The sequence below is a fragment of the Pseudomonas sp. NPDC077451 genome (genome assembly GCF_044543345.1).
Lineage (GTDB): Bacteria > Pseudomonadota > Gammaproteobacteria > Pseudomonadales > Pseudomonadaceae > Stutzerimonas.
In genome coordinates this window covers 168,443-224,236 of sequence record NZ_JBITVX010000005.1, presented here as the reverse complement: position 1 = coordinate 224,236, position 55,794 = coordinate 168,443, and the positions used below count along the sequence as shown (strand labels likewise).

The window sequence follows — 55,794 nt, the reverse complement described above, 5'->3', positions numbered from 1 at the left end:
TCTGGCTTTGACTGGAGCGCGATCCGTACAGCCAGCGCCTTTTCTCCCACGAAAGACGCTGACAGCTGGTTCAATCAATGAAGCTTGAGGCGCGGCACCGTGCTGGTGCTGAGCTTGTCCCCGATCATCATCAGGCCGGTACGAGCCACGCCGTACAGCGCGATCTGATGCATCCGATACAGGGAAACGTAAAACATCCGCGCTAACCATCCTTCCAGCATCACGTTGCCGGTGAGGTTGCCCATCAGATTGCCTACGGCTGAGAAGCTCGACAGCGATATCAGGGAGCCGTAATCGCGATACCGATAAGTGGGCAGGTCTTTGCCCTCGAGGCGCCGGGCAATCGATTTAGCGAGTAGCGATGCTTGCTGATGCGCCGCCTGCGCTCGCGGTGGTACGTTGCGATCGCTGTCCGGTTGTGGGCATGCGGCGCAATCGCCGAAGGCGAATATGTTCTCGTCTCGCGTGGTTTGCAGCGTGGGAAGCACCTGCAGCTGGTTGATCCGATTACTTTCTAGTCCGTCTATGTCTTTTAGGAAGCTTGGCGCTCGGATACCGGCAGCCCACACTTTCAATGTGGCCGGGACAAAGTTGCCATCCTTGGTATGCAAGCCTTCATCGGTCACCTCGCTCACTGCGGCTTCAGTGAGTACGGTAACGCCCAGATCTTTGAGCGTTTGGTGCACCGGCTGGCTGATCCGCTCCGGCAGTGCAGGCAGTACCCGTGGGCCCGCTTCGATAAGCGTGATATGAACGTTTTCCGGCTTGATGCCGTTTAGCCCATAGGCGGCCAGCTCTCGTGCGGCGTGGTGAAGCTCGGCGGCAAGCTCAACGCCTGTGGCGCCAGCGCCGACAATCGCCATATTGATGGTGCCTTGATGGCCTTCAGCGGCATGGGCGCGCATGTAGTGACTGAGCAGCAGGCGGTGGAATCGTTCTGCTTGCTCACGTGTGTCGAGAAATATGCAGTGTTCGGCGGCGCCCTTGGTGCCGAAATCATTGGTCGTGCTACCGACCGCGATCACTAATGTGTCATAGCTCAGCGTGCGAGCCGGCACCAACTCGACTCCATGTTCATCGAAAGAGGCTGCAAGGTGTACGCATTTGCGCTCACGTTCCAGACCGCTCATACGGCCCATCTGGAACTCAAAGTGGTTCCATTTCGCCTGCGCTACATAGTTGAGCTCGTCAGCGGACGAGTTCAGCGAGCCGGCGGCCACTTCGTGCAGTAAGGGTTTCCAGATATGCGTCAGGTTGGCGTCGATCAAGGTGATACGCGCCTTGCCACGCTTGCCCAGGGTTCTACCCAGGCGGGTGGCAAGCTCCAGGCCGCCGGCGCCGCCGCCAACGATTACGATGCGATGTGTCATGGAATGAACTCATAGGCTTTACGGAATTCGGTTCGGCGCCTTGTGGCGGTCATAGGACCAGGCGGCTAAGGAGGCGGCTCAGCAGCCCCAGGCCGAGTACCACTGCCAGGACCAGCACAAGGAGCAGCCACGGGCGAAAAGGCCGGCGCTCGACTTGGTGCTGAGGCGCGCTGAGGTAGTGGTCAACGCGTTCCTGGTCTTCGGGTTTAAGACGGCTGGGCATACGCACCTCGAAAGGGGATGCAGGCATTCTAGCGGTGCGAGGGCAAAAGCCAAGCGTGACGACGCTTGGCAGTTGGTTCTGGTTGGCTGGATGACGGCGTGGGGCGGTTGCTGGGGCAATAGCGTGGGGCAGGGTTTCACCCGTTCCCCTTGTCTCTATCGCCCGCTGTTGTTTTTAAGGCTCCGAAGATTGCCAATTACCGATTCCAGGGCGCGGTCGAACAGCAGGGCATCGTTTAGCAGGCGTATTGCACCACGGCGGAATTCTATCGCGAGGCCCATTCGGGTTTTTTCCAAGACTTTCATGCCGGTGCGGTTGACGAAAATGTATTTGCCCGTGGGCTTTATCACCGCAGCAAGCTTGCAGCGGAGCTTGTGGTCTTCGTCCTCCTGAAACTCGACCCAGCTGCCGACTCGCAGGTTATCGACCTGCATGAGCGCTTCGTCGTTGTCGTCCAGATTGATTTCTGGCTCATGCTCCCGGGTTTCACCTGGGGCGAGTAAAACGATCTCCTCGTTGACCTCAACCATCGCCGAACTGGCCGGTTCGTTGACGGGATCTTCGCGCGGAGGCAGTTCCAGCTTCTGGTCGACTGCAGACTCGCCAAGGTCGAGTGGATCGCTGGCCGGTTTGTTGAGCTGCTGCAGGGTCTGCACATGCAGCGCTTCGAGTCGGGTAAAGAAGTCGCTGGTGGAGAAGGGGTCAAACGCCGCGCTTACCAAGCCGTCGCGAAGGTTCTTCAGCAGGCTTGGAACAAGCTCCAGTAGCCTCGCACGGGACTCAAGATCTTCGTGTGGCGCAACGCTCCATATTAGGTCATCCATAGTGGCCAATGCGGTCTGCCACTGTTCGGACTGAGTGCCATGCTTCAGGCAGGTCAGCAGCAGAACCTTGCTCCACGCCTCTTGCAGCAGTCGAACAACAACTTCAGGCAGCGTTTTGCCGAACAGTCGCTGATTGAGCGCATGTTCAACCTCCTGGCGGGCCATTTCGGCTTTAGCGCGTCCTTCTTCGGCATCCCGCGTGCGCTGTTCTAGCAGCTCGCTACGGCGTCGCTCGTCGCCGGTGAAGGCGAGGAAGTCGGCGAGCAGTTCGGAGAAGATGGCCGGATCATCGACAAAATCGTTCAGCAGGCGCGCCACAATCTGCTCGATTTTCTGATACAGGCTGTCGCGCTGGACCTCGTCCTGATCGGCCCAGCCCATTGAGGCTGAGGCGATCTCATTAAGCAGACGTCGGGCTGGGTGACTGCCTCGGCTGAAGAAAGTCTTGTCCAGCACCGCTACTTTTAGGACCGGGATTTGCAATCGTCCGATCAACGCCTTGAGTGAGTCGGGCAGGGTGCGGTCGTCGAGAATGAACTCGAACAGCATCGACACAAGGTTTATGACGTCTTCGTCGACTTCGCCGACCACCCGTGATTTGCCGCTCTTGGCGCTGACCCGATGCAGTAGTTGCTCTAACTGGTTTTGCAGATCGAACTCATCGACCTGCTGCGGTGCGCGTGACTGCAAATGCGAGAGCAGCCGCATCAGGTCGTTGCTGGAGATCGGAATAGCGTCGCTGGGCAGGTTACGGGCCGGTAGCGCACTTCCGCGCAGTTCCGAAAGCAATGCCTGCAGGCTGCCGAAAGCTTCCTGAACGCCACTATCAACGTATGCGGGTGCTTCGCTGAAACCCGCTCCAGACCTTGAGGGGCTGTTTCCTGACGCGACTGGGCGGCCTGAAGAGCGGCGTGGCTGCGCTGATTGCAGTTCCGGCAGGACGCTCGCCGCCACCAGTATTTGGTTGGATTCAGCATACAGCTGCTCAAGATCGGTCAGCACGTAACGCTCGAACAGCTTGAGAATGATCAGCTTAACCTTGATCTCGACGCCCAGGCTCCGGCAGGCCTCGAGGAAATACTCACAGAGTTGCTGGGGGCCCAGCGGATTATTCTTGTCGTCGAGCTTTTTGCTGACGAGGACGTTGATGCGGGTTGTGAGGTGGCTGAGTGGCTGACTGGCGCGGCTCATTACCTTGGCGACCATGGTGTCGATCGCGACCGACTCTTCCAGTTCGTCGTTCTGCACCAGCGCCAGGCTCTCAAAGGATGCTTCCTGCGGCGCAGGCTTGCCAATTTCGTATTGGTTGAGTTTGGAAAAAGACTCGAAAACCTGTTGCAGGAAGCTGCGCTCGATGCCGCGGCGCTTCATGCGCAGATCACGCATAGCTTCAAAAAAAGCGTTCTGTTCAGCGTTGCTGGTGGCGCGGTCGGCAATCTCAAAGAGCGAGTCGTCGGCGTTGTCGAACAGTGTCTGCAATGCCAGGCGCAGCTGCTGGGCGGCTTTATCGCGCACGCTGATGAGCGCGACAGGTAGTCTCCCTGCCGGCGAGGTGGGCTTTTGCTCGGCGCTGGCCTTGAGGTGCACCACTTTCGCATCGGTTCGCATCGAGACTCTCCGGTCGCCTGTGATTCAAGCGCTGTACATTTGTAGCATGCCGCTGATTTTAGGCGGGGGCAACGGCCTAAATCGCTTGGGCTGGGCTCGCCATTTCTGTGGCGTCAATTTATGAGTCCATTATATGCCGCTTGTTCACTAGCCTAACGCGGTTTTGTTTTGGACATGAAGCAGCTCACAGATACTCGCGTGTTTCGTACAGATGGTCGGAAAATGCCGCGGGCGCCGAGTCCCATCTGATGTTTCATCCGGTTCGGTTCATGCGTCATGACTAGCTCAAGCTTTATACTTTGCTGAATTATCTGGGAGCCCATTGTGACCAATATCACTCTTGCAGACCTGTCCGCCGAAATCGAAACCAATGTACGCAAGGCGTTGATGGAGGATGTTGGTGCCGGCGATATTACCGCGCAGTTGATCCCCGCAGAGCGGCTCGCCCAAGCGGTGATCATCACTCGCGAGGCGGCCATTATCAGTGGTACGGCTTGGGTCGACGCGGTGTTCCGACAGTTGGACCCGCGGGTGGCTGTGCATTGGCGTGTGGTCGACGGCGAACAGGTTGCGGCGGACCGTGTGCTGTTTCAGCTGGAGGGCCCGGCGCGTGCGCTACTAAGCGGCGAGCGCGCGGCGCTGAATTTTCTGCAGACATTGTCGGGGGTTGCGACCCGTTGCCGGCATTATGCCGATCTCGTAGAAGGCACTGGTGTGCAGCTGCTCGACACGCGCAAGACTATTCCCGGGTTGCGTCTGGCGCAGAAGTACGCCGTTACTTGTGGCGGTTGCCATAACCATCGAATCGGGCTGTACGATGCCTTTCTGATCAAAGAAAACCACATCGCTGCCTGCGGCGGTATCGCGGAAGCCGTCGCAGCCGCACACCGCATCGCTCCGGGCAAACCGGTCGAGGTCGAAGTGGAGAGTCTTGACGAGCTGGAGCAGGCCCTGCGCGCAGGCGCTGATGTGGTAATGCTTGATGAGTTGAGTCTGGCGGACATGCGCACCGCAGTGGGCATTACGGCGGGGCGGGCGAAACTGGAAGCGTCCGGAGGGATTGATGACGGTACGCTGCGTGCGATTGCCGAGACCGGCGTGGACTATATTTCCATCGGCGCGTTGACCAAGCATGTTCGTGCGGTTGACCTGTCCATGCGTCTAACGCAATAACGCAACACGAGGCGGCACCAAAGTGCCGCCAGTCAGGCTCAGTGCTTGCTTTTCAGGCCGAAGTTTTCATGCAGCGTGCCGGGTACATCTGCGTCTTTGGGTGCGTAATCCTTCGGCGGCTCGGTGAACGTCGGCGAGCTGAGGCGCTCACGGTGGCTATGATTCTCCTCGCTGTGCAGCGCCGCTTGCAGGCGCTGGCGAGTCTGCTCGTCAAGCGCCAGCTTGTCCGCACCTTCTGACAGGTGATCCTGCATGTCCTGATAGCTGTTAGTCAGCTTGCGCAACAAGCTGGCCGTGGTATTGAAATGGGTCACCACTTCGCTTTGATAGGTGTCCAGACGCTCTTGCAGTTCGTCCACCTGGCGCTGTGTGCTATTCGGCGCGCTGTTTCGCGCAATCAGGTAACCAATGACGATGCCGACGATCACGCCGACGATCGGGAGCAACCAGGTCGCGAAGGTCTGTTCCACGAATACTTCCTCTATAAAAACGGCTGTGCTGTTCAGCAGCGAAACCTTGCGCTGGCGGTCGGGCAGGGCGACTGTCGGGCCGGGACGCAGCTGCTATGCGCGGGCGCACCGCCTGATGCGGTGGTTTTTCCACGGCTTGATACGTTAACGTCTCGTTCCTGCCCTGTATACCGCAACACGCTATGGCGATCACCGCGCAGGTACAAGCAAGACGAGCCAATTAGCCCCAAGGTCACGGAGTTACTTTGTTGAAACGCGAAAACCCCATATCCATAGAGGGTCCGGCCGGCGTGCTGGAGGGCCTGCACTACGATCAGCCCGAAGCGTGCGGACTGGCGCTGATCTGTCATCCCAACCCGGTCAAGGGTGGGACCATGCTCAATAAGGTGGTGTCGACCTTGCAGCGCACGGCTCGCGATGCGGGTTATGCGACGCTTCGGTTCAACTTTCGTGGGGTTGGCGGCAGTGCTGGGCAACATGACATGCACACCGGCGAAGTCGATGACGCCGAGGCCGCGCTGCGCTGGTTTCAGGCGCAGCACCGGGGATTGCCGCTGACCTTGTTGGGTTTTTCCTTCGGTGGCTTCGTCGCGGCGACGCTAGCGGGGCGGCTCGAGTCCCGAGGCGAAGCGTTGGAAAGACTGGTTCTGGTCGCGCCCGCGGTTTCGCGTCTTGTTGATCAGCCATTGGCTGAACGCTGCAAGTTGACCGTCATCCAGCCCGACGATGATGAGGTCATCGATCCAGCGTCGGTACATGCATTTTCCGCCGGACTTCAGCATCCCCATGAATTGCTGAAAGTGGCAGAATGCGGCCACTTTTTTCACGGCAAGCTGGTAGAGCTGAAAGAGCTGGTCGCGCCGCGATTGGGCTAGCGGTGAGCTAGTCGCCGCACGTGCTGCGCGATCACTCAAACTGGCCGTGGCTCGCTCCATTTTCAACGGAACACCAGCAGGTTTGCCGCTGGCGTCGACCGAATCGAGATCAACGTATGAAAACCCGAATTCTCACCGGTATCACCACCACCGGCACGCCTCATCTGGGCAATTACGCCGGCGCCATCCGCCCGGCCATCTTGGCCAGCCGGGAGGCCGATTCCGACTCCTTCTACTTTCTCGCCGATTACCACGCGCTAATCAAATGCGACGACCCGCTGCGCATTCAGCAGTCGCGTCTGGAAATTGCTGCAACCTGGCTGGCCTGTGGCCTGGATGCGGATCGGGTGACCTTCTACCGCCAGTCCGATATTCCCGAGATACCCGAACTGACCTGGCTGTTGACCTGCGTCGCCGGCAAGGGCCTGCTAAACCGCGCCCACGCTTACAAGGCGTCGGTAGACAAGAACGTCGAACTCGGTGAAGACCCTGACGCGGGCATCACGATGGGCTTGTTCAGCTATCCGGTGCTGATGGCCGCGGACATCCTCATGTTCAATGCACATAAGGTGCCGGTCGGACGCGATCAGATTCAGCATGTGGAAATGGCGCGCGACATCGCCCAGCGCTTCAATCATCTGTTTGGCAAGGGCAAAGAGCTGTTCACCCTTCCCGCTGCGGTGATCGAGGAAAGCGTGGCGACGTTGCCTGGCCTTGATGGACGCAAGATGTCCAAGAGCTACGACAACACCATCCCGCTGTTCGCCAGCGCTAAACAGCTGAAAAGCACGATCGCGCGGATTGTCACGGACTCCCGGCTGCCCGGTGAGCCTAAGAATCCAGACGAGTCCCACCTGTTCACCATCTACCAAGCATTTGCCACCCCGGCGCAACTGGCCGAGTTCCGCGCCGAGCTGGTCAGCGGTCTGGCCTGGGGCGAGGCCAAGCAGCGCTTGTTCGACCTGCTCGATCGCGAGCTGGGCGAGGCGCGTGAGCGCTACCACACCCTGATGCAGCGCCCTGGCGAGCTGGAGGATATCCTGCAGGCAGGTGCCGCCAAGGCGCGCAAGGTCGCAACGCCATTCCTCGGCGAATTGCGGGAATCGGTGGGGCTGCGGAATTTCCGCAGCGAAGTGGCCAGTGCCGCGCCGGTGAAGAAAAAAGGTGGCAAGGCCGCTCGCTTCGCCAGTTTCCGCGAAGCTGACGGCAGCTTCCGTTTCCGCTTTTTTGCCGCCGATGGAGAAGAGTTGCTGTTGTCACGGCCGTTCAGCGATCCCAAGGCGATTGGTGCGCTCAGCCAGCGCCTGATCGCGCAGGGCGTGGATGCCCTGGAACTCCGAGCCGATGAGGACAATCAATTTACCCTGTGGCTAGACGGCGATTGCATCGCTGACAGCCCCAGCTACGCCGATGAGCAGGCTTTGGAAGCAGCCATGCTGCGTCTGCGCCAGGCATTGGCGACGCTTGTTGCGTAACTCCCCATAGGATGCGCCGATCGCAGTACAGTCGGCGCTTCTCTGCTGATCCCATACGAGGCTCCAGCAATTGAACGACCTGCGTAAATTGCCAACCACCCAGGGCGCGGCTAAAGTGTCGGCCCCGTTTCACTACCCAGACCCCGCCATGACCCCTCTTGAGCGCTATCAGGAAGACCTGAAACGTCCCGACTTTTTTCACGATGCCGCCCAGGAAACTGCAGTGCGTCATCTGCAGCGTCTGTATGACGATCTGGTCGCAGACGACCGCAACAAGTCCGGGCTGCTCGGCAAGCTGTTCGGCAAGAAGCACCAGGAGCCGGTGAAAGGCCTTTATTTCTGGGGCGGCGTAGGCCGCGGCAAGACCTATCTGGTTGATACCTTCTTCGACGCGCTGCCCATTGAACGAAAGACCCGTACGCACTTTCACCGTTTCATGAAGCGCGTGCACGAAGAGATGCGCACGCTCAAGGGTGAGAAGAACCCGCTGACCATCATCGGCAAACGCTTTGCGGATGAGTCGCGGGTGATCTGTTTCGACGAATTCTTCGTGTCGGATATCACTGATGCGATGATCCTTGCGACCCTGCTGGAAGAGCTTTTCAAGAATGGCGTCAGCCTGGTCGCAACGTCCAACATCGTGCCGGACGGGCTCTACAAGGATGGCCTGCAACGTGCGCGCTTCCTGCCAGCGATCGAGTTGTTGAAGAAGCACACCGAGATCGTCAACGTCGACAGCGGCATCGATTACCGTCTACGTGCGCTCGAACAAGCCGAGCTCTACCACTTCCCACTGGATGCCGAGGCGGAGCAGAGTCTGGAAAAGAGCTTCCGCAGCTTGCTGCCAGAGAAGTGCCGGGTTCAGGAAAACGAACCTCTGATGATCGAGAACCGCGAGATCGTTGCGCGCAAGGTTGCCAGTGGCGTGGCCTGGTTCGAGTTCCGTGAGCTCTGCGACGGCCCGCGCAGCCAGAACGACTACATCGAGCTGGGCAAGATTTTCGATGCAGTGCTCGTTTCCAACATCGAGCGGATGGACGTTTCCAAGGACGACATGGCACGTCGGTTCATCAACATGGTTGACGAGTTCTACGACCGCAACGTCAAGCTGATCCTGTCGGCCGAGGTTGAGTTGAAAGACCTGTATGCAGGCGGCCGGCTCGAGTTCGAATTCCAGCGGACCCTGAGTCGTCTGCTGGAGATGCAGTCCCACGAATATCTATCGCGCCCGCACAAGCCCTGATAACGCTCAGGGGACACACGCGGCAAGTCTGCTTCTTGGCACGACTTGCCGTTTGTGTTTTATCGGTCAGGCGCTTTTATGGCGATACTGCTGCCGATACTGATTCGGCGACAGTTCGGTGTGCTGGCGGAACAGGCGGGCGAAGAAGCTCGCGTCGTCGTAACCCACTTCGTAGCTGATGGTCTTGATGCTTTTTCGGGTCGTGGAAAGCAGAGTCTTTGCCGTTTCGATGCGTAATCGCTGGAGATAGTGCAGCGGCTTGTCGCCAGTGGCCGTCTGGAACCGGCGCATGAAATTGCGAATGCTCATGCCGTGATCGCGCGCTACATCTTCGAACCGAAATTTCTCCGCGAAATGCTCCTCGAGCCATTCCTGGATCTGCAACACCCGGGTGTCCAGGTGAAGCTTCTGTCCGCCGAAGCCTATTCGCCCCGGATTGTAGTTGCGCCGGACCTCGAACAGGATGTCCCGCGCCATGCCTTGAGCGATATGGGCGCCGCAGTAGCGCTCGACCAGATGGATATAGAGGTCGCAGGCTGACGTGGTGCCGCCTGCACAGTAAAGATTGTCGCTGTCGGTCAGGTGCTTTTCCTGAGTGAACAGCACGCGCGGAAACCGTTCGACGAATTCATGGGCGAAACGCCAGTGAGTGGTGCCCTCACGGCCGTCAAGCAACCCTGCGGCAGCCATCCAGAAGGCCCCGCTGGCCTCGCCGCAGATCGCGCTGCCGGCCGCATGCCGCTCCTGTAACCAGGGCGAAACCTGCGGATAGCGCCGGCTGATAGCGTCAAAGTCGCCCCAGAACGCCGGTAGGATCACGGCGTCTGCCTCATCCAGGGCCCCATCCACTTCAATGCGTGGGCCGCTGAATGTACTGACCGACAGCCCGTCCGGGCTGACCAATGACGTCTCGAACGCGGGGTTGAGATCGAGTCCCAGCTGCTTGCCGTAGCGCAGGCTGGCCATGTGAAAGAAGTCCTTGGCATGGAGCAGGGTGGAGGCGAACACACCGTCCGTTGCCAGAATGCTGATACGTTTCAAGGGGGGGGCGGTGAGCATGCGAGATCAGGCTGTTCCGATTGTTATTGTTTGGATAAAGCAGGGTAAAACTGCCGCAGTCCGGCAGGAGCGTCTTATTTTTTCGCGTGACTGTCCAGTCCCAATCAAGCGCCGCTGTGGAACCGTACTTGCGGGCGGCCGTCTTATCGGGCTGGGAGGACCACATGACAGAACCTAGATCGCAACCTCGCGCTGACCTTCAGCGTTGGGGCGGAAGCACTGCCGATGCCCGCGCAATCCAGACCCAGCTAGCCGACAAGGTCGTCCTTGCCGATGAGTTCGGTCCGTTAAAAATGATCGCTGGCGTCGATGTGGGCTTCGAGGAAGGCGGCAGGATCACCCGTGCCGCGGTCGTGCTTCTCGATGCCGAAACCCTCGAACCGCTGGCGCAGGCGCTGGCGCGGATACCGACTTGTATGCCTTACATTCCGGGGCTACTGTCGTTTCGCGAACTGCCTGCCGTGCTGCAGGCGCTCGACTCACTCGGTCAAACGCCTGATCTGATTTTTTCCGATGGGCATGGCATCGCTCATCCCCGTGGTCTTGGCATTGCGGCTCATCTGGGTGTCGTTACCGGGCTGCCGACCATCGGCGTCGCGAAAAAGATCCTGGTCGGGACGCATACGGCGCTCGGCGAGCAGCGGGGCGAGCAGGTCGATCTGTTGGACAAGGGCGGAAAGGTGATCGGCACGGTTCTACGCAGCAAGGACAAGGTGCGTCCGCTGATCATTTCACCGGGCAACCGGGTCAGCCTGGAAACCGCACCGCAACTAGTCATGCGTTACGTCACCCGCTATCGGTTGCCCGAGCCAACCCGGCTTGCTGATCGCCTGGCCTCGCGCCGTGATGAGAAGCGCGGCCGTCCTCAGCAGTCGATGGAGTTGCTATAGCCTGACTGCTTGCAGCGGGGTGGTTGCAGGCGCTAGCCTTCAGACCCGCAGTTCAACCAGGTTTCGCCGTGATGCAGCTGGATCATGCGACAGGATGGTGCCGAGGTGTACGCCATTGCCCTTCGCCCAACTTCAACCAGCGTCCGGATGGCGAGATTTCGCTGCTGGTCATCCACAACATCAGCCTGCCGCCTGGCCAGTTCGGGACCGGGAAAGTCCAACAGTTTTTTCAGAACTGTCTGCCGTGCGACGAGCATCCCTTCTTCGAAGAAATAGCGAACCTGCAGGTATCAGCGCACTTTCTGATCGAACGTGATGGCGCGATCACTCAGTTCGTCTCTTGTCTGGAGCGCGCCTGGCACGCCGGTGTTTCCTGTTTCGCTGACCGGCAAAGTTGCAACGATTTCTCTATTGGGATCGAGCTGGAGGGCACTGACGAAAAGCCGTTCAGCGAAGCCCAGTACGACAGCCTGATCTCACTGTGTCGCCTGCTTCAGCAGGCCTATCCGGCGATCACGCCGGAGCGCGTCTGTGGCCATAGCGATATCGCGCCGGGACGCAAGACCGACCCCGGTCCCGCATTTGATTGGCAACGTTTGCGCACGGCCTCGATCGTTGCCTGAACTGCCCTGACAGGATTCGATAGATGATTTTTCTCGTGGTGTTCTTGGCCCTGGTCATCGATAAGCTCACCGATTGGCGGCGTGCGGTGCAGGATGACGGCCCCTGGCTGCGCCTGCTGGAGCGCGTCGAGGGCGGCACGGAGTCGAGGCGCGGTCCATGGCTAAGTCTGGCCATTCTGGTGCTGCTGCCGGTGCTGTTGCTTGGCCTGTTGTTGATGGCGCTCGAGCCGCTGGCCTATGGCTGGCTAAGCCTGCCCTTGCACCTGCTGGTGCTGCTTTACAGTCTGGGTCGAGGCCAGGGCAAGCGTGAGCTCGGGCCGTTCCGCGATGCCTGGCGTCGTGGCGATGACGAAGCTGCAGCACTGGTCGCCGAGCGTGACCTGGGGCTCAGCGCGACGGATGCGCCGGGCCTATTGCGTGCCGTGGAAGCACAGCTGCTCTGGCGCAGCCATCAAGGCTTCTTTGCCGTGATCTTCTGGTACGTACTGCTTGGTCCCGTGGCGGCGCTCGCCTATCGGCTGCTCGCGTTGACCATCGAGCACGCCAAGGCCGAGGCCATACGCGAGCGGGCGGGCCAGTTCAGGCATGCCTTCGACTGGCTACCGGTGCGGGTGCTGCTGGCTAGCTTCGGCTTGGTCGGCAATTTCGTCGCGGCTAATCGCGCCATGCTGGCTGATTTGTTGCACTGGGGTGTTCCTGCTCGGCAGCTCTTGGCCGAGGTCGGCCCAGTGGCGGCTGACCTTGACGAGCCCTACGCCGGGCAGGCGGGCATCGGGCGCCTCGACAGTCTCGCCGCCTTACTCGTGCGTGCTCGCATCCTCTGGTACGCAGCGATCGCACTCTGGATTCTATTCCGCTAGCGAGTCGATGCCGCTCAGCGCTCTGTAGAGACACTCCGCACAATAGGTGCTCCGCATAAGTGCGGTGGATATGCCGGAATCGGCGTGTCTTCTGCCAGTTGTCGGGGTGTCACTCTGCCATTACCTTAAGTTACATGAGCCCCGTCCGATATCCCGTATAAGTTTTCTCGCACCTTCTCTGACGAGCCCTGCCGCAGTCTCGACGCTGATGGCAATACAACAAAAAATTGGGAGACGTCTTTTGAAAAGTCTGTTGTATCCGGCCATCGCTCTGATGAACCGTCTGAGCTTCGGCATGAAGTTCAGCCTGATCAGCGTTCTGTTTTTCGTCCCCATGCTGCTGACCAATTTCTATCTGGTGCGCGACTCCTACGAGGAGTTCGTCGGCACCCGCACTGAGTTGCGCAGCCTGGAGCTGCTGGGCACGGCCTTACAGCTACGCCGGGAAATGGAAGACTGGAAAGATCTGGTCGAGATCGAAGGCATCATTGGCCAGACCGGTGAGGTGCAGGCGCTGATCACCCGACTGGCCAATGCCGAACGAGAACTTGCTGCGCGAATGCAGAACCTGACGCCGGTCAGCGATAACCCTGAGCAGGTCGCCGAATTCGAAGCGCGCCGGGATGAGCTCGATGCTGCACTGCGTGAGGCTCAGTCGCAGCAGTCCTTGCAAGCAAAAGCCGCTATGGCGCGGGCGGTGTTGGCCAAGGCGCAGGTCATGATCAAGCTGATCGCCAGCCAGTCGGGCTTGAGTCAGGACAGTCAGCGTGATGTCCGCTTACTCTCTGAGCTTCTGACCTCGGCGACGCCGACCATCACTGCTGCGCTCGGTGAAGGTCGGGCGGTGGGCTCTTACACCTTTGGTCAGGGCTATTTGAACTCCGATGCCAGCAACAAACTGGACGACCTGCTGCTGGAGCTGGAGAAGCAGCAAGCTCAATACGGTGCTCAACTGCATGACGTGCTGGGCAGCAGCCCCGCCGCCCAGAGCCAACTTGATACACAGGCAAAGGCGAGCCGCGACTCTCTGCAGTCCAGCAGCGATATCTTCCAGGATCAGGTGATCATGGCCGAGGCGCTGGATCAGCCCTGGGAGAATTTCTACGACCTGATCAGCGCCGAAATGGCGAAAACCTATGCGCTCAACGACGCCATCCTCGCCTTCCTGGATGACCAGCTCGAGCAGCGTCTGGAGCAAAAGCAATTACTGATGGTGCTGCTGCTGGCCGCACTGGCAGTGGTGTTTGTACTGATCGTCTACCTCTACAGCGCGTTCTACATGTCTACCCGCGCATCGCTGCGCAGCCTCGGTGCCACCATGGACCGAGTGGCGGCGGGGGATATGACAGCGCGTTTCAAGGTGCAAAGCCGCGACGAGCTGGGTGAACTGGGTCAGGTGTTCAACGAGACGGTGTCGAAAATCCGCGAACTTATCGAGCGCGTCGGACAGACAGTCGGCGAAGTGGAGCGTCAGGCCTCGCGCGTGGAAACCGTCTCTGGCGAGAGCAACCAGACGGTGTCCGAGCAGCGCGGACAGATCGAGCAGGTCGCCACGGCAATGAACGAGATGTCGGCGACCGCGCAGGAAGTGGCCACCAGTGCTGAAGCCGCAGTGGGCAGCGCTCAGAGTGTCAATGAGGAAACCGTTAGCGGTCGCACCCTGGTCGAGGCGCAGGTGAGCGGCATCGGCCTTCTGGCCGCCGAGATCGAACAATCGGTCAGTGTGATCAATCAGCTGGCAAGCGACAGCAAAGCCATCAGCCAGGTATTGGATGTCATCAAGGGCGTGGCCGAGCAGACCAACCTGCTGGCGCTCAACGCGGCGATCGAGGCGGCACGCGCCGGCGAGCAGGGCCGCGGCTTCGCTGTGGTGGCGGATGAAGTGCGCAGCCTGGCCAAGCGCACCCAACAATCCACCGAAGAAATCGAACAAATGATTGGTCGCCTGCAGGGTGGCGTTGGTGCCGCGGTCAAGACCATGCACTCCAGTCACTCCATGGCTGAACAAACGGTCAGCCAGTCGGCCCAGGTTCAGCAGGCACTTGAGAATATCCTTGGTGCGGTCGGTGTCATCGTTGACCAGAATCAGCAGATCGCCGCGGCTGCCGAGCAACAGACCGCCGTCGCCCACGATATTGATCGCAACATTGTAGCGATCAACGAGGCTGGGCAGCGCACCGCCGAGGGCGCAGGCCATACCGAGCAGGCAAGTCGCGAGCTCACCGAGTTGGTCGGGCGGCTGCAGCAACTGATCGGTGCGTTCCGCGTCTGACCCTGCCGCTTGTTAAGCGGCGCCTAGCCGGTGATGTTCGGCAGAACGGTGATGTTCGGCAGAGCGGGCCTGGACTGCGCGATCACTTCCAGCCAAACAACTCGCAGCTGTTGCGATAGCTGGCGTCTGCCAGCTCTTCTGGGCTGATGCCGCGCAATTCGGCCAGCTCGCGGCAAATGTCCGGGAGGAATTCCGGGCTGTTGCGTTGGCCGGCGTGGCTGTGGGGTGTGATGTCCGGGGCGTCGGTTTCCAGGACGATGCTCTCAAGTGGCAGTTGCTGCAGCACACGGTGCATGCGGTGCGCCTGGGGCCAGGTACCTGCGCCGCCCAGGCCGAGCTTGTAGCCGAGTTTGATGTACTCCCGCGCTTCTTCCCAACTGCCACTGAAGGCATGTGCGATGCCGGTGCGCTTGAGCTTGTAGCGCTTTAAGGTGGCGATCATCGGCGCGTGGGCGCGGCGAACGTGGAGCAGTACCGGCAGTTCGAATTCGTTGGCCAAGCCGAACTGGGCTTCGAGCAGCTCTTGCTGGCGATCCTTGTCCGGATTTTCGATGTAATAGTCGAGGCCGATCTCGCCGATGGCGCAGAGCTTGTCTTCGCCACGCAAGCGCTGCAGCCAGTCGCGCAGCGCGTCGATATGCTCCGGGCGGTGATCCTGCAGGAACACTGGATGCAGGCCCAGCGCGGCATAGACGGCTGGCTCGTCCAATGCCATCTGCCAGACCCTGTCCCAGTTCGCCTGATGCACGCCAAGCACCAGTACGCGCTCGACTCCAGCCGTGGCGCAGCGGGCCAGCACCTCACCACGGTCCGCGTCGAAGGGATCGAAGTCGAGATGGGTGTGGGTGTCGATCAAGGGCAAGGCTGGCTCTCCTTCAGTGGGTGCGTGGCAGTGCGTCAGCGGTGCGATTCTTCTTCGATCTGGATATCGCTGACGCCCAGTTCGGCCATGCGGCTGTGCTCGCTGGCGCGTTCGGGAATTTCCCAGGGCGCGTCGACGCTGGCGCGGGGCTCTTTGACGTGGTGCAACAGGATCTCCAGCTCGGCTTGCTCCATAGCAGGCGCTTCGAAGGCGCTCATTGTCAGCGAGGCGGGTTCGCCGTTGATCAGGTAATGAATGCGGTAGCGTTTCAGTTCGGTCATGGCTGGGCTCTTTGCGGTGGCATGTGAAGCATCCGACCGCTAAATCGCTCTCAGGCTCCCGATTCATCACGCTCCGAGTCGAGCAGGGCGGCTTTTCGCTCAACACCCCAGCGGTAACCGGTCAGTGCCTGGTTGGCGCCGACCACGCGATGACAAGGCACCAGCAACCCCACAGGGTTGCTGGCGCAGGCACGGGCTACAGCGCGCGGATGGCTGCCAAGGCTTGCAGCCAGCTCACCGTAACGTCGGGTCTCACCCGGAGGAATGCTCCGCAACGCCTGCCAGACTTGTTGCTGGAATGCGGTACCACGCAGGTCCAGCGGCAGCTGCGCGGCGCGGGTGGGCTCTCCCAGTTGGATGATGATCGAGCGCAGCCATTCGCCGAGCCCAGCCTGATCGGGCAGCAGATGTGCTGCCGAGAAACGGGCGCCAAGTTCTTCAAGTAACGCCTGCCGTTCATCTCCGAACAACAGTGCGCATATCCCTTTTTCGCTGGCCGCCACCAGCAACAGCCCCAAGGGGCACGGGCTGGTGGCATAGCGCAGGGTTTCGCCGGCACCTTTGCGTCGGCGCTGGGCCGGGCTGATCGCGGCAGTATGCTGATAGGCGCCGCGCGTGCTGCCGTAGCCGGCGTCCAAGGCTGCGCCAAGCACTGACTCGGCATCCGGCAGCTGCATTTCCAGTCGCTCTCGTCGGCGCGCTGCGGCCCAGGCGCGCGGCGTCAGGCCGGTTCGCGCCTTGAATGCGCGCGCCAGATGCGACGATGACAAGCCGATACGGGCAGCCAGCTGCTCCAGGGTCATCGGTTCGACGCTCTCATCCAGCAGGCGGCAGGCGGCGATTACCAGCTCATCGAGCTGTTCGGCGGGGCTCTTGCCTTGAGGCGAACAGCGTCTGCACGCGCGGAATCCGGCGGCCTCGGCCTCGTGGATGTGGCTGAAAAAGCTGACACCCTCGCGCCGGGGACGACGTGCCGGGCAGCTCGGACGGCAAAAGATTCGGGTCGAATGCACGGCAAACACGAAGCGCCCATCGAAGCTCGGATCGCGATCGCAGAGCGCTTGCCAGCAGTGGTCGAAATCGAGCATTGCAGTGCTCCCTGGGTGAATGAGCGCGATTGTCCGCCCTGGCCGGCTCTGATGCCAATCCACAGTACGCTTTCAAACTTGCGGGCGAGCATGGAAGCCCGTTCGTGATTGCCGTAACCTGCAGATCTGCATAGTCAAATAGGGTCTGTAAGCCGCTGATGAAAACGCCAAAACGACTCGAGCCGTTGGTCGAGGATGGGCTGATCGACGAAGTGCTGCGCCCGCTGATGAGCGGCAAGGAAGCAGCGGTTTATGTAGTGCGCTGTGGTGATGAGCTACGTTGCGCCAAGGTCTATAAGGAAGCCAACAACCGCAGCTTCAGACAGGCCGTCAAATACCAGGAAGGCCGCAAGGTTCGTAGTAGCCGCGATGCTCGCGCCATGGCCAAGGGCTCCAAGCACGGGCGCAAGGAGAAGGAAGAAAACTGGCAGAACGCTGAAGTGGCCGCCTTGTTCAGGCTGGCGGATGCGGGCGTGCGCGTGCCCAAGCCGTATGACTTTCTCGATGGCGTGCTGCTAATGGAGATGATCTCCGGCGAAGACGGCGATGCCGCACCACGTCTCAACGACGTCGACCTGCACCCCGATGATGCGCGGGAATTTCATGCCTTCATGATCCATGAAGTGGTCAAGATGCTCTGCGCCGGGCTGGTGCATGGCGACCTCTCCGAGTTCAACGTGCTGCTTGATGAGCATGGGCCAGTGATCATCGACTTGCCTCAGGCAGTCGATGCGGCGGGTAACAACCACGCCTTCGAGATGCTCGAAAGGGACGTTGGCAACATGTCCGCCTACTTCGGGCAGTTCGCGCCCGAACTCAAATTCACCCGCTACGCCAAGGAAATGTGGGCACTGTACGAGGACGGCAAGCTCACGCCTGAATCCGAGCTCACCGGGGAATTCGCCGAGCCGGAAGACGCGGCGGATCTGGATGCCGTGATGCGGGAAATCAAGGCGACCCTGGCCGATCAGGCGCGCAAGGAAGCCCTGCGCAACGCAACGGACGAGCCCAGCGACGAGCCGCCCACGCCGCCGTGGATGCGTAACTGAGCAGCGCATGGCGGGCTTGATCGCTTGATCTCGGGCACGGTGGGACCTTCTCGAACGTCCCACCTTGGAGCGATCACGGTTCAGTGTCCGCGTGATGCTAGCTGCTTATGAGCGTCGGGATCGCCAGCAAGCTGGCTCCTACGGAGCGAAGGCGTTCCGGGCGCTGAGGATCGCAAGATTGGTCCGCTTTCCGCTTTCCGCTTTCCGCTTTCCGCTTTCCGCTTTCCGCTTTTCGTAGGAGCGAGCTTGCTCGCGATCATCGCCCCGCGTTCACCCAGGAGAGGCGGTCGCAGAATTACTGCTCCGGCTGCTCCGGCGCTTCGCTCGTGTTGTCTGCATCTGACATGGAGCCCGGCTCCCTTTCCCAGCCGCCGCCCAGCGCGACGAACAGCGCGACCTGGACCGTTGCCAGCGCCGTACGGCCTTGCAGTGCTTGCTGGCGAGCCTGTAGCGATCCGCGCTGGGCATCCAGCACTTCGTTGAGGTTCGCCTCGCCCAGTCGATAGCTCTTCTGCGCCAGTTCATAGGCGTAGGCCCGATGGCGGAGGGTGGTGCGCAGCGACTCAAGGCGGCGTTGTTGCCCGTCGATGCGCACCAGTGAGCGCTCCACGTCCTCCAGTGCTTGAGCCAGTGCCTGCTGGAAGCCCAGGTAGGCGCTCTCGCCCTCTGCATCGGCCAGGTCGATCGCCGCGCCGCGCCGGCGGTAGTCGAGAAAGGGCAGGCCGAAAGTCGCACCGAGGCGGGCGAAATTCGAGGCGGTGGAAAAAGCATCGCCCAAGGCCAGCCCGGAGCGGCCGACTGCCGCCTGCAAGGCAAGCGTCGGGAACAGGTCGCGGCGGGCGGCCAGCGATTGCAGTTGCGCTGCTTGCAGTTGCGCCGCTTCGGCAATCAAGTCCGGGCGTCTTCGCAGCAGGTCCAGGGGTTGTCCGGGCGGGATGGGTTTGTCTGCCAGCGGAACCTTGGCGCCGGCTGTAAGCCGCCGGGCGATGCTTCCCGGTGGCTCGGCGAGCAGCGTATCCAGAGCCAGCCTCGCTTCGGCCAGGTTGATTTCCAACTCATCCAGATCCGCCTGCAGCGAGGCATGCTCAGCGGCGCTAGCTTCGACATCCAGCCGGGTGACCTCGCCCGCCTCGAACAGTCGGCGGGCGATGTGTTCGAGGCCTTTCGCCAGCTCGATCCCCTCAACCAAAAGCGCGCGTTGCCCCTCAAGGGCGCGCAGTTGCATGTAGCCCTGCGCCATGTTCGAGGCGACCGCCAACCGGGCTGCAATGGCCTGGGCCTGGGCGGATCGGATCTGCTGGCGCGCACTGTCGGTTCGCGCGCGGGTAGCGCCAAAGATATCCAGCTCCCAGCTGGCCTGTAGCGCCAATTCCCAATTGTCGATGGTGATCACGTCTTCGTCCGGGATGAACTGGCCGATTGGGCTGTTGGGGTTTTGCTCGTTGTTGTTCTCGATCCACTGGCGGCTGGCCGAACCGGGCAGATCGAAGGTGGGGAAGAGTCCCGCGCGGGCCTGCCGCAACTGCGCACGCGCGGTGTCGACGCGCAGCATGGCCAGGCGGATGTCGCGGTTGTTCTCCAGCGCCTGGCGTACGAGCCTTGTCAGCACTGGATCGTCGAATCGCTGCCACCAGTCGGCAAGCGCTTCGGCATCGGCTGGCTGTTGGCGCACCGCATGGAACCAGCTATCCGGCACGTCGGGCGCCGGGCGCTCCGGCACGCTGGAGCAGGCGCCAAGGGCCAAAGCCAGTGCCCAGACCAGCGGCGTGCGGGGCAATCGGCTTGGCATCAGGTTTCCTCCGGTTTGACGCGCATGAACAGCAGGTACAGGCAGGGCACTGCCAGCAGGGTGAGCAGGGTGGCAAAGCCCAGTCCGCCCATGATGGTGACGGCCATGTTGGCGAAGAAAGGGTCGAACAGCAGCGGCACCATGCCCAGCACCGTGGTGCCCGCTGCCATCATCACCGGCCGCAGGCGCGAAGCCGATGCCTCGACGATGGCAGTCAGACGCGGCACTTCATCCTCAATTTGCCGGTCGATCTCATCCACCAGCACCACGGCGTTCTTGATCAGCATGCCCGTCAGGCTGAGCAGGCCGAGCAGGGCCATGAAGCCGAACGGCTGGCCGGTCACCAGCAGCCCGAGCGTGACGCCGCACAGCGCCATCGGTACTACCAGCCAGATCATCAGTGGCTGACGGACCTTGGCAAATAGCAGCACCGTGACCAGCACCATCGCCAGATACGGCACTGCGAGCGTACTGGCCAGCGCCTGCTGAGCATCGGATGACTGTTCGTGGTCGCCGCCCCATTCCAGTGAATAACCGATCGGCAGTTCGATGTCCTCGATCAGCGGACGAATGCGCTCGAAGGCGACGTTGGTGTTCTCGCCGTCGCGCGGTTCAGCACGGACGGCGATGGTCCGTTCGCGGCCGTAACGGCGAATCATCGACTCCTCGGTCGTAGCCTCGACGCCGTCCGCTACCTGGGCCAGCGGCACGTAGCTGCGGGTGGCGGGGCTCCAGATCAGCCGTTGCAGCAGGTCGCCTGGTTCGACGCGATCCTCCGGGGTGGCGCGCAGGAGGATCGGGATCAGCTCGTCCTGCTCGCGGAACACGCTGACTTGTTGGCCCTCGCTGGCCACTGACAGCGCCTGCGCCACCTGTTGGCGGGTCAGCCCTGCATCGGCCAGGCGGTCCAGGGCCAGCCGCGGACGCAGCACCGGCACAGGCGAGCGCCAGTCATCGCGGATGTTGAAGACTTGGCCCTGCTCCTGAAGGATTCGCTGACCTTCGGCCGACAGCCGGCGCAGCTCGTCAATGTCGGGGCCGCTGATCCGCGCTTCGAGCTTGGCTTCGGCGTTGGGGCCGAACATGAATTGCGCGGCGGCGGCGTCGGTAGAAGGATAGCGGCCCGGCAGTGTCTGGTTCACTTCGCGAACCAGATCGGCGATCACCTCGGCATTTTCGGTGCGTACCAGAAAGTGCATCAGCGCAGGGTTAGGCTGTTCCGGCGCGTAGGTGAGCATGAAGCGCGACGCACCTGCGCCAACAAAGGTCGACACATCGGTTACGCCGTCCAGCTGCTTCAGGTAGGCCTCGACATCTTCGGCGGTGCGGCTGGTCTCGCGAATGTGTGTGCCCTGGGGCAGGAACAGGTTCACGTAAAAGATTGGTGTGCTCGACGGCGGAAAGAAGCTTTGTGGCACGCGGCTGAAGCCCAGCACGCTGAGGACCGTGAGCACGACCAGAATGCCCAATGTCAGCCAGGGGCGACCCAGCACTCCACCCGCGATACGGCGGTAGCGGTTGTAGATTGGCCCGCTGTAGGCATCGTCCGGGTCGGTGTCATCGTGCTCTTTGTCGCCCTTGCGCTCGAGCAGGTAGTGCCCGAACAGCGGCACCACTAGCAGCGCCAGCAACCAGCTGAGCAGCAGCGACGCGGCGATGACGAAGAACAGCGAGAAGAGGAACTCACCGGTGGTGTCCTGCGACAGGCCGATCCCGGCAAAGGCCAGGATGCCGATGATGGTTGCGCCCAGCAGCGACCACTGCGTCTGCTGCAGCGTCTTGCGAGAGGCTTCGAGAATGCTTTTGCCGCGTTGTTTCTCGATCAGCATGCCGTCGCAGACCACTACGGCATTGTCCACGAGCATGCCCATGGCGATGATCAGCGCGCCGAGGGAGATGCGTTCCAGCTCGATCCCACCGATCCACATGAGCAGCAGCGTGCCGAGCACGGTGAGAAACAGCACGGCGCCGATGATCGCGCCGGCGCGTACACCCATGGCCAGGCACAGCACGCCGACGACGATGGCCACCGACAGGAAGACGTTGAGCGCGAAGCTGTTGACCGACTCGTTGACGATACTGTGCTGCTGATACAACGGATGCAGTTCGGCGCCCAGCGGCATCAGATACTGCATGGATTCCAGCTTCGCCTCGACGCTACGACCGACTTCGACGATGTTGCTGCCCGACACACCGCTGACGCCAAGGGTCAATGCCGGCTCACCGTTGTGCCGGATGATCTGGCGCGGGCGTTCAGCGTATTCGCGTTTCAAGGTGGCGATGGAGCCCAGGTCGACGCTTTGCTGGCCTTGGCCCACTGGCAATGCACGCAGCGCATCCAGGGAGTCGAACGCGCCGGTCGGGCGGATGTGGACGAAGAATTCGCCGGCCCGCACGCCGCCGGCTTCCACCGCTGCGTCGGCATCGGTCAGCGCCGCAACCAGCTCTTGTGGAGACAGTTTCAGTGCGGCCAGGCGCGCCTGATCGACTTCCACCAGAATTCGCTCTTCACGCACGCCGGCCAGTTCGACCTGACCAACGCCGTCCGCCGTGATCAGCCCGCGGCGCAGGTCCTTGGCGACTTCATGCAGCTCTTCCAGCGTCAGGCCCTCACCGGTCAGGGCAAAGAAGATGCCGTAGACATCGCCAAAGTCGTCGTTGACCAGCGGTGGGTCCAGGCCCGGAGGCAGCTGTTGTCGAGCATCTTCGACCTTGCTGCGCAGCTGGTCCCAGATCTGATCGAGCTGCTCACCCGAGTAACGGTCCTGGATTTCGACACGGATTTCCGCCAGACCGATCATCGAGCGCGAGCGGATCTGCTTGACCTCGGAAAGCTCCTGGATGGCGCTTTCCAGGGGTTCGGTCACTTCCTGCTCGACTTCGAGTGCGGTCGCGCCGGGATACTGCACCGTGACGATGGCTTCCTTGATGGTGAATTCGGGGTCTTCCAGTCGGCCCATTTCGAAGAACGCGACGACGCCCCCGACCAGGCAGATCAGGACCAGCACCCAAATGTTGACCGGTTTGCAGATGGCGTAACGAGCTAAATCCATCCGCTTACTTCCGCCGTTCGGCTTTGATCGGCTGGTCTTCCGATAGCTTGCTGCCGCCCGCCACCACCACCAGCATGTCGTTGTTCAGCTCGCCGCTGACCACCGCGTGATCGTTTTCGATGCGCTCGAGCTGCAAGTCCTGGCGCTGGGCATGGCCGTCAACCGCTAACCAGAGGTAATGGCTGCCGTTCGGCGCTGTTTGCACGGCGTTGAGCGGCAGGCGAAAACGCGGCGGCGTATCGCTTTGCGAGGCGGCAGGCCGCTGGAGGCGAACCCGCATGGCCATTCCCGGCAGCAGGTTGTAGTCCGCCGGCGGCTCGCCCTGCAATGTCAGATTGTAGGTGCGTGAGCCCTCGCGAGGCTGGGTGCTGTGTTCTTTGTAGGCCAGTGGCAGGGTCAGGTCGGCGATGACCAGCTCGCCCACGGCCTCCAATGTGCTGTTCAGAGGAATGCTCAGCGCCGCACTCTCTGGCAAGTCGACCGCGACCTCGATGTGCTGGTTGTTCTGCAGTTCCAGTACGGGCGAGCCCGTTGCGACCACCATGTCCGGTTCGACCAGGCGCCGCGCGACCACGCCATCGAACGGTGCCTCCAGCGTGCTGTGATTGACGTTACGAAGGGCGCTGTCACGGGCGACCCGCGCCGCCACCACATTGGCCTGCAGGGGTTCGACCGCGGCCGGAGCGAGAATCCCCTCGGCCAAAAGGGCGCGTTTGCGGGTCAGATCTGCTTCCAGCTGGCGCAGCCGTGCCTCGGCTTCGCGCAGTTGCAGCTCGTAGTCGGTGTCATCGAGCTTGGCCACCGGCTGACCTTTTTCAACGCGTTCGCCCTCGTCGACGAGGATCTGCTCGACGCGGCCCGGCACCTGAAATGCCAGCTGCGTGCTGGTCACGCTATCGACCACCCCCGGAAAGCGCAGCGCCTCGGGGCCGTTATCAATGCGCTGCAGGGGCTCGACGAAAGCGACGCGTGGCGGGACTTGCGCAGGTTTCGTGTCCTCGGAGCAGCCCGACAGCGCCAGCAACATGCAGATCGAAGCGGTGATATTGATATGCGGTGAGTGGCCTCTCGACGATAAAAGCGGCATCCGTTCTCCTGGACGATAGGGGCGAGCAAGATCGCGGTGCAGTGCGAAACGCCGCGACAGAACCAGTAGAACCCCGCTCTGGCTCGGGAGTTCGACCTATGCTGAAGTGACCCGCTGGTCAGCCGATTTTGCCTGCGGCAATGGGGCTTCGGTCAATCTGCCGCCGATTGGGCGTATCATTGCCCGGCGTTCAAAATGTCAGTGCAGGAGAGAGTCGCAATGCAAGGTCAGCCACAGGTCATCGAATATCTGAAAGAACTGCTGCGTGGGGAGCTGGCGGCGCGCGATCAGTATTTCCTGCACTCGCGGATGTATGCCGATTGGGGCTTCACCAAGCTCTACGAGCGCATCAATCACGAGATGGAAGAGGAAACCCAGCACGCCGACGCGCTGCTCAAACGCATCCTGTTCCTAGAAGGCACTCCGGACATGACGCCCGAGGCGATGCATCCAGGCCAAACGGTCCCTGAGATGTTGCGAGCCGATCTGGCACTCGAATACAAGGTGCGCGAAGCCTTGGCCAAAGGCATCACGCTGGCCGAGCAGCATGGCGATTACCAGACGCGTGAAATTCTAGAATTGCAGCTGATGGACACCGAGGAGGATCACGCCTACTGGCTGGAGCAGCAGCTCGGGATGATCGATCGTATCGGCTTGCAGAATTATCTGCAGACGCAGGCAAGCTGATCGCGCAAACGATTCACCACGAGGCCAGTCGCAATGCCTGGCCTCGTTGCATCTGGGGCGGGCATCGGGCGTCTGTCACCGTGCTAGCGGCTCATCGAGAGTGACGCTAAGAGCAACAGCCGCCAGACTCAAGGTCCTTGAGGATCGGGCAATCCGGCCGGTCGTCGCCCTGACAGGTGTCGACCAGCTCTTGCAGGGTGTCGCGTAACCCCACCAGTTCAGCGATCTTCTGATTGAGCGCATCGATATGCGCGCCGGCCAGGGACTTAACGTCAGCGCTGGCGCGATGGCGGTCCTGCCAGAGCGTAAGTAGCCTGCTCACTTCCTCCAATGAGAAGCCCATATCGCGCGAGCGCTTGATGAAGGCAAGGCGGTGCAGGTCTTCTTCGCCATAGTGGCGGTAGCCGTTGGCGCTGCGTCCGGCGGGGGAGATCAGGTCGATGGACTCGTAGTAGCGAATCATCTTCGCCGACAACCCGCTTTTCTTTGCTGCTTGGCCAATGTTCATGTGCGCATCCAGACGAATCGGTGTGAGGCTGTTGTGGGCTGGGTCGGCACGGTGCTCCATCGCATTCCGCCGACCACAGCCCACGCGCGGCGGCACGTTATTCCTTCGGCTCCCAACGCTTGAGCAGCAATGCGTTGCTGACCACGCTGACGCTCGACAGCGCCATCGCCGCGCCTGCCACCACCGGGCTGAGAAAGCCGAACGCTGCCAACGGAATACCGACCAGGTTGTAGATGAACGCCCAGAACAGGTTCTGCTGGATCTTGCGGTAGGTGCGGCGGCTGATCTCCAGTGCAGCGGGCACCAGGCGAGGATCGCCGCGCATCAGTGTGATGCCGGCGGCATGCATGGCCACATCGGTCCCGCCGCCCATGGCAATACCGACGTCGGCAGCGGCCAGCGCTGGCGCATCGTTGATGCCGTCGCCGACCATCGCCACCACCGCGCCGCCTTTTTTCAGCTCGGCGACCGTGGCCGCCTTGTCGGCCGGCAGCACTTCGGCATGCACGCTGTCGATCTGCAACGCCTCAGCCACAACGCGCGCACTGCCGCGGTTGTCACCAGTGATCAAATGGCTGCGAATATGCCGAGCGTTGAGCGCTGCGATTGCTTCAGCGGCGCCTTCTTTGAGGCTGTCGCCAAAGGCGAACAGGCCGAGCACGCGAGGTTGCGGCGCAGTCTCGATCAGCCAGGACAGTGTGCGGCCTTCGCTTTCCCAAGCTTCGGCTTTGCCCGCCAGCTCGCCCGGTTGCAGGCCGCTGTCGTCCATCAGCCTGCGATTACCCAGCGCCAGCGAGCGACCGTCAAGGTCGCCCGAGATGCCGCGTCCGGTTAGCGACTGGCTGCGCTCAACGTCGGCGACCGTAATGCCTTGTTCCGCGCAACGGTCGAGCACTGCCTGAGCGAGTGGATGTTCGCTGCCGCGTTGCAGTGCACCGGCCTGTTGCAACAGCGTGGCTTCGTCGCCGTCCACGGCATGCAGATGCACAACGCGTGGCTTGCCGGAGGTGAGTGTGCCGGTCTTGTCGAAGGCGACGGCTGTCACGGCGTGGGCGACTTCCAGCGCCTCGGCGTCCTTGATCAGAATGCCGTGGCGTGCGGCGACGCCGGTGCCCGCCATGATCGCCGCAGGTGTAGCAAGGCCTAAGGCACAGGGGCAGGCGATCACCAGCACCGCAACCGCGTTGATCAACGCAACTTCGGCCGGAGCGCCGACAAACAGCCAGCCGGCGACCGTCATAAGGGCGATGACCAATACGGCCGGGACGAAGACCTGGCTGACCTTGTCCACCAGCTTCTGAATGGGCGCTTTGGCCGCCTGAGCGTCCTCCACCAACCGAATGATGCGCGCCAGTACCGTTTCGCCGCCGAGGGCCGTGGTGCGCACCAGCAAGCGTCCTTCGCCGTTGATCGCGCCACCGGTGATGCGGTCGCCCGGCCCCTTGTTTACCGGCAGGCTTTCACCGCTGATCAGGGCTTCATCGGCCTGGCTCTCACCTTCGACCACCTCGCCGTCCACCGGGAAGCGCTCGCCAGGCTTGACCAGTACCAGGTCGTCCAGGCGCAGGGCGGCGATCGCAACGTCCTCTTCAAGGCCGTCGACTACCCGTAAGGCGCGATCCGGCCTGAGCGCCTCCAGCGCACGAATAGCCGCGCTGGTCTGACGTTTGGCGCGGCTTTCCAGATACTTGCCCAACAGGACGAGGGCGATCACCACAGCAGACGCTTCGAAATATAGATGCGGCATCTGCCCGGCCTCAGCGGCCCACCACTGGTAGAGGCTCAAGCCGTAACCGGCGCTGGTGCCGATCGCAACCAGCAAATCCATGTTGCCGGCGCCAGCGCGCACGGCTTTCCAGCCGGCCACATAAAAACGCGCCCCGAGGATGAATTGCACAGGTGTGGCGAGCAGGAATTGAATCCAGGGTGGCAGCATCCAATGCAGCCCCAGCAGGTCACCGAACATCGGGATCACCAGCGGCGCGGCCAGCAGCAACGCGGCGATCACTGCCCAGCGTTCGCGGCGCAGACGGCTGTCGCTCGTGTCCGTGGCGGGCTCGTTATCGCTGCTGGCCTGTGCCTTGTAGCCGGCTGCTTCGACGGCCTGGATCAGTACCGTTGCGTCTACCGCGCCGAGCACCTCGATGCGTGCGCGTTCGCTGGCCAGGTTCACCGACGCGCTGCGTACGCCCGGTACTTTGAGCAGGGCGCGCTCGATACGGCCGGCGCAGCTGGCGCAGGTCATGCCTTCGATAGCCAGCTCCAGCGTCTGCACCGGCACGCCGTAACCTGCCTTTTCCACGGCTTGTATTAGCGCGGCGATATCGCCTTCATGGGTTTGCACGCGGACCTGCTCGGCGGCGAGGTTCACCGCCGCATTGTCGACCCCGGGCACCTTCAGCAGGGCGCGTTCGACCCGCCCGGCGCAGCTGGCGCAGGTCATGCCGGTAATAGGCAAAGTGTAGGTTGCGCTGGTCATGGTTCGCTCCGAATGGGCCTGATGCCGATGAGGATCAACCTTCACCTTATGGGAAGGTCAAGTCGAGTAACAGGTTGTCGCAGCCAGTCTATTGACCTTATCAGTATGGCAAGGTTGAGCATGCTGAAGTCGTCAATAAACGAGAGGAGCACCTGATGCATACGTTCAACGTGACAGGCATGACTTGCGCGCATTGCCAGCGCGCCGTGACCCAGGCGATTCAGTCCCGAGATCCCAGTGCCAAAGTTGATGTGGATCTTGAGGCAGGTGTGGTGCGAGTGGAGGCTGGGCTGGACGAGGCGGCTATCCGCGAGGCCATTGAAGAAGAGGGCTATCAGGTTCAGTGACGCGATACGCGGCAGCCGGTGCTGCCGCTTTTTTATGCGATAGGTCAGTGGGCGACGGAACTGTCCCAGTCCTTGACCAAGCCACGGAATACCGGGTCAATCAGGGCAGCGCAATCCTTTTCCGGATCGAACAGGGTTGGGTCGCGGGTCCAGTCGCTGAACACACCGACGATCAGCGCGTGCAAGGTGCGCGCGGCCAGTTTTGGCGTGATGCCTGGATAGAGACTGTCGGCGGCACTCTCCAGCAGTTTCTCGCATAGCTCGATAAACAGATTGATGAACGCGTGGTGGCGTTCTTCCGCTTCGCGCAGTTCTTCCGTGAATTCGCAGCGGTGCAGAAGAATGGTCATCACACGGCGCTTCTGCTCGTCCCGGCCCAGTGCACTGATGCCTTCGATGCAGAGTTCATGCAGCGCTCGCAACGGCTGCTGCTGGGTGCAACTGCAGAGTCGCTCGGCCATTTGCTCCGGCGGCAGGCGAACCTGGTTGAGCATTTCATGAAACAGATGTGCCTTGTTCTGGAAATGCCAATACACAGCGCCGCGAGTCACCCCGGCGTCGCGGGCAATCTGATCCAGGCTGGTATGCGCCACACCCTTGTCGAGAAATAGCCGCTCGGCAGAGGCGAGCAGAGCGATACGGGTCTTTTCGGCGTCTTCTTTGGTTCTTCGCATGTGAGAGCTACGGCAGCCTGACGCTGCATTGAATAAGGCCTTGGCGGGCGGGCGATGCGGAGTTCGTCCTTCAACTTCTGCAACTTTGGATGTTTACAATCGTCTGTGTATGTAACAGCATCTGACCTTCTCTGTAAATGATCGATCTCTACCGCGGCTTCCCTGCGCGTTGACGTTTCGGCTTTTCCGCTTCGCGAGTTCTCTCCATGCCCCTTCCGATTTTGCTCATTCTGGGTGCTCTTAGCGCCTTTGGCCCGCTGGCCATCGACTTCTATCTCCCAGCGTTCCCCTCGATTGCGCGCGCTTTTGCCACAGACGTAGAACACGTTCAGCTGTCGCTGGCGGCTTACTTTATCGGCCTGGCCCTTGGTCAGTTGATCTATGGGCCCCTGGCGGATCGGTACGGCCGGCGCTGGCCGCTGTTGGTGGGCGTGACGCTGTTTACTCTGGCGTCGCTGGCGTGCGCGTTCGCGCCGTCGCTGGACTGGCTGATCGCCGCGCGCTTCGTCCAGGCGCTGGGTGGCTGTGCAGGCATCGTGGTGACCCGTGCGGTTGTGCGTGACAGCTGCGATCCGGTCCAGGGCGCCAAAGTCTTTTCCCAACTGATGCTGGTGATGGGGCTGGCGCCGATCCTCGCACCACTGGCGGGTGGGCTGTTGATGAACGCCTTTGGCTGGCAGGCGATCTTCGTCTCGCTGACGATATTCAGTGCGCTGTGCGGCGTTGCGGTCGCGATGCGGCTACCGGAGACCTTGCCGGCCGATGCGCCCAAACACCCCCTGAGCGGTACCTTCGGGCGCTACGTCGCGTTGTTTCGTGACGGCGAATTCATCGCCTTCGCGCTCTCCGGCGGTGTAGCCATGGCGGGCATGTTCGCCTATATCGCCGGGTCGCCCTTCGTCTTCATCGAGCTTTATGGCGTTCCGGCCGAGCACTACGGATGGCTGTTCGGCAGCAATGCGGCTGGATTCATCCTCGTTTCGCAGATCAATGCACGGCTGTTGCGCTTGCGCGGTCCGGGTTTCTGGTTAAGGCGCCTGGTTTGGTTCTACTTCGCTTGCGGCGCGGCGTTGCTGCTAATCGCACTGAGCGAGCCCGATGCGCTGTGGCCGTTGCTGATCCCCTTGTTCGCCGGGCTGGCGAGCCTTGGCAGCATCCTGCCCAACGCGACTGCTTGTGCCATGGCAAAGCAGGGCAAGCAGGCGGGGCTGGCGTCGGCCTTGATGGGCAGCATGCAGTTCTGCGTCGCTGCCTTTGCATCGGCAGCAGTGGGTTGGATGCATAACGGCACCGCGGTGCCGATGGCCCTGGCAATCACTGTATGTGCCGGCCTGGCGGCGTGTCTGGCCTGGTACACCGGCCAGATCGCTATTACGCAGCGCAGCCAGGAGTCCGCCTCGTCCTGAGGCGGCACGCCAGCCGACCAGAGGTCAGAAGCCTTCGAGGACGACCTTGCCCTTGGCTTTGCCGCTTTCGATGAAAGCATGGGCGCGACGCAAGTTCGCGGCGTTGATCGTGCCGTAGTGCTCTCCCTGCGTGGTTTTGAGTACACCGCTGTCGATCAGCTCGGCGACCCGGTTGAGCAACTGGTGCTGGGCGATCATGTCCGGCGTCTGGTACAGCGAACGGGTGTACATGAACTCCCAGTGCAGCGACAGGCTCTTGCGCTTAAGCAGGCTGATGTCGAGGCTTGCCGGATCATCGATCAAGGCCAGGCGCCCTTGAGGCTGCAACGCCTCGACGATCTGCGCCAGATGCACGTCGGTGTGGGTCAGGCTGGCAACGTGGGTGACGTCGGCGATGCCCACTCGTTGCAGCTCGGCGGCCAGTGGCTGGCTGTGATCGATCACTTCATGAGCGCCCAGCTCTCGCACCCAGTCCTGGGTTTCGCTGCGCGAGGCCGTGCCGATTACCTTCAGTCCGGTCAGCTGGCGCGCCAGCTGCGTCATGATCGAGCCGACACCTCCTGCTGCACCGACGATGAGTAGACGCTGGTCACGCTCATCTTTGCTTTCGCTGATTTGCAAACGTTCGAACAGCAGTTCCCAGGCGGTGATCGACGTCAGCGGCAGCGCCGCTGCGGCCGCGAAATCAAGTGTTGCGGGCTTACGGCCGACGATGCGCTCGTCTACCCGATGCAGCTCGCTGTTGGCGCCGGGGCGGTCCAGCGCGCCGGCATAGAACACCTCATCGCCGGGCTGGAAGAGGGTGACTTCGCTGCCCACCGCGCGCACCACGCCGGCGACATCCCAGCCGAGCACCTGATACTGACCGGCTTCCGGCTGCACACGCATGCGGATCTTGGTATCCACCGGGTTCACCGAAATGGCGCGGACCTCAACAAGCAGGTCGCGCGGGCCGGGTGCGGGATCAGGCAGTTCGATGTCGATCAGTGAGTTCACGTCGTCGACTGGCAGGGATTGTTGGTAGCCGATGGCTTTCATCGTGACTCTCCTTCTAGAGCTGAGCATTGAATACCGCCATGTTCGGCTTTCGCGCTGCGATGAAAAACCGCATATTTCGCAGAGACTCTTTCAATGGAATATTGAAAATGCTGCGTAGCGATGACCTACAGGTATTCGTACTGACCGCTGAACTGGGGAGCCTGTCAGCCGCCGCTCGGCAGCTGGAATTATCCCCGGCCGTTGCCAGTGCGGCGCTCAAGCGACTGGAAGCACAATTGGGTTGCCGCTTGCTGGTGCGTTCGACCCGGAGCCTGAGGCTGACGGGCGAAGGCGAGCTCTATTTGCCCCATGCGCGTTCGGCCTTGCAGAGCCTGGTCGAGGGTCAACAACTGCTTGCGGGCGGTAAAGCGACCATCAGTGGCACGCTGCAGCTGTCAGCGCCGTCAGATTTCGGCCGCAATGTGCTTCTGCCCTGGCTGGACGAGTTCCAGCTGCAGCACCCGCTCTTGAGCCTTCGATTGTTATTGGCGGATCGCAATGCCGACCTGTTTCGGCAGCCCGTCGATATCGCGCTGCGCTATGGCCAGCCGGAAGATTCCAGCCTGGTGGCGGTCCCGGTGGCGGCTGCCAATCGGCGCGTGCTCTGCGCTTCGCCGGGCTACCTGGCGGCCAATGGATCGCCGCGCACGCTGGCCGACCTCGTTCACCATAACTGTCTGCGATTCATGCTGGCCGGGCGGGTGCATGAGCGCTGGTGCTTTCTCGACGACCGCCACCGCGAGCTGGAGCAGCTGGTGAGCGGTGATCGCGTCAGCGACGATGCCGATGTAGTGCGCCGCTGGGCGCTGGCAGGGCGGGGTGTGGTGTATAAATCCTGGCTGGACATCGCTCAGGATGTGCAGTCGGGCCGACTGGTGGTGCTGTTGCCGGAACTGCTGGGCGAGCCGACGCCGCTGAACCTGATCTGCGCCCATCGTGCTCATTTGGGCGAACGGGTGCGGCTGTTGCGTGAACACCTGGTTGAGCGATGCCAGCGGCTGATCCAGCTGGCGCCGTTCGCCCACTGACGGGCCGCCCACGGCGGCCCTTATCGATTACTTGGCCAGGCGGGCGTCGAGGCTGTTCTGTGCCAGCCGGCGTGCCTGATCCTCGGTCATGCCCAGGCTTTCATGCAGTGCCATGAAGTTCTCGGTGACGTAGCCGCCAAAGTAGGCCGGGTCGTCGGAGTTCACCGTCACCTTCACGCCCTGTTCCAGCATCTGCAGGATGTTGTGTTGGCTCATGTCGTCGAACACGCAGAGCTTGGTGTTCGATAGCGGGCAGACCGTAAGTGGAATCTGCTCGTCGATCAGGCGCTCGATCAGTTTCGGGTCCTCGGACGCCCGCACGCCGTGGTCGATGCGGCTGACCTTGAGCAGGTCCAGCGCTTCCCAGATGTATTCCGGAGGGCCTTCTTCGCCGGCATGGGCGACGGCGAGCAAACCTTCAGCGCGGGCTTTGGCGAAGACGCGCTCGAACTTGCTCGGTGGATGTCCCATTTCGGAACTGTCCAGGCCGACCGCGAAGAAGGCGTCACGGAAAGGCATCGCCTGTTCCAGCGTCTTGAAGGCTTCCTCTTCCGGCAGATGGCGCAGGAAGCTCAAGATCAGTCCGCTGCTGATGCCAAGCAACTCGCGGCCGTCAGCCAGCGCGCCGCTGATACCGCGCATCGCGACTTCGAAGGGGATGCCGCGATCAGTGTGAGTCTGCGGATCGTAGAAGGGCTCGGTATGCACGACGTTCTGCTCTTCGCACTTCTGCAGGTACGCCCAGGTCAGGTCGTAAAAGTCCTGCTCGGTACGTAGCACATCGGCGCCAGCGTAATAGAGATCGAGAAACTCCTGCAGGTTGCCGAAGTTATAGGCGCTGCGCAGCGCGTCGACGTTATCCCAGGGGAGGGCGATCTTGTTGCGTTCAGCCAGGCGAAACAACAGCTCGGGTTCGAGCGAGCCTTCGAGGTGCAGATGAAGCTCGGCTTTCGGTAGGGCGTTGAGCCAGTCGTACATGAGAGATTCCCCATCTGGAAAAGGCGCATTTAATCACGCTGGCCGGATTGACCCCAGGGTCAGATGCCAGCCGCTGCGGGTAGGGTGGGCTTCAGCCCACCGTTTTTCCGCTTATGGATTTATGTCACCGCGTTGCACGCTCAGTTCGTCACGTGCCGTAAGAGCTGTGCAAAAAATGAGCAACTTCGCCGAAGCGAGAGCGGGCGCGGTTAAGCGCGCTCAGCCCAACGGTTATCCACAATCTTGTCCACCTGTTCTGCGGATAACAAAACAGATGCGTGGTGGCGACGTGAAATCATCTGTCCAAGCTGATTTGAAGCGTAAAAAATTCTTGATAATCAATGGTTTTTCGCATCTCGACGGGCTGCTAAAGCGTTTCGGTTAAAAAATGAACGAAGGTGCCCAGGCCGCGTCGCCGTTGGGCTGGCCGCATTGTTCCCAGTGTTATCCACAATGTGATGCACACGAACGGTGGACAACCTGCGGACGAAAAAAAGCCACGCTTGCCTGGGGCAGCGTGGCTTTCGAGTGCAGACGCGCCGATAAGGCGCACGCCTCTACTATCTGTTAGTTCTGAGTGGGGGCGGGAACGCGTGGCTCCACTGGTTCACCAACGTCCGGCTCGTCGTCGTCGGGCATGGTGACATCGACATCAGGCACTGTGACGGTCTTTTCCTTGGTGCCTACGTCCACTTCTGGCGCATCCACGTCATATTCCGGCATGTTGCCGCCTTCGACTTCAACGTCTGGGAGCGAGCCTTCTTCGGTTTTCTCGACGTCGCAGCCTGCCATCCCAAGGGTGGTGAGCAGTACGGCGCCGGGGATCAGCCACTTATATTTGCTTTTCATTCATCAGACTCCTGTTTCGCAGCGGAATGCGTGTCTCGGCACTTCCACTCGTTTGTGTTGGGGCACGTACGCACGAATGCGCCGACCCAACGGCAAGTGCCGCTGTTATAGGGACTTCTCTGATATCGCGCAGTTCAACGGGGAACGATGCTCAAGGGTCAAGCGTGTGCAGTTCCGAGCGGCCACGGCTGATGTCGGACAGCAGTTTCTGCACCTGTGGTTGTTGCGCCGCGGGGAAGGCCAGCTGCAGCTCAGCGCCTTCCGCGTCGAAGGTTTCGCTTTCGATCAACGCATCGAAGTCGCTCAGTCGCGACTTGAGCAGCGCCAACTCGGCAAAGCGGCAATGACAGCTGCAGCGAACCCGGGCGACCAGCTCGACGCGCTCGCCGGCCTGCAGGCATTTCGCCGCTGAGCCGCCGTAAGCACGCGCCAGGCCGCCGGTTCCCAGCTGTATGCCGCCGAACCAGCGAATCACTACCACCACCACCTGGTCGCACTCCTGCCCTTCGATCGCGGTCAGCATGGGCCGCCCGGCCGTTCCGCCGGGCTCGCCGTCATCACTGAAACGGTACTGATTGCCAACCTTCCACGCCCAGCAGTTATGCGTGGCGCTGGCGTCGCTGACCGCCTGTATGAACGCCTGAGCCTCCTCGGCACTGGACACGGGCGCAGCCTTGGCGAGGAAGCGGCTCTTGCGGATGGTTTCCTGATATTCGCAAGGTGCGGCAAGAGTGGAGGTCATGTGCATAGCGGAACTGGCCAGTGGGGGCGAGGAGTGTAGCGGCGACGGTCGCCGATTGGGTCCTGATGCACAACGCGCCATGGGGTGACTGGACCATTGGGTCGATCCAACTGAACTTCGGACGGCGTGCCCGGCACGAATGTTATGACGGGGCGATAGCCCTCACCCCATTCGCGAACATCGACCTTGGAGGACCCCCAATGCTCAATTCCAAGTACGAGGCTTGCATTCAGGCCTGTTCCAACTGCGCCATCGTATGCGAAACCTGCGCCGCATCCTGCCTGCGTGAAGACGACGTCAAGATGATGGCTCGCTGCATCGAACTCGATCGCGACTGCGCGGACCTCTGCGCGCTCGCCGCCACGTTGATGGCACGCGACAGCAAGTTGGCCAAGGAGATGTGCCGTATCTGTGCCCAGGCCTGCCGCGAGTGTGCCGAAGAGTGCGGCAGCCACCAGATGGACCACTGCCAGGCCTGTGCCGAAGCCTGCCGGCAGTGCGCCGAAGAGTGCGAGAAGATGGCTGCCTGATCGGAATGAGCTACATCCCGAGGGCCGATTAGCACCGCTGTCGGCCTTTTTTCATGCCAGCCAATCAAGGGTCAGGATCAGCCGACGCGCCCCGGCAGCCACAGCGGGTGACCGGTGGATGATGCCGGCGCCTTCGTTTCCGGCCCATTTCTCGCCTTTGAAGAGCGCGACTTCACCTGCTAGCAGTTGCTGAATGTCTCGGCTGTCATGCGGTTCAGCAGCCAGCTCGCCCAGACGGTCACGCGGCATGGCATCTTCGTGCAACCACTCGCTGCCGGCGCCGGCATAGGTGGTGATCAACCGCAGCGGCACGTGATCGACGTGGAAGCGCGGGCACATGGGCTTGTCCAACACACGCAGGCGCACCCCGATGCGCCTTGCTTCAAGCAGGCACGTGAAGGCGCTGACAAGCCACGCTACATCGGCGACGAATTCGCTGTGACCGGTGACGCCACGGTAGGCTGCCGCCAACGATGGCATCGATACGGTGCCGCTTGCGTCTGGCTCGACGGTCAGAGATTCGGACAAGGGCTCGTCCAGCGCCAGCAGCACCCCGGCGAAGTGAGCGATTTGAGACGGTAACTGACGCTGCCAGGCCGCCAAGTTGACACCATCGATCAGTGCATCGGCGAGCACAGCAGACGAGTCACCAAACACCTGCTGCGGTGATGTCCATGGCAATTGGCTCGCCAGCATCATGCGACCTCCTCGAACCATGGAGCGAAGGGATCATCCATGCGCAACCAGTGCTCGGGACCAAGGTTCCATTCGTAGTCGCTGAGCAGGCAGGTGTCGAGTTCTGCGCGCAGGCGGTGGAAGTCGATGTTCTGGCCAATGAACACCAATTCCTGTCGGCAATCACCGCATTCGTCGGTCCATTTTTGCTGGATCGCGGCGCGTGACGCTTCGTCTTCCGGCCATTCGGCCTCGGGTGTGAAGCGCCACCAGCGCCCAGCATAGTCGTAGCGCATCAGGCCGCCGGCCTGGGACCAGCTACCGGCTTCCTGCGGCCGGCTGGCCAACCAGAAATAGCCCTTCGAGCGCAGCAGGCGGCCATTGGTCCATTCGCGGTTAAGGAAGCTGTGAAAGCGCTGCGGGTGGAAGGGGCGTCGTGCGAGGTAGGCCGTCGAGGCAATGCCATATTCCTCGGTCTCGGGGACGTGCTCGCCGCGCATTTCCTTGAGCCAGCCCGGCGCCTGGGCGGCGCGCTCGAAATCGAAGCGGCCGGTATCGAGGATCTTTGCCAGGGCCACATTGCCCATGCTCATGGGCAGGATTTCGGCATGGGTGTTCAGACGGCCCAGGATCGCGATGAGCTCCTCGCGCTCGGCGCTGGAGATCAGATCGATCTTGCTGATGAGGATGACGTCAGCGAACTCCACCTGTTCGATCAGCAGCTCAGTGATGGAGCGCTCATCGTCCTCGCCCAGTGTTTCGCCGCGGCTTGCCAGGCTCTCGGCTTCGTGGAAATCGCGCAGGAAGTTGACCCCATCGACCACCGTGACCATGGTGTCCAGGCGTGCAAGGTCGGCGAGGCTCTGACCCTGTTCATCGCGAAAGGTGAAGGTCTCGGCCACCGGCAGCGGCTCGGAAATGCCGGTGGATTCGATCATTAGATAATCGAAGCGGCCCTCGCGGGCGAGCTTGCCAACCTCTTCAAGCAGGTCCTCGCGCAGGGTGCAACAGATGCAACCGTTGCTCATCTCGACCAGCTTCTCTTCGGCGCGATTGAGGCTGACGTCGCGCTGGACTTCGGCGCCGTCGATGTTGATCTCGCTCATGTCATTGACGATGACCGCGACGCGGCGACCTTCACGGTTCTTCAGGATGTGATTGAGCAGCGTGCTTTTGCCGGCGCCGAGGAAGCCGGACAGCACAGTGACGGGGAGGCGGTTCATGGCGATCTCTCAGGCGGTTCGTTGGTGTTTTTCGCGTTGTTCCTGGCGCTCTTTGGCTTCGATGCTCAGCGTCGTAGTGGGCCGCAGCAGCAAGCGTTTCAGGCCAATGGGCTCGCCGGTTTCAGCGCACCAGCCGTAGTCGCCCCGGGCCAGGCTATCGAGGGAGTCGTCGATCTTGTCGAGCAGCTTCTTTTCCCTTTCCAGCAGCCGCAGCTGCCACTGGCGCTGTTCTTCGGTGGTGCCGATGTCGGACGGGTCGCTGCTGGGCTCGTAGTGGCGCAGCAGCTGAAATTCCTCGGCAATGCGCGCCTGCAGCTCCGTGCGCTGGTGCAGCAGCAAGTCACGGAAGAAATTGTGCTGAGCCTCGTTCATATAGGCGTCGGCAGGGAGGGCGAGGAGTTCGGCTTCGGTCATGGCAAGTGCACAGCGAATTGAATGCTATAGTTATAACATAACATTCGCGATCCAGTGCATATGAACCACAGCCATACAGCCGCACGTGATCGCTTGATTGCATCCAGCGTTTGAAACAGGCGCAGGACAGAGTGTGAGTCGGCCTGAAAGGCGGTCTGCGATTCGTGGGATAGCCAGATCAGTCCATGCGCTGCTCTGACGCTGCGCCCGTTGAGCAACGGTAAGGTCGACCGTCGGCATTCCTGCGCGCATGGTTCGCCTCGCGCTACAGTAGCGGCCCGTTTGAGCCCGACCGGTAGCGATGTGACAGACCAGACCCCCGTACCACCACGCCGACGCCTGACTGCCAGCAAGACCGCCAAGATAAAAGGCTCGGCACGCGAGCCCAGCGCCAGCGCAGTCGACCGCCGTTCGCGCATGATCGAAAGCAAGCGTGAGACCGTCATCGATGCCGCACTCGGCCTTTTCTCCCGCTTTGGCTTGTATGGCACCAGCCTCGATCAGATCGCCACCGCGGCCGACGTCTCCAAGACCAATCTGCTGTACTACTTCGACAGCAAAGAAGAGCTCTACGTCAGCGTTTTGCGGCAGTTGCTGGAAGTCTGGCTGCAGCCCTTGCAAACATTTGCTGCGGACCAGGACCCGATCGAAGCGATAAAGGGCTACCTGCGCGTCAAACTGGAGCTTTCCCGTGATTATCCTGCCGAGTCGCGGTTGTTCTGCATGGAAGTCATGCAGGGCGCGCCGCTGATGCTTGGCGAGTTGGAACAGCCTTTGCGCGAGCTCGTCGAGAGCAAGGTCGCGGTCATCCAGGGCTGGATAGACGCCGGGAAACTGGCCCCGGTCGATCCCCGTCACCTGATCTTCTCGCTGTGGGCCACGACGCAGCACTACGCCGACTTCCGCGTGCAGATCGAGGCAGTTACAGGCAAAACGCTGGATGATCCGGTGTTTTTTGAAGAAGCGCTGACGAGTTTGCAGGCGCTGATACTCGATGGGATTCGGCCGCGCAGCTAGCGCACCTTGCTTATATGCAGCGACCGCAGGCTCCTCTTACGCTGGCTGCCGTTGCCGATAGGCCTCGGCGAGCTGCACCAGCAGTACCAGCGCGACGATCGGCAGCATGCCGATGTTCACCGCGGCCCACCCCGCCTGCGCGATCAATGCACCCGAGGCGAATGACATCACGGCGGCGACACTACCGTTACAGAGTTCCATCAAGCCCTGGGCCCGTGCCCGTTCCTGCGGCCCGTGCCCCTGTCCCAGCTGCGTGGTGCCGGCCACCAGCATCAGATTCCAGCCGATACCGAGCAGGCAACTGCTGATCAGAAAATGCAGATGGCTGACACCAAGCAGGGCGACCGCCGCGCTCGCGATAAGCAATCCGCCGCCAAGGCAGGCCACCATCCTGCTACCCAGCCTGTCCACCAGCGGCCCGGCGATGAACGCCGGCAGGAACATGCCCAGCATGTGCCACTGGATCACCTGACCGCTGACCTGCAGGTTCATGCCTTCGCCGTGCATTGCCAGGGGCGTTGCGTTCATCACAAGAATCATCAGCCCGTGCCCCACAGCCGTGGTCAACACGGCAGCCCTCACCACTGGCCGGGCAAGGAGGTCACGCCAGGACACCGCAGAGGAGGCTGCCGGTACGGGTGCGCTAGCCTGGCTGCTCTTTAGTCCTGCCAGGACGAAGAATCCCACCGCTGCCAGTGCAGCGATCATCAGATAGGCGCCGGCAAAGGGCACGGATACCAGGCCGCGTGCGGCGTCGCCGAGCGCAGGTGCAGCCAGCGCAGCGACCACGCCGCCGCCGATCACACATCCTGTGGCTCGGCCCCTTAAGGCTTCACTCACCGCCTCCATGGCTGCGAACCGGTAATACATTGCTGACGCCTGATAAGCGCCGATGGGCAGTGCGCCGAGGCAGAGCAGGGTGAAGCTGTCCAGCCAGAGCGACAGTGCGCTTGTCAGACCGCCCAGCACACCGGCCAGGGTGCCAACGAGAAAGCCTATGGTGCGGCCGCGGCGCTGCATCAACCACGCAATAGGCTGCAGAGCGAGCAGGCCGCCGAGCATCAGCACTGCAAGCGGCAGGGTCGCCAGGTCTGCAATGGGTGCCAGGTGAAGGCCGACGATGGACGTCAGGATGATGCCGGTCATCGAGCATGACCAGAACAGCGCCTGGGCGATGAACAAGCGGAGTACCTGGCTGTTGCTGAACAGTAGAAGCATGGGGTCGGTCCTTGTCATGAAAAGCGGGCACAGCGGAGCCTGGCAGTGAGTCGGATTGCCGTAAGCGATAAGTTGGGAGCTGGAGGGGGCGCTAGCCGAAGCGCTGGAAGAAATCCCGTGGGCTGACTGCAAGATGCTTCTGGAAGCTGCGCCTGAGGTTTTCCGGGTGGCCGAATCCGGTCAGCCGGGCCACCGTCGCGATCGATGCCTGGGCATCGAGCAGCAGGTTGCGTGCCGCCTCGAGCCGTACGCGTTCGACGTACTGCCCAGGGCCCATGCCAACCTCCAGGTTGAACAGTCGGCACAGGGTGCGTGGCGTGATGTGCGCCTGCTCGGCCAGCGCCTCGATGGACAGGTCTTCGCCCAGGTGTCCGGGAATCCACTCGAGCAGTTCAGCGAGGCGGGCCACGCTACCGGTCGGCGCGGCCAGCATCGGGCTGAACTGGGTCTGCCCGCCTGGCCTGCGCAGAAACATCACCAGTCGTTGCGCCACTCTGAGGGCCAGCGCACGCCCAAGGTCTGCCTCGACCAGCGCCAGTGCAAGGTCGATACCCGCCGTGACGCCCGCCGAGCTGAACAGGTGAGCGGACTCCCGATCCGTCGGGTCGTAGGTATGCAGCCGGTCGCCTTGTACCTCAATAGCGCTGTATCCACTCAAGGCGGCAAGGTCCGCCCAGTGAGTGGTCGCCTTGCGGCCGTTTAATAGCCCGGCTTCGGCCAGAATCAAGGCGCCAGAACATACCGAGCCCAGGCGGCGTATCTGCGGTTCGGCACCGCGAAGCCAGTCCAGCAGCGAGCGGTTGTGCATCTGCACCTGTACGCCACTGCCTCCCGGAACCAACAGCGTGTCCAACCCCGTGGGATCCATGCTGCCCCACGGGGCGTCCGCAACTAGCTTGAACCCCGCGGAAGTAGCAAAGGGACCGGCCTGTTCGCCAATCAACAGCAGCGCATAGTGGGCGGCCAACCCCTGTCGTTGCCGCTCGACGTTGGCTGATGCAAACACCTGCATCGGCCCAGTCACATCCAGGCTCATGACGTCGGGGTAAACCAGGCAGGCAATGGTGCGAGTGGCGTCCATGGTGCACCTCTCAGGAAGATGCCTGCAGTCTGCGGCTGTCACAGTCGTGTCGCAATGACAAGGACCCCGCGGATCTTGCCATCTCCTTGTGAGCTTACTACCCCGGCTGGGCATTGCCAGACGGCACAATTGGATGTAGGCCGCGCTCGCATGCGCTCGAGATAACCGTGAGGCGCGGGCATGCCGATCTGTGTGGACAGGTAATCCGGCGCGTGGAATGAGGAGTCTTACCTCTCCGCGACCTTCGCCCGGGCCCGATATTGCCCCGGCGTCATGCCGACCACCGTCTTGAAATCGTGGATGAAGTGCGCCTGGTCGCTGTAGCCGCAGACCATGGCGGTATCCAGCAGTGGCTGGCCGGCGCGTAACTGGTTGCGGACCAGCGCCACACGCTGGATACGGCTGAATTGCTTGGGCGTCAGACCGACCTGATAGCGAAACAGCCGTTCCAGCTGGCGCTGGCCGAGCGGTACGGTCTGGAGCAGGTCCGCCAGCCGCGCTCGGCCCTGGTTGGTGGCGATCTGTTCCAGCAGCTGCTGCACCGGGGTGCGCCGCGCCTGGAGCGCACCGAGACGACCGAGCAGCGCCCGTTCAACCAGTGCCTGCTGCGCGTCCCGTTCCAGTTCGGCCAACTGATCGATCAGATGCGCGAGCGCCAGCCTGGGCCAGTCAGCGTCATGAAGACCGGTCAGTTCGTCGAGGCCGATGCCGAACACCGCGGCACCCATGCCGGGAAGAAAACGCACGCCCATCATCTTGACCTGGCCGACCAGCTGCAGCCGGGTGCTGGCTATTTGGGGCCCGGCGATCAGGGCCCTTCGCCCGCGCGGGGTGCCATCGAAACGCAGCGGATCAGCGAAGTTGAAGATGAGCCCGCTGCCGCCGTCCGGGTGCAGCATCTGCTCGTCATAAACCTGCGAGCCGTCGCCTTCCAGCCACCAAAAACGCTGGACGTACGCGGCCAGCGCCGGGCTCGGCGGACGGGTGACGAAGCCCTGCAGGAAGGGCAGGCGGCCGTGCAAGGAAGCGGACATGGAGGGCGCCCAAAGATGTCGAAAATCTACAATAGCGCAGCGTGGCGGCTGCGTAGCCTGGGTTGCACATTCAACCGAGGAGTGACCACCATGCGTATGAACTACCAGACCGCCGCACCTGACGTGATGACCGCCTTGATAGGGCTGGAAACCTATCTGGCAAGGCAGAGCCGCCGCGAGGATGGCGTCGACAAACCGCTGATGGAGCTGGTGAAGATCCGTGTCTCGCAGATCAACGGATGTGCCTTCTGCATCGACATGCACACTAAAGACGCTCGCGCCCTGGGCGAAACCGAACAGCGCATCTATGCCCTGAGCGCTTGGCGCGAAACGCCGTTTTTCATTGACCGCGAACGTGCTGCGCTGGCCTGGGCCGAGGCCAATACGCTGCTGCCTCAGGGTGTTTCGCAGCAGTTGTTCGAGGAAGTGCGCGAGTATTTTACCGAGGCCCAGCTCACTAACCTGACCCTGGCCATCGTAACCATCAACGCCTGGAATCGCTTCGGGGTGTCCTTCGCGCCGGTGCCGGGCAGCTACCAGCCGGAGTAGAGCAACTACCTACCACCGCTCGGCTGGAAGGACGAGCGGCTCAGGGCATGATCTGCTGGTTGCCCATGGCGCAGAAGCGATGCGCCTGCCGGGCAGCCGGCAACGCCCGAAGCTGCGTCATGCATTGGGCCTGACTCGACGTCCGTTCTACGTTGAGCTTCGAATGTTCGTCGACGCCAATCAGGTACGACCGGTTGTAACGTGGACCGTCTTGCCAGCTGCTGAATTGCTGGTCGCTGATTGCGCAGCGGTATTGCATGTGGCCGGAGAAACCCTTGAAGCGGTCGCTGCGGAAAATGTGATGGTATCTTTGCCAGTCACGGTCGCGCTGGCCCGCGCGCACCGCTTCGCGGCAGCCTTCCAGTTCGGTGATGCCTGGTTCATGCAAGAAAATGCTCTGTGCCAGGCTGGAGCCGTCGAGCTGCATCGTGGCCACCAGATAGACCCGCTGCTCGGCCGCCTGTGTCGGTAGCGCCAACAGCAAACCCAGCGCCAACATCCCTGTTCTGATCAATCTGCAATGCTCCTGAAGGGCTGTCTCATCGAGGGCCGCACCCTAGCCGAGGAGTGTGTCGGGAAACAAGTGCGAGGAGTGTCTAAGCAGACGGGATGGCTCGCTGGCCCGTTTCCGTGGTCGTGAACTCCGTTGAAGGCTGCTGTCGAAATCAGTGTCCTGCGCGAGCGTTCGAACGGGGAAATCAAATGTTGCAAGCCCATCGCGGTAATCAGCTAACCCCTGGCAGCTTTGCTGTAAATTGGCCTGCCATTGGCAACGAAACCTCCCTTACATGACCCTCCTGATAGCGTTCGCTGTCTTATCCATCCTCGTTTCATTCATCTGCTCGATCCTGGAAGCTGCGCTGCTCTCGCTCACGCCTAGCTTCATCGCACACCAGAAGACGTCCCGTCCGAAGCTCTACGAGCGCTTGAAACAGCTCAAAGACAAAGTCGACCAGCCACTTGCGGCGATCCTGACCTTGAACACCGTCGCCCACACCGTCGGCGCGACAGGTGTCGGTGCGCAGGTCACCGTGGTGTTCGGCAACGGCTACGTCGGTATCGCCTCGGCGGTGATGACGGTACTGATTCTGGTGCTTTCGGAAATCCTGCCCAAGACCATCGGAGCGCGTTACTGGCGTACGCTGGCGCCTTACCTGCCGCCTCTGTTGAACGGCATGATTCTGGTGCTGAAGCCCTTCATCTACCTGTCCGACATGATCATGGGGCTGGTTGGTGGCAAGGAGCCGGAACATGACATCCGCCAGGAGATCAAGGCGCTGACGGTGCTTGGTCGCGAGAACAAGAGCCTTGATGAGGACGAGCAGCGCGTCATCAGGAACATTCTCGACCTGCACGAGATCAAGGTCCGCGACGTGATGACGCCACGCACGGTGTGCGATTACACGGCGCCGGACATCACGATTGGTGCGTTCAAGGCGCAGGTCGCCGACAGCCAGTTCTCACGCTATCCAGTGATCGGCGACAACGAAAACCCGCTGGGTGTCGTGTTCCGTTATGACGCCCTGTCAGCGACCGAAGACGAAGCGCCGGTCTCGACCATCATGAAACCGGTGAAGGTTGCGCCGGAAATGACCAGTGTCGAAAATCTCATGACCCAGTTGCTGCACGAGCGCCAGCATATGTGCCTGGTCTACGACGAGTTCGGCAGCTGGCGCGGTTTGGTGACGCTGGAAGACATCATGGAAACCATCATCGGCCAGCCGATCATGGACGAAACAGACGACATCCCGAACATGCGGCGCTTCGCCAAGCGCCGTTGGGATCATCGCATCAAGCGCGCCCGCGAGAGCTGAGCGCTCCTGCGGAGCGGGTTTGCCGCTCCGCAGGCAATCTCAGCGCTTGATTGTGCCGAGGCGCATGAAGCGCGTCTCGCCGCTGGCATCTTCCACACCATCGTTGTCGGTGACGACGAACAGACGGCCCAGTTTGTCGACTGCCGCGCCTTCCACCTTGTCCAGCACCCAACCGCCAGTGCTCTGCAGATCAGGCAGCAGATCGCGCTCCAGCGTCTTGCTCACCAGTGGGAAGCTTTGGCCTTCGGCTACGGGCTGCACGCCGTTCAGGTCGATGCGATACAGGCGTTTGATCTGCGCGGCCGGGCCCTGCTGGTTGTCGCGTTCGATCACCAGGAACTGGCCGTTACCGATAGAGGTGAGCTCGGACAATCCGACCCAGCCGCCTTCGACAGCCGGGTCGAGCGGGTAATGGACGAAGCCCCACTCGCCGCTGCTCGGATTGAATACGCCGATACGCACCTTGCCGGCCGGGTCGTTCTTCCACCCGCGCTGGAAGGCCACATACACGCGGGTGCTGGCGCCTTCGCCGACCACCGATACGCCTTCGAATCCATTGCTGGTGCGCTGTGCCGAGACGGCTTTCGGTAGCGCGTATTCGGCCAGCACGTCGCCTTTTGAATTGGCATGGATCAGCAGGTTCGGCTTGGCCTTGCCGTTGCCTTCGGAGGCCAACCAGAAGTCGCCATTGCTGGCTTGGGCAATGCCTTCCAGGTCATAGTTGACGGTCTCGCCGTCCTTGCGCAGTTCGGTCTGCCCGTCGATGACTGCAGGTGTCTGACTGGTGTCGATGTGGAAGATCCGGGAGGCCTTGTAGTAGCTATCCGGTACGGCATACAGGCGATCAATCTGCGTACCGTCCGCAACCAGGCCGCTGAGCGCTCCCCAGGGGATCAGATCGCTCTCGCTGGAGCGGATCTCCGGATAATTCGCAGTCCTGGCGCCGTACTGATAAATCGAAATTGTCGAGCGATAGCCGTCTTCGGCCGAATCTTCTTCACTGCTGACCACCAGCAAGTTGCGCGCTGGAATCGGCAGGATGCCTTCGGGCCCCATGCCGGCCGGTAACAGCTGATGCATCACGGGTGCCCAAGGGCGGGCAACGTCATACACCGCGACGGCGTTGCCGCGCTCGCTACCCACGAACAAGAAGTCCTGCTTACGGAAACTGGCCGCCGCGATGCCTTCCGGCTCGATGCCTTTGTTCTCCGAGCGATTCTCCGGATAGTGGCCGGCGCGGATGAAGGCATGCTCCATCGACACACCGGCGTCATGCCAAACCTTGCCGTCGTAGTCGAACAGCGTGAAGCCGCGGCTGCCGCCTTCCGCGCCCTCGGCATCTTCATAGTCGCCTTCGTTGGCCGTCGCCAGCAGCGGGCCGACCCAGGCGATCGAATCCGGCTCGCGGCGCTTGCCAGTGAGTACACCGACCGGCTGGATGCGGTCGTTCTCCTCCACATCCACGCCTTCGAGGTCAACCTGTCCAGCACTGAAATGACGCAACACCCGGCCGCGACGCAGGTCGACGAGGACGATGTGGTTGTTTTCCTGCAGCGTGACGGCGGCCACGTCCTGGTCGTTGATGCTGACGTATTCCGGCTCCGGATCGCCTGGAGCGACCTCGGCCAAGCCAGTCAGGTCGACGTCACGCGTGCTCCAGCGCGACGGCTGACCTTTGAGGTCGACGATGCGCAGGAAGCCGCCCGGCAGTTGCGGAAGCAAACCATCGTTGAGGTCTTCGTCGCGTTCGTTCTCGATGGCGACCGCGGCATAACGGCCCTTCGGGCTGATGGCGATGGAATCCGGTTGGCCGCCCATGGGCAACGTGGCGACGCGCTTGGGCTGCGCGGGATTACGAATGTCGAACACCGCCAGCACGCCGTCGGGCCGGGCAAAGCTGGCCGAAGTATTGACCGCCACCAGGACAAAGTGGTGATGCACTGCGACCGAGGTCGGCTCGCCTTCGAGCTTCACGAAGCCTGCAGGCTTTGGCGATTTCGGGTCTTGAATGTCGACCAGGCCGATCCGCTCGCCGGGGCTGTCGGTGTAGATCAGCGTACGGCCGTCGCGGCTGACTGCGGTGATTTCAGCGACGGTTTCGCGGGCGGCCTCTTCGTCCGCACCGAGGTTGCTGTACACCGGAAACGTTGCAACCCGCTCGAAGTATTCCGCAGCGCGCGATGAGGCAGCCTGAGAGGCGAGCGGCAGCAGGGCCAGTGTTAACGCGGTGGATAGCGCGGTACGGGTCAGGCGGGTCGGTGTTCTCATGCGAGCCTCGGCGTTTGGCGATGGGGTTTGGCCGAAACACGCTAGGCGGGGTCTGTTACGAGGTTGTGACGAGGCTCGTTGGGGGCAGCGATTGAATCGTTCGATGGATAGGGAAGGGGGATGATAGGCGGTTTTACCCATCGCCTAGGGCCAGATCCAGGCTGGGGCTAGCTGTTTTCACGCCCTTGATATCTAAGCTGCGCCACTCAAGGCGCAGCCCGTTTGATGCCTCGCCTATTTCGGGCTGAGCTCCAGCAAACGCCCACCATCCCCATCTTCCAGCAGCCAGATGCTGCCGTCCGGGCCTTGCTCGACTTCGCGAATGCGTGCGCCCATGTCGTAGCGAGCGGCCTCGCTGGCTGCTTCGCCGTTCAAAGTGACACGGACCAAAGCCTCGGCCGACAGGCCGCCGATAAACGCATCACCTTTCCAGTCCGCAAACCGTTCGCCGTCGTAAATGATCAGGCCGGCAGGGGAGATCACTGGTGTCCAGGAAATCTTGGGCTCGATGAATTCGGGGCGCGTGTCGTGATCGGGTATCGGTCGCCCGCCGTAGTGATCGCCGTTCGAGACTTCCGGATAACCGTAGTTGCCGCTCTTGCGGATCAGGTTGAACTCGTCGCCGCCTTCCGGACCCATCTCGTGTTCCCACAAGCGGCCCTGCGCATCGAACGCGATGCCCAATGGGTTGCGGTGGCCAAGCGACCAGATCTGCGCCGTCACGCCGCCTTGGTCGGCGAACGGGTTGTCGGACGGTACGCTCCCGTCCTCGTTCAGGCGAATGACTTTGCCGAGGTTGGCGTTCATGTCCTGTGCAGGGGTGAACTTCTGGCGCTCGCCGGAGCTGATCCAGAGCTTCCCGTCAGGGCCGAACGCAAGACGATGCCCGTAATGGCCTTTGCCGGAGACCTTGGGCGCCTGCCGCCAGATCACTTTGGTATCGGAAAGCGAGCCGCCATCGGACCCCAATTTGAGCGTCGCGCGGGCGACGGCTGCGCCGCGGTTGCCACCGTCGCCATGTTCGGCATAGCTGAGGTAGATAACGTTGTTCTGTGCGAAATCGGGGTGGAGGATGACGTCACCAAGCCCGCCCTGACCGCCATAGGCCACCTTTGGTACGCCCTTGATTTCGTGAACCGTCCCGGTCTCCACATCGACATGCTTGAGCACGCCGCGCTTTTCCGTGATCAATGCTGTCCCGTCTGGCAGGAAGGTCATGGCCCAGGGTTCGGAGAAACTGGCACGTGGCGTTGCGCTGAACGGCCACTGATCCTGTTCAACGGCGTCAGGCGCAGCGGTTGCGAGCGAAGCCGTACCCAGCGCCATGGCGCTAACGAGGTGCAGAGAGAGTCGCTTCATCACCATCTGTTCTCCAAAAGTCAGGCCCCAGCGCACCTGCGGTGGGGCCATGCGATCAGGCTCTATGCCGGGCGTATCACGCAGCTGCCGGCCGTTGGGCTTACTGCGTTCGAGTCACCCGCCATACGATGTTAGCCAAGTCGTCAGCCACGATGAGAGCACCGCGTGGGTCGACCGTAACACCCACGGGCCGACCATGTGTCCCTTCGGCGGTGCGGAAGCCCGTCACGAAATCAACCGGCTCGCCCGAAGGTTTTCCGTTCCTGAATGGCACGAAGACCACCTGATAGCCTGACGGATTCTCGCGGTTCCAACTGCCGTGCTCGCCAACGAACACGCCTTCGGCAAACTTCTCGCCCATCACCGGTGAAGAAAAGTCCACGCCAAGCGCAGCGACGTGCGGGCCCAGTGCGTAGTCCGGCTTGATCGCGGCCGCGACCAGATCGGGGTTCTGCGGGCGAACGCGATCATCGACGTGCTGCCCCCAATAGCTATATGGCCAGCCATAGAAGCCGCCTTCTTGTACCGAGGTGAGGTAGTCAGGGACCAGATTCGGACCAAGCTCGTCCCGCTCGTTCACCACCGCCCACAGCTGATCCGTGTCGGGGCGAATCGTCAATGCCGTTGGGTTACGCAGGCCCGTTGCGAAGGGCTTGTGCGCACCTGTCTCCGCATTGATCTGCCAGATCATGGCCCGGTCGACTTCCGCCTCCATCCCGCGTTCGGTGATGTTGCTGTTCGATCCGATGCCAACGTACAAGAAACGACCGTCCGGGCTCGCGGCGAGCGCCTTGGTCCAGTGATGGTTGATCCGATGCGGCAGGTCCGTGACCTTGACCGGCTCGCCACTGGCCTCGGTCTGACCTTCCTGATACTCGAAGCGCACCAGCGAGTCCTGGTTGGCCACGTAGATGTTTCCATTGGCCAGCGCCAGGCCATACGGCGCGTTAAGGCCGTCCGCAAAGATCTTCTGCAACTCGTACACGCCGTCACCATCGGCATCGCGAAGCAGGGTCAGACGGTTACCGCTTTTGACCGAGGTGGTGCCCTTAGCCTTGATGTAGCCGGCGATGACATCCTTCGGTCTTAACTTGGGTGCATTGCCGCCCCGGCCTTCGGCCACCAGGATGTCCCCATTCGGCAGCACGAGGGTTTGCCGCGGGATCTGCATATCCGTCGCGATCGCGCTGACCGTGAAGCCCTCGGGTACCGTTGGCTTCTTATCACCCCAGCCGACCGGATCGGCAATCGTCATGCTGGGCAATAGTCCGCGCTCAGGATCGACAAGCTTGGGGTTCTCACCTTTTACCAACGCGATGTCCTGATCCGCGCCGCCGCATGCGCTCAATAGCAACGCCACGCTCAGGGCGCTAAGTGGGCCTGCGTATTTCATGCTTCACCTCCAGCGCGCAGATTGGTAAAGCCGATCCAGGTCGCCGCACAGGCCAGGATGGTCACGATCACCGAAAGGACCAGGCCTGATGGCATGCTCGCCCAGGCATCCTTGGCGTGTACCAGTGAGTTGAAAAAGCCCAGCACCCAGGTAGCGGCCAGGAGCACCAGATAGATCAGTGGCCGCCCTTTCTTATGGGTGGCTTTGACCAGATTGACTAGCGCGAACAGGATCGCGAAACCGCAAAAGACCAGGCCCCCGGCGATCAGCCAAGACGCGAAATTGGTCCACTGAATCTCATAGGTCTGGAAGTACGCGATATCGCTTAGCAGGCCGCCAAGAAACAGCGGAACGGTCCCCCCGAGAAACGTTGCGTGAACTGGGTTAGGTACGTGGCGCGAGATGCTGTGTGTCGTGTGATGCGTGCTGTGGGTGATAACGGTCACGGAAGCGTCCTCATCGCTGGACGACCCAGGCCTGATGCATCGCGCGGATGCGCCTGCTGCCTGAATCGCTCTGACTGTGCATAAATGGGGATCGTGCCGTTGGGGGGGAAGTTCACTTCGGTTGGTCTTGATTGGCGCGTCTCGAGGCGCATGTGCGTGCTGATCTGCCTGTTAGGTGGCACGCAACCGTGTCAGGCTCGCAAGGATTTTTACGGCTGACGAGTGCTGCCCAGGCAGGTACTCAGCGAGCGCGTCGATAATCACACGGAAAATTTCCCGCTTGTATCTTTAATTAATCCTCAGTTTTCGCACCATCTCTTTCAGTGGGCTAGTCATTTTCCAGGGGCGGCGCGCAAACTTTCCCTGTTCAACTAAATAAATATCTATTTTGTGAGGCGGGTTGGATTAATTATGGTTGTTGCAACAGTATTAACCAGCGCATGAATACTCGCTCTAAAGATTGATTGTTTGGTTTTTACCTGTTGTTATTCTTCCGCGGGCTGTAAGGCGTGCACAAAATTGAAACATTATTATTGAAAGATGCACCTTCCTGGCCGTCTTGGCCAATGGCAGTGGCTCTGCAAGGCAGGATTTATAAGGTTCTGGAGTTGGCATTGCACCTGCATAATATTGTTCGAGTTAGGCTGAGGTTGCCGCCTCCTTAATGAAGTTCGGCGCGAATAATATGTGACGTTTCCCATTGAGTCGGTCGTGTTTAGACGGGCCCTGCGGTAGCTATGCGATTAGCTTATTGACTTCGAATGAGCGGATATCCCGAATGCTTTCCTTTAGGGTCCGGATTTTCGTATCTGTTTGTATGTCGAGCTGGCTAGATTCTGACAAGTTATGTCGTGGCGTTGTTTTCGCATATCGATAGCCGGCGAAGATAATTACTTTGATTTCGCAATAAGCGTTTCGTTTGTTTTTAACTGTCCGCGCCGTTATTAGGTCGCGGGCTGGCGGTAGCCTTGCCTCCAAAAGGGCGAATGAACGTTAGTGGCTGGGTTGAAAAAGGAAAATTCTATGCATACGGAAAAGTCTTCAAACAGGAGTGAAGAAGATGGGCAGGAAATCAACCCGGTTCAGATACTCGCCATAGTTATAGATAACTGGCGGTTCATAGCGCTCATTACCGGCCTTTTTGGAGCCCTGGCGCTAGCCTATGCGCTGTCTGCAAGGCCCTTGTTTGAAGCGGTATCGATGCTTGAGGTCGAGCCGAAGAGCCCCGGCGCTGCGAGCTTCTCCGAGCGCCACGAAAGTGTGGCGCTTAATGTCCCGCCCGCCATTGCTCAGACGCATGTGATGAAATCTGCAGCCGTACTCGGAGCGGCAGTGGACGCCTTGGAGCTGGATATCTCGGTTCGGCCGAAGGCAATCCCAATCATCGGTGAGTTTGTTTCACGCCATTTCATATTCGATGCAAACCGAGATGAGCTGCCGCGTATCGAGTCACTGGATGTACCCAAGGTATTGCGCGATAAGCCGCTCAGGCTGCTGGTCGGTCAGGATGACGCATTTCAGTTGTTCGATCCGAGGGGGCGCGAGCTGCTGTCCGGCATCGCCCCGCATGGGGCGAAAAGTCCCGACGATGACGTGCAGTTAAAAATCAGTCGGCTCGGCGCCGAGCCGGGCAGCGAATTCGTATTGACGAAGGAGCCGCGCCTGGCAGCGTTGCTGCGACTGCAAAACCAGCTGCAGATTGACGAAGTGGAGGAAGGCTCAGGCATCTTTGTCCTCTCGATCACGGATGCCGATCCAGAGCGAGCGGTCAACATTCTTGCCGAAGTAATGAAGGCCTACGTGGCGCAGAACATTGAGCGCGCTGCGGCTGATGCCAGCAGCGGATTGGAATTCCTCACCACAGAGTTGCCTGCCATGCGGGCAAAGCTCGAACAATCGGAACTGGCGCTGAACCGCTTCCAAACACAGGCGGGTTCTGTCGACATCAGTCTGGAGATCGAGGGCTATCTGAATCAGCTGGTCGCACTCGATTCGAAAATCTCGGCCCTGCGGCTGCAGCAGACGGAGCTAGCGAGTCGCTTTACCAGCGAACATCCGGCTTATCAGACGCTGGTCAACCAGATCGAGAGCCTGACGCTCGAGCAGCAGTCATTGGCCAGGAAAATTGGCACCCTTCCCGAAACCCAGCAGGAGCTGGTGCGTTTGAGCCGCGACGTTAAGGTTAACAATGAGATCTATCTGTTGATGTTGAACCGCGCCCAGGAGCTGGAAGTGATGCGCAACGGGATCGCCGGTAACGTCCATGTGCTTGACCAACCTGTAGCGGATACCATCAGCCCGGCTTGGCCAAATCGCAAGCTTGTCGTGTTGGGCGGTCTGGTTGGCGGTTTCGGTCTGGCGTTAGCGATTGTCTTTATTCGCCGCAAGCTCTTCCCGAGCATCGAGAGCATCGATGAGATCGAGCGGCTGGGGTTGCCGGTCCTTGCAGCAATACCGATGTTTTCAGCAAAGCAGCTTGATGGTGTTGTGGGCGACGGAGCGCCCGCGAAACAACCGGCGGTGTTGATGCGCGCAAACGATCCGTACACGGAGGCCCTCCGCAGCCTGCGAACCTGCCTGCGTTTGTCCCTGCCGAACCGACGCAACAACCTGATCATGCTCAGCGGTCCAAGTCCGGCCGTGGGAAAAAGTTTTATCTCGTTAAACTTTGCCGTCCTGGCCGCCCGTGCCGGGCAGCGCGTGTTACTCATCGATGCAGACATGCGGCGTGGGCACCTGCACGAAGCGTTGGCGCTAAGCGAGGAGAATGGTTTCGCTGAAGTGCTACAAAACCAGAGCAGCGTGACGGCGGCGATCCGCCCAACCGCAGTCGAGAATCTGTCTTTCCTGCCGCGTGGCAAGCCCCCGCTGTGGCCTGCTGAACTGTTGCTCGACCCGATCCTAGAGAATGTTTTACAACGCGTCGGCGAGCTTTTCGATCTGGTCGTAATCGACACGCCACCCCTGCTAGCTGTATCCGATGCGTTGATCATCGGTCAGCACACTGGAATCAATTTGATGGTGTTGCGCTTCGATTTTACTGCTGCACGCGAAGTTGAACTCGTCTTGCGCCGCTTCGAGCAGAACAATACGGAGTTGCATGGAGCGATCTTCAACTCAGTGGAAGAGCGGACGTCCACGCGGTATGGGTACAGCAAGAGCTGCTACCGGCTGGACTACCGCACAGTGCACTCCTGATCGCGCCGGTTGCCCGTCGCTACGCTCGCGAGTCATGGAGGTCTAATGAAGACATTGTTTGCACGAGGCGCGCAATGGAATTGGGCGCTGCTCGACCAAGCGCTGGTCAGCGGCACCAATTTCCTTATGGGTGTGCTGCTGGTGCGCTACCTCGGTTTCGAGCAATACGGGTTGTTCGTTCTCGCTTGGATGGCGGTTCAGTTCGTCATGGGCGTGCAGAACGCATTGATTGTTTCGCCGATGATGTCCATCGCGCCAAAGTTGAGTGGCACCAGGCGCAGCGGCTACTACGCCGCGACTCTCAGACTGCAAACGCTTCTGATAGCACTTGCCGCCTTACTGGTCGGGGCGCTGTCATTGATTCCGACCGTTTATCGGCCGCAGTGGCTTGCTGAAGGTGCCACTCTGCCTTTGGTCAGCTGCATGGTCTTCCTGCAACTACAGGATTTTTTGCGGCGCAATCTTTTCTCGCGGCTTGCACCGCAGCGGGCGTTCTATGTCGATCTGATTGCCTACGGCGCACAACTGCCATTAATGCTCATGGTGGTGGCAGTGTATCCGTCATTCCAGGCGGCCCTATTGAGTATCGTCGCGGCCATGCTGGTGTCGATCCTGGTGGGCGGACGCTGGCTGCCTCGGGCTGAAGGGCAGGCGCTCAATACCCGCGACGTGGCCGTTAGACATTGGCATTCATCGCGGTGGTTGCTGGGCTCGACACTGTTGCAGTGGCTGTCCGACAACTATTTTCTAATCATCGCTGGCGTCGTGCTGGGCCCGGCTGCGGTCGGAGCGATCCGGGGCGCGCAGAACTTGTTGGCGCTGACTCATATCTTCTTCCTCGGGCTGGAAAACGTGGTGCCGGGCGAGGCCAGTCAACGCTTCCATCACGACGGCATCCCTGCACTACGTGGCTATCTGGTGAGGATCAGTCTGGTGCTGCTGGCCAGTACGGGGCTTGTCGCGGCGCTGGCGGCCCAATTTTCCAGGCCGTTGTTGAACCTCGCCTATGGTGCCGCCGATCCGATCAGCGTTGAGGCGCTGGGATGGTACGTGCCGATCTACCTGCTGGTGGCGCTTGCTTTGCCGCTGCGCGCAGGGCTGCGCACTCTGGAGCAAACGCGGGCAATCTTCTTCGCCTATGTGTTGGGTACCGCCTTTGCGCTGCTGGCAGCTCGAGCGCTGGTAACAGACTTCGGTGTAGCCGGCGTGATGTTTGGCATTTTGGTCAATCAGGTGGTGATGATGATCGTGCTGATGACTTCTCTGGGGCTGGCGTGTCGCAGCGCACGTCCGGCCCTGGAGCACTGATAGCGAGTACTACCCACGCTCGCCTAACTCCCTTCTTCCATTGCGCGGAAAACCTGCTCGACAACTGACTGCAGCGACGACTGATTGAGTTCATCGTCAGTTAGCCAGGCGTGCGTGTCTCTGCACGCCCCCGCTTTGCCGCTACCGCCAGCAGCTCGGCCCAATAGGGCTAATCGATTTCCAACGCAGACGCTTCCTGGCGTGACTCTAGTTGTGTCCGACCGGCTGGTACCTGCCTGGACGCTTGCCATGTGCATCTACAACGCAGAGGGATACCTTCATGGGAAAACAACAGTCGCCCGACGGATCCGTATGTTCGGTGATCGGCCTTCCGATAAACGCACTGAGCTGGCATACGGCATTGTCTCTTCTGGCGCAATGGTCAAGTCGACGTGAAAGCCGATACGTGTGCATTTGCAATGTGCATTCATTAGTGACCGCACGCGGCGACGCGGCGTTCGCCAAGGTCATTCACGAGGCGGATATGGCGACGCCCGACGGTGCGCCGCTGGCCTGGATGTTGCGCCGGCTGGGCATGGTTCGGCAGGAGCGAATTAACGGCCCGGACCTGATGTGGCGGTACTGTGCGGAAGCGGCCCATCGCGATGAGTCGCTCTTTCTGTTCGGCGGCCGGCAGGAGACGCTTGACGCGCTGCAGCGCGTGTTGCTGCAGAACTTCCCGTCGCTGCGTATTGCTGGCGCCTACTCGCCACCATATCGACCGCTTAGCCAGGAAGAAGACGATGCAATCGTTACCCTCATTAATGCATCGGGTGCCGGCACTGTCTGGGTCGGTTTGGGCTGCCCCAAGCAGGAGTTGTGGATGGCGGCGCACCAGGGGCGGATTCACGCCGCGATGATCGGTGTGGGGGCTGCTTTCGATTACCACGCCGGAACCATCAGGCGAGCACCCATGTGGATGCAACGCGGCGGCCTGGAATGGTTTCACCGTCTGTGCAGTGAGCCGAGGCGTTTATGGAAGCGCTATTTCGTCACCAACTCGCTGTTCATCGTCTATGCCGGTCGCCAACTGCTTGGGCTTCTTCCTGCCGCGTCGATTGCGCCGACGCCGGCACCGGCATCAGCGGCGGTTGACCTAGAACACAAGGTCCGGGAGTGGAAGTTTGCCCTGGGCAACATGCTGTGGGTTGTGCATTTCTCGCGTATTCGTCGGCATTGACCTCAGCGACCCGTATAGCCAGCCACCGGGGCGTACGTGGTTGTCAACCGAGACGGTCATAGCTTTTGCGTTCCAATCAGCTCGCCAAGCTGGCGACCCAGCTGGGCAAAGGACTAACGATGAGAGAGACCATACTTGTAACAGGAGGAGCCGGCTATATCGGCTCTCACACTACCC

General features: G+C 61.2%; 51 protein-coding genes and 1 pseudogene (1 of these 52 running past the window's edge). 23 read left to right on the top strand and 29 right to left on the bottom strand.

From position 1 onward, the window contains the following. Positions 1-74 precede the first annotated feature (74 nt). The 3 genes from ACIGHL_RS10930 to ACIGHL_RS10920 all read right to left on the bottom strand — a co-directional run bounded on the left by ACIGHL_RS10930 (position 75) and on the right by ACIGHL_RS10920 (position 4,025). The gene (locus ACIGHL_RS10930; RefSeq protein ID WP_128120135.1) at positions 75-1,370 is read right to left on the bottom strand and encodes an NAD(P)/FAD-dependent oxidoreductase; all 1,296 of its coding nucleotides are present in this window, start codon (positions 1,368-1,370) and stop codon (positions 75-77) included. Between the two features lie 49 nt (positions 1,371-1,419). Next, positions 1,420-1,593, bottom strand: a complete 174-nt coding sequence (locus tag ACIGHL_RS10925; protein WP_045424464.1) for a DUF3094 family protein — start codon at positions 1,591-1,593, stop codon at positions 1,420-1,422. Positions 1,594-1,748: 155 nt separating this feature from the next. Next, positions 1,749-4,025, bottom strand: coding sequence for a DUF1631 domain-containing protein (locus ACIGHL_RS10920; RefSeq protein ID WP_128120134.1), 2,277 nt, complete (start codon positions 4,023-4,025; stop codon positions 1,749-1,751). Between the two features lie 324 nt (positions 4,026-4,349). Between ACIGHL_RS10920 and nadC the strand changes: the two genes are divergently transcribed. Beyond that, positions 4,350-5,198, top strand: coding sequence for a carboxylating nicotinate-nucleotide diphosphorylase (gene nadC / locus ACIGHL_RS10915; protein ID WP_128120133.1), 849 nt, complete (start codon positions 4,350-4,352; stop codon positions 5,196-5,198). Positions 5,199-5,236: 38 nt separating this feature from the next. Here nadC and ACIGHL_RS10910 read toward each other — a convergent pair whose 3' ends face one another. Continuing rightward, positions 5,237-5,668 (bottom strand): Z-ring associated ZapG family protein, encoded by a 432-nt coding sequence (locus tag ACIGHL_RS10910; protein ID WP_045424472.1) that lies wholly within the window; start codon positions 5,666-5,668, stop codon positions 5,237-5,239. Positions 5,669-5,913: 245 nt separating this feature from the next. Between ACIGHL_RS10910 and ACIGHL_RS10905 the strand changes: the two genes are divergently transcribed. The 3 genes from ACIGHL_RS10905 to zapE all read left to right on the top strand — a co-directional run bounded on the left by ACIGHL_RS10905 (position 5,914) and on the right by zapE (position 9,261). Next, on the top strand, positions 5,914-6,543 hold the full coding sequence (locus ACIGHL_RS10905) for an alpha/beta hydrolase (protein WP_128120132.1): 630 nt from the start codon (positions 5,914-5,916) through the stop codon (positions 6,541-6,543). A gap of 116 nt (positions 6,544-6,659) precedes the next feature. Continuing rightward, complete coding sequence (locus ACIGHL_RS10900) at positions 6,660-8,018, top strand: tryptophan--tRNA ligase (RefSeq protein WP_446697531.1); 1,359 nt, start codon at positions 6,660-6,662, stop codon at positions 8,016-8,018. 148 nt (positions 8,019-8,166) lie between these two features. Beyond that, complete coding sequence (zapE, locus tag ACIGHL_RS10895; protein WP_045424478.1) at positions 8,167-9,261, top strand: cell division protein ZapE; 1,095 nt, start codon at positions 8,167-8,169, stop codon at positions 9,259-9,261. 66 nt (positions 9,262-9,327) lie between these two features. Here the strand turns inward: zapE and ACIGHL_RS10890 are convergent, their stop codons facing one another. Continuing rightward, entirely contained in the window at positions 9,328-10,320 is a 993-nt protein-coding gene (locus tag ACIGHL_RS10890; RefSeq protein ID WP_446697532.1) for a GlxA family transcriptional regulator, read from the bottom strand. A 164-nt stretch (positions 10,321-10,484) separates the two neighbouring features. Here ACIGHL_RS10890 and nfi point away from each other — a divergent pair, with 164 nt between their 5' ends. The 5 genes and pseudogenes from nfi to ACIGHL_RS10865 all read left to right on the top strand — a co-directional run bounded on the left by nfi (position 10,485) and on the right by ACIGHL_RS10865 (position 14,965). Continuing rightward, a complete protein-coding gene (nfi, locus tag ACIGHL_RS10885; protein ID WP_446697533.1) occupies positions 10,485-11,210 on the top strand; it encodes a deoxyribonuclease V in 726 nt (241 codons plus the stop codon). A 71-nt stretch (positions 11,211-11,281) separates the two neighbouring features. Continuing rightward, the gene (ampD, locus tag ACIGHL_RS10880; RefSeq protein ID WP_128120128.1) at positions 11,282-11,833 is read left to right on the top strand and encodes a 1,6-anhydro-N-acetylmuramyl-L-alanine amidase AmpD; all 552 of its coding nucleotides are present in this window, start codon (positions 11,282-11,284) and stop codon (positions 11,831-11,833) included. Between the two features lie 23 nt (positions 11,834-11,856). Further along, complete coding sequence (ampE, locus tag ACIGHL_RS10875; RefSeq protein WP_446697534.1) at positions 11,857-12,693, top strand: regulatory signaling modulator protein AmpE; 837 nt, start codon at positions 11,857-11,859, stop codon at positions 12,691-12,693. A 70-nt stretch (positions 12,694-12,763) separates the two neighbouring features. Continuing rightward, a pseudogene (locus ACIGHL_RS10870) lies at positions 12,764-14,110 on the top strand (HAMP domain-containing protein); the annotation flags it as partial. A 141-nt stretch (positions 14,111-14,251) separates the two neighbouring features. Further along, positions 14,252-14,965 (top strand): methyl-accepting chemotaxis protein, encoded by a 714-nt coding sequence (locus tag ACIGHL_RS10865; RefSeq protein WP_499142214.1) that lies wholly within the window; start codon positions 14,252-14,254, stop codon positions 14,963-14,965. A gap of 82 nt (positions 14,966-15,047) precedes the next feature. Here ACIGHL_RS10865 and ACIGHL_RS10860 read toward each other — a convergent pair whose 3' ends face one another. From ACIGHL_RS10860 to ada, 3 genes are read right to left on the bottom strand one after another with little or no spacing between them, the layout of a single operon-like run. Beyond that, positions 15,048-15,827: a TatD family hydrolase gene (locus ACIGHL_RS10860; protein WP_128120125.1), complete on the bottom strand. Its 780-nt coding sequence runs from the start codon at positions 15,825-15,827 to the stop codon at positions 15,048-15,050. A gap of 35 nt (positions 15,828-15,862) precedes the next feature. After that, positions 15,863-16,108 (bottom strand): hypothetical protein, encoded by a 246-nt coding sequence (locus ACIGHL_RS10855; protein ID WP_045424495.1) that lies wholly within the window; start codon positions 16,106-16,108, stop codon positions 15,863-15,865. Positions 16,109-16,158: 50 nt separating this feature from the next. Continuing rightward, positions 16,159-17,196 (bottom strand): bifunctional DNA-binding transcriptional regulator/O6-methylguanine-DNA methyltransferase Ada, encoded by a 1,038-nt coding sequence (gene ada, locus ACIGHL_RS10850; RefSeq protein ID WP_216707183.1) that lies wholly within the window; start codon positions 17,194-17,196, stop codon positions 16,159-16,161. A 158-nt stretch (positions 17,197-17,354) separates the two neighbouring features. Between ada and ACIGHL_RS10845 the strand changes: the two genes are divergently transcribed. Next, on the top strand, positions 17,355-18,245 hold the full coding sequence (locus ACIGHL_RS10845) for a PA4780 family RIO1-like protein kinase (protein ID WP_045424500.1): 891 nt from the start codon (positions 17,355-17,357) through the stop codon (positions 18,243-18,245). A 295-nt stretch (positions 18,246-18,540) separates the two neighbouring features. On the opposite strand, the gene ACIGHL_RS10840 is transcribed toward ACIGHL_RS10845, so the two are convergent. From ACIGHL_RS10840 to ACIGHL_RS10830, 3 genes are read right to left on the bottom strand one after another with little or no spacing between them, the layout of a single operon-like run. After that, positions 18,541-20,034, bottom strand: a complete 1,494-nt coding sequence (locus ACIGHL_RS10840; RefSeq protein ID WP_128120124.1) for an efflux transporter outer membrane subunit — start codon at positions 20,032-20,034, stop codon at positions 18,541-18,543. Then, positions 20,034-23,087 (bottom strand): efflux RND transporter permease subunit, encoded by a 3,054-nt coding sequence (locus ACIGHL_RS10835; RefSeq protein ID WP_446697535.1) that lies wholly within the window; start codon positions 23,085-23,087, stop codon positions 20,034-20,036. Before ACIGHL_RS10835 ends, ACIGHL_RS10840 begins: the two co-directional genes overlap by 1 nt. 4 nt (positions 23,088-23,091) lie before the next feature. Continuing rightward, positions 23,092-24,174 (bottom strand): efflux RND transporter periplasmic adaptor subunit, encoded by a 1,083-nt coding sequence (locus ACIGHL_RS10830; protein WP_446697536.1) that lies wholly within the window; start codon positions 24,172-24,174, stop codon positions 23,092-23,094. A gap of 219 nt (positions 24,175-24,393) precedes the next feature. Here ACIGHL_RS10830 and bfr point away from each other — a divergent pair, with 219 nt between their 5' ends. Continuing rightward, a complete protein-coding gene (gene bfr, locus ACIGHL_RS10825) occupies positions 24,394-24,861 on the top strand; it encodes a bacterioferritin (RefSeq protein WP_045424510.1) in 468 nt (155 codons plus the stop codon). A gap of 106 nt (positions 24,862-24,967) precedes the next feature. On the opposite strand, the gene cueR is transcribed toward bfr, so the two are convergent. Both cueR and ACIGHL_RS10815 read right to left on the bottom strand, forming a co-directional pair. Further along, complete coding sequence (gene cueR, locus ACIGHL_RS10820; RefSeq protein ID WP_128120175.1) at positions 24,968-25,369, bottom strand: Cu(I)-responsive transcriptional regulator; 402 nt, start codon at positions 25,367-25,369, stop codon at positions 24,968-24,970. A 97-nt stretch (positions 25,370-25,466) separates the two neighbouring features. Further along, on the bottom strand, positions 25,467-27,848 hold the full coding sequence (locus ACIGHL_RS10815) for a heavy metal translocating P-type ATPase (RefSeq protein ID WP_128120121.1): 2,382 nt from the start codon (positions 27,846-27,848) through the stop codon (positions 25,467-25,469). A 155-nt stretch (positions 27,849-28,003) separates the two neighbouring features. Here ACIGHL_RS10815 and ACIGHL_RS10810 point away from each other — a divergent pair, with 155 nt between their 5' ends. Further along, complete coding sequence (locus ACIGHL_RS10810; RefSeq protein WP_128120120.1) at positions 28,004-28,195, top strand: heavy-metal-associated domain-containing protein; 192 nt, start codon at positions 28,004-28,006, stop codon at positions 28,193-28,195. A gap of 44 nt (positions 28,196-28,239) precedes the next feature. Here ACIGHL_RS10810 and ACIGHL_RS10805 read toward each other — a convergent pair whose 3' ends face one another. Further along, positions 28,240-28,869, bottom strand: a complete 630-nt coding sequence (locus tag ACIGHL_RS10805; protein ID WP_045424521.1) for a TetR family transcriptional regulator — start codon at positions 28,867-28,869, stop codon at positions 28,240-28,242. A 206-nt stretch (positions 28,870-29,075) separates the two neighbouring features. Here ACIGHL_RS10805 and ACIGHL_RS10800 point away from each other — a divergent pair, with 206 nt between their 5' ends. Then, positions 29,076-30,275: a Bcr/CflA family multidrug efflux MFS transporter gene (locus tag ACIGHL_RS10800; RefSeq protein WP_128120119.1), complete on the top strand. Its 1,200-nt coding sequence runs from the start codon at positions 29,076-29,078 to the stop codon at positions 30,273-30,275. Positions 30,276-30,299: 24 nt separating this feature from the next. On the opposite strand, the gene ACIGHL_RS10795 is transcribed toward ACIGHL_RS10800, so the two are convergent. Further along, positions 30,300-31,313, bottom strand: a complete 1,014-nt coding sequence (locus tag ACIGHL_RS10795; protein WP_128120118.1) for a zinc-binding alcohol dehydrogenase family protein — start codon at positions 31,311-31,313, stop codon at positions 30,300-30,302. 107 nt (positions 31,314-31,420) lie between these two features. On the opposite strand from ACIGHL_RS10795, the gene ACIGHL_RS10790 reads away from it, so the two are divergent. Next, complete coding sequence (locus ACIGHL_RS10790; protein WP_128120117.1) at positions 31,421-32,341, top strand: LysR family transcriptional regulator; 921 nt, start codon at positions 31,421-31,423, stop codon at positions 32,339-32,341. A gap of 27 nt (positions 32,342-32,368) precedes the next feature. Here ACIGHL_RS10790 and ACIGHL_RS10785 read toward each other — a convergent pair whose 3' ends face one another. Beyond that, the gene (locus ACIGHL_RS10785) at positions 32,369-33,319 is read right to left on the bottom strand and encodes an adenosine deaminase (RefSeq protein WP_128120116.1); all 951 of its coding nucleotides are present in this window, start codon (positions 33,317-33,319) and stop codon (positions 32,369-32,371) included. A 175-nt stretch (positions 33,320-33,494) separates the two neighbouring features. Here ACIGHL_RS10785 and ACIGHL_RS10780 point away from each other — a divergent pair, with 175 nt between their 5' ends. Then, a complete protein-coding gene (locus tag ACIGHL_RS10780; protein WP_128120115.1) occupies positions 33,495-33,704 on the top strand; it encodes a hypothetical protein in 210 nt (69 codons plus the stop codon). Positions 33,705-33,886: 182 nt separating this feature from the next. On the opposite strand, the gene ACIGHL_RS10775 is transcribed toward ACIGHL_RS10780, so the two are convergent. Together ACIGHL_RS10775 and ACIGHL_RS10770 are read right to left on the bottom strand one after the other, a co-directional pair. Continuing rightward, positions 33,887-34,168: a hypothetical protein gene (locus ACIGHL_RS10775; RefSeq protein ID WP_045424533.1), complete on the bottom strand. Its 282-nt coding sequence runs from the start codon at positions 34,166-34,168 to the stop codon at positions 33,887-33,889. Between the two features lie 151 nt (positions 34,169-34,319). After that, the gene (locus tag ACIGHL_RS10770) at positions 34,320-34,910 is read right to left on the bottom strand and encodes an IMPACT family protein (protein ID WP_128120114.1); all 591 of its coding nucleotides are present in this window, start codon (positions 34,908-34,910) and stop codon (positions 34,320-34,322) included. A 200-nt stretch (positions 34,911-35,110) separates the two neighbouring features. Here ACIGHL_RS10770 and ACIGHL_RS10765 point away from each other — a divergent pair, with 200 nt between their 5' ends. Then, positions 35,111-35,440 carry a four-helix bundle copper-binding protein gene (locus tag ACIGHL_RS10765; protein WP_128120113.1) on the top strand — a complete coding sequence of 110 codons (330 nt, stop codon included), beginning with the start codon at positions 35,111-35,113 and terminating at the stop codon, positions 35,438-35,440. A 51-nt stretch (positions 35,441-35,491) separates the two neighbouring features. Here ACIGHL_RS10765 and ACIGHL_RS10760 read toward each other — a convergent pair whose 3' ends face one another. Genes ACIGHL_RS10760 through dksA form a run of 3 tightly spaced genes read right to left on the bottom strand, consistent with a single transcriptional unit; the run spans position 35,492 to position 37,752 of the window. Continuing rightward, positions 35,492-36,136: a DUF1826 domain-containing protein gene (locus tag ACIGHL_RS10760; protein WP_128120174.1), complete on the bottom strand. Its 645-nt coding sequence runs from the start codon at positions 36,134-36,136 to the stop codon at positions 35,492-35,494. Then, positions 36,136-37,338 (bottom strand): zinc metallochaperone GTPase ZigA, encoded by a 1,203-nt coding sequence (zigA, locus tag ACIGHL_RS10755; protein WP_446697537.1) that lies wholly within the window; start codon positions 37,336-37,338, stop codon positions 36,136-36,138. The genes ACIGHL_RS10760 and zigA overlap by 1 nt, the downstream gene beginning before the upstream one ends. 9 nt (positions 37,339-37,347) lie before the next feature. Continuing rightward, positions 37,348-37,752, bottom strand: coding sequence for an RNA polymerase-binding protein DksA (dksA, locus tag ACIGHL_RS10750; RefSeq protein WP_446697538.1), 405 nt, complete (start codon positions 37,750-37,752; stop codon positions 37,348-37,350). A 339-nt stretch (positions 37,753-38,091) separates the two neighbouring features. On the opposite strand from dksA, the gene rutR reads away from it, so the two are divergent. Beyond that, on the top strand, positions 38,092-38,769 hold the full coding sequence (gene rutR, locus ACIGHL_RS10745; protein WP_446697548.1) for an HTH-type transcriptional regulator RutR: 678 nt from the start codon (positions 38,092-38,094) through the stop codon (positions 38,767-38,769). A 36-nt stretch (positions 38,770-38,805) separates the two neighbouring features. Here rutR and ACIGHL_RS10740 read toward each other — a convergent pair whose 3' ends face one another. The 3 genes from ACIGHL_RS10740 to ACIGHL_RS10730 all read right to left on the bottom strand — a co-directional run bounded on the left by ACIGHL_RS10740 (position 38,806) and on the right by ACIGHL_RS10730 (position 42,102). Further along, on the bottom strand, positions 38,806-39,987 hold the full coding sequence (locus ACIGHL_RS10740; protein ID WP_446697539.1) for an MFS transporter: 1,182 nt from the start codon (positions 39,985-39,987) through the stop codon (positions 38,806-38,808). A 91-nt stretch (positions 39,988-40,078) separates the two neighbouring features. Next, positions 40,079-41,068 (bottom strand): GlxA family transcriptional regulator, encoded by a 990-nt coding sequence (locus ACIGHL_RS10735; RefSeq protein ID WP_446697540.1) that lies wholly within the window; start codon positions 41,066-41,068, stop codon positions 40,079-40,081. Positions 41,069-41,295: 227 nt separating this feature from the next. After that, positions 41,296-42,102 carry a DUF6597 domain-containing transcriptional factor gene (locus tag ACIGHL_RS10730; RefSeq protein WP_446697541.1) on the bottom strand — a complete coding sequence of 269 codons (807 nt, stop codon included), beginning with the start codon at positions 42,100-42,102 and terminating at the stop codon, positions 41,296-41,298. 90 nt (positions 42,103-42,192) lie between these two features. Here ACIGHL_RS10730 and ACIGHL_RS10725 point away from each other — a divergent pair, with 90 nt between their 5' ends. Beyond that, the gene (locus ACIGHL_RS10725; protein WP_128120106.1) at positions 42,193-42,651 is read left to right on the top strand and encodes a carboxymuconolactone decarboxylase family protein; all 459 of its coding nucleotides are present in this window, start codon (positions 42,193-42,195) and stop codon (positions 42,649-42,651) included. A gap of 40 nt (positions 42,652-42,691) precedes the next feature. On the opposite strand, the gene ACIGHL_RS10720 is transcribed toward ACIGHL_RS10725, so the two are convergent. Next, positions 42,692-43,150 (bottom strand): hypothetical protein, encoded by a 459-nt coding sequence (locus tag ACIGHL_RS10720; protein ID WP_128120173.1) that lies wholly within the window; start codon positions 43,148-43,150, stop codon positions 42,692-42,694. Positions 43,151-43,439: 289 nt separating this feature from the next. On the opposite strand from ACIGHL_RS10720, the gene ACIGHL_RS10715 reads away from it, so the two are divergent. Continuing rightward, positions 43,440-44,465 carry a CNNM domain-containing protein gene (locus ACIGHL_RS10715; RefSeq protein WP_128120105.1) on the top strand — a complete coding sequence of 342 codons (1,026 nt, stop codon included), beginning with the start codon at positions 43,440-43,442 and terminating at the stop codon, positions 44,463-44,465. 39 nt (positions 44,466-44,504) lie between these two features. Here the strand turns inward: ACIGHL_RS10715 and ACIGHL_RS10710 are convergent, their stop codons facing one another. The 4 genes from ACIGHL_RS10710 to ACIGHL_RS10695 all read right to left on the bottom strand — a co-directional run bounded on the left by ACIGHL_RS10710 (position 44,505) and on the right by ACIGHL_RS10695 (position 49,931). Further along, on the bottom strand, positions 44,505-46,733 hold the full coding sequence (locus tag ACIGHL_RS10710) for an esterase-like activity of phytase family protein (RefSeq protein WP_128120104.1): 2,229 nt from the start codon (positions 46,731-46,733) through the stop codon (positions 44,505-44,507). Between the two features lie 234 nt (positions 46,734-46,967). Continuing rightward, positions 46,968-48,143, bottom strand: coding sequence for a PQQ-dependent sugar dehydrogenase (locus ACIGHL_RS10705; protein WP_241509111.1), 1,176 nt, complete (start codon positions 48,141-48,143; stop codon positions 46,968-46,970). A 49-nt stretch (positions 48,144-48,192) separates the two neighbouring features. After that, positions 48,193-49,485: a PQQ-dependent sugar dehydrogenase gene (locus tag ACIGHL_RS10700; RefSeq protein WP_128120103.1), complete on the bottom strand. Its 1,293-nt coding sequence runs from the start codon at positions 49,483-49,485 to the stop codon at positions 48,193-48,195. Beyond that, on the bottom strand, positions 49,482-49,931 hold the full coding sequence (locus ACIGHL_RS10695) for a DUF2231 domain-containing protein (protein WP_128120102.1): 450 nt from the start codon (positions 49,929-49,931) through the stop codon (positions 49,482-49,484). Before ACIGHL_RS10695 ends, ACIGHL_RS10700 begins: the two co-directional genes overlap by 4 nt. A gap of 1,023 nt (positions 49,932-50,954) precedes the next feature. Here ACIGHL_RS10695 and ACIGHL_RS10690 point away from each other — a divergent pair. The 4 genes from ACIGHL_RS10690 to galE form a co-directional block, all read left to right on the top strand. After that, the gene (locus ACIGHL_RS10690; RefSeq protein WP_216707184.1) at positions 50,955-53,129 is read left to right on the top strand and encodes a polysaccharide biosynthesis tyrosine autokinase; all 2,175 of its coding nucleotides are present in this window, start codon (positions 50,955-50,957) and stop codon (positions 53,127-53,129) included. A gap of 45 nt (positions 53,130-53,174) precedes the next feature. Next, on the top strand, positions 53,175-54,437 hold the full coding sequence (locus tag ACIGHL_RS10685; RefSeq protein WP_128120099.1) for an MATE family efflux transporter: 1,263 nt from the start codon (positions 53,175-53,177) through the stop codon (positions 54,435-54,437). A 280-nt stretch (positions 54,438-54,717) separates the two neighbouring features. Next, entirely contained in the window at positions 54,718-55,617 is a 900-nt protein-coding gene (locus tag ACIGHL_RS10680; RefSeq protein WP_128120098.1) for a WecB/TagA/CpsF family glycosyltransferase, read from the top strand. Positions 55,618-55,736: 119 nt separating this feature from the next. Next, positions 55,737-55,794, top strand: the 5' end (the start) of a protein-coding gene (gene galE / locus ACIGHL_RS10675; RefSeq protein WP_064480560.1) for a UDP-glucose 4-epimerase GalE. The gene runs 998 nt beyond the window's last position; 58 of the gene's 1,056 nt are visible here — the first part of the coding sequence; its start codon is at positions 55,737-55,739; its stop codon lies beyond the right edge, outside the window.

Coding starts and splice junctions, on each gene's coding strand:
- bfr (WP_045424510.1), top strand. CDS start 24,394: ATGCAAGGTCAGCCACAGGTCATCGAATATCTGAAAGAACTGCTGCGT.
- ACIGHL_RS10845 (WP_045424500.1), top strand. CDS start 17,355: ATGAAAACGCCAAAACGACTCGAGCCGTTGGTCGAGGATGGGCTGATC.
- ACIGHL_RS10710 (WP_128120104.1), bottom strand. CDS start 46,733: ATGAGAACACCGACCCGCCTGACCCGTACCGCGCTATCCACCGCGTTA.
- ACIGHL_RS10730 (WP_446697541.1), bottom strand. CDS start 42,102: ATGTCCGCTTCCTTGCACGGCCGCCTGCCCTTCCTGCAGGGCTTCGTC.
- ACIGHL_RS10740 (WP_446697539.1), bottom strand. CDS start 39,987: ATGCTTCTACTGTTCAGCAACAGCCAGGTACTCCGCTTGTTCATCGCC.
- ACIGHL_RS10900 (WP_446697531.1), top strand. CDS start 6,660: ATGAAAACCCGAATTCTCACCGGTATCACCACCACCGGCACGCCTCAT.
- ACIGHL_RS10920 (WP_128120134.1), bottom strand. CDS start 4,025: ATGCGAACCGATGCGAAAGTGGTGCACCTCAAGGCCAGCGCCGAGCAA.
- ACIGHL_RS10720 (WP_128120173.1), bottom strand. CDS start 43,150: ATGTTGGCGCTGGGTTTGCTGTTGGCGCTACCGACACAGGCGGCCGAG.
- ada (WP_216707183.1), bottom strand. CDS start 17,196: ATGCTCGATTTCGACCACTGCTGGCAAGCGCTCTGCGATCGCGATCCG.
- ACIGHL_RS10700 (WP_128120103.1), bottom strand. CDS start 49,485: ATGAAATACGCAGGCCCACTTAGCGCCCTGAGCGTGGCGTTGCTATTG.
- ACIGHL_RS10930 (WP_128120135.1), bottom strand. CDS start 1,370: ATGACACATCGCATCGTAATCGTTGGCGGCGGCGCCGGCGGCCTGGAG.
- nfi (WP_446697533.1), top strand. CDS start 10,485: ATGACAGAACCTAGATCGCAACCTCGCGCTGACCTTCAGCGTTGGGGC.
- ACIGHL_RS10855 (WP_045424495.1), bottom strand. CDS start 16,108: ATGACCGAACTGAAACGCTACCGCATTCATTACCTGATCAACGGCGAA.
- ACIGHL_RS10765 (WP_128120113.1), top strand. CDS start 35,111: ATGCTCAATTCCAAGTACGAGGCTTGCATTCAGGCCTGTTCCAACTGC.
- ACIGHL_RS10685 (WP_128120099.1), top strand. CDS start 53,175: ATGAAGACATTGTTTGCACGAGGCGCGCAATGGAATTGGGCGCTGCTC.
- zapE (WP_045424478.1), top strand. CDS start 8,167: ATGACCCCTCTTGAGCGCTATCAGGAAGACCTGAAACGTCCCGACTTT.
- ACIGHL_RS10790 (WP_128120117.1), top strand. CDS start 31,421: ATGCTGCGTAGCGATGACCTACAGGTATTCGTACTGACCGCTGAACTG.
- ACIGHL_RS10735 (WP_446697540.1), bottom strand. CDS start 41,068: ATGGACGCCACTCGCACCATTGCCTGCCTGGTTTACCCCGACGTCATG.
- ACIGHL_RS10705 (WP_241509111.1), bottom strand. CDS start 48,143: ATGGCCCCACCGCAGGTGCGCTGGGGCCTGACTTTTGGAGAACAGATG.
- ACIGHL_RS10785 (WP_128120116.1), bottom strand. CDS start 33,319: ATGTACGACTGGCTCAACGCCCTACCGAAAGCCGAGCTTCATCTGCAC.
- cueR (WP_128120175.1), bottom strand. CDS start 25,369: ATGAACATTGGCCAAGCAGCAAAGAAAAGCGGGTTGTCGGCGAAGATG.
- ACIGHL_RS10890 (WP_446697532.1), bottom strand. CDS start 10,320: ATGCTCACCGCCCCCCCCTTGAAACGTATCAGCATTCTGGCAACGGAC.
- zigA (WP_446697537.1), bottom strand. CDS start 37,338: ATGAACCGCCTCCCCGTCACTGTGCTGTCCGGCTTCCTCGGCGCCGGC.
- ACIGHL_RS10770 (WP_128120114.1), bottom strand. CDS start 34,910: ATGACCTCCACTCTTGCCGCACCTTGCGAATATCAGGAAACCATCCGC.
- ACIGHL_RS10830 (WP_446697536.1), bottom strand. CDS start 24,174: ATGCCGCTTTTATCGTCGAGAGGCCACTCACCGCATATCAATATCACC.
- ACIGHL_RS10925 (WP_045424464.1), bottom strand. CDS start 1,593: ATGCCCAGCCGTCTTAAACCCGAAGACCAGGAACGCGTTGACCACTAC.
- ACIGHL_RS10840 (WP_128120124.1), bottom strand. CDS start 20,034: ATGCCAAGCCGATTGCCCCGCACGCCGCTGGTCTGGGCACTGGCTTTG.
- ampD (WP_128120128.1), top strand. CDS start 11,282: ATGCAGCTGGATCATGCGACAGGATGGTGCCGAGGTGTACGCCATTGC.
- ACIGHL_RS10760 (WP_128120174.1), bottom strand. CDS start 36,136: ATGCTGGCGAGCCAATTGCCATGGACATCACCGCAGCAGGTGTTTGGT.
- ACIGHL_RS10795 (WP_128120118.1), bottom strand. CDS start 31,313: ATGAAAGCCATCGGCTACCAACAATCCCTGCCAGTCGACGACGTGAAC.
- ACIGHL_RS10805 (WP_045424521.1), bottom strand. CDS start 28,869: ATGCGAAGAACCAAAGAAGACGCCGAAAAGACCCGTATCGCTCTGCTC.
- ACIGHL_RS10780 (WP_128120115.1), top strand. CDS start 33,495: ATGAGCAACTTCGCCGAAGCGAGAGCGGGCGCGGTTAAGCGCGCTCAG.
- ACIGHL_RS10690 (WP_216707184.1), top strand. CDS start 50,955: ATGCATACGGAAAAGTCTTCAAACAGGAGTGAAGAAGATGGGCAGGAA.
- ACIGHL_RS10865 (WP_499142214.1), top strand. CDS start 14,252: ATGAACGAGATGTCGGCGACCGCGCAGGAAGTGGCCACCAGTGCTGAA.
- ampE (WP_446697534.1), top strand. CDS start 11,857: ATGATTTTTCTCGTGGTGTTCTTGGCCCTGGTCATCGATAAGCTCACC.
- ACIGHL_RS10815 (WP_128120121.1), bottom strand. CDS start 27,848: ATGACCAGCGCAACCTACACTTTGCCTATTACCGGCATGACCTGCGCC.
- ACIGHL_RS10810 (WP_128120120.1), top strand. CDS start 28,004: ATGCATACGTTCAACGTGACAGGCATGACTTGCGCGCATTGCCAGCGC.
- dksA (WP_446697538.1), bottom strand. CDS start 37,752: ATGACCGAAGCCGAACTCCTCGCCCTCCCTGCCGACGCCTATATGAAC.
- ACIGHL_RS10775 (WP_045424533.1), bottom strand. CDS start 34,168: ATGAAAAGCAAATATAAGTGGCTGATCCCCGGCGCCGTACTGCTCACC.
- ACIGHL_RS10680 (WP_128120098.1), top strand. CDS start 54,718: ATGGGAAAACAACAGTCGCCCGACGGATCCGTATGTTCGGTGATCGGC.
- ACIGHL_RS10715 (WP_128120105.1), top strand. CDS start 43,440: ATGACCCTCCTGATAGCGTTCGCTGTCTTATCCATCCTCGTTTCATTC.
- ACIGHL_RS10835 (WP_446697535.1), bottom strand. CDS start 23,087: ATGGATTTAGCTCGTTACGCCATCTGCAAACCGGTCAACATTTGGGTG.
- ACIGHL_RS10800 (WP_128120119.1), top strand. CDS start 29,076: ATGCCCCTTCCGATTTTGCTCATTCTGGGTGCTCTTAGCGCCTTTGGC.
- ACIGHL_RS10725 (WP_128120106.1), top strand. CDS start 42,193: ATGCGTATGAACTACCAGACCGCCGCACCTGACGTGATGACCGCCTTG.